At 70.4% G+C, this 57,671-nt stretch carries 49 protein-coding genes and 1 pseudogene (1 of these 50 running past the window's edge); 28 read left to right on the forward strand and 22 right to left on the reverse strand.

The genetic code is table 11. The features are described 5' to 3' along the window. On the forward strand, positions 1-613 hold a 613-nt coding region (locus ACFWU9_RS01120), incomplete at its 5' end, for a class F sortase (protein ID WP_384313602.1). 119 nt (positions 614-732) lie between these two features. Here ACFWU9_RS01120 and ACFWU9_RS01125 read toward each other — a convergent pair. From ACFWU9_RS01125 to ACFWU9_RS01135, 3 genes and pseudogenes are all read right to left on the reverse strand, one after another. Then, positions 733-1,665, reverse strand: coding sequence for a hypothetical protein (locus ACFWU9_RS01125; RefSeq protein ID WP_384313604.1), 933 nt, complete (start codon positions 1,663-1,665; stop codon positions 733-735). 387 nt (positions 1,666-2,052) lie between these two features. Continuing rightward, positions 2,053-2,745 (reverse strand): HAD family hydrolase, encoded by a 693-nt coding sequence (locus tag ACFWU9_RS01130; protein WP_384313606.1) that lies wholly within the window; start codon positions 2,743-2,745, stop codon positions 2,053-2,055. Positions 2,746-2,971: 226 nt separating this feature from the next. After that, positions 2,972-3,820 (reverse strand): annotated as a pseudogene (locus ACFWU9_RS01135) (ScbA/BarX family gamma-butyrolactone biosynthesis protein); the annotation flags it as partial. A gap of 177 nt (positions 3,821-3,997) precedes the next feature. Between ACFWU9_RS01135 and ACFWU9_RS01140 the strand changes: the two are divergent. Then, entirely contained in the window at positions 3,998-4,627 is a 630-nt protein-coding gene (locus ACFWU9_RS01140; protein WP_384313608.1) for a ScbR family autoregulator-binding transcription factor, read from the forward strand. A gap of 338 nt (positions 4,628-4,965) precedes the next feature. Continuing rightward, positions 4,966-5,577: a DNA-binding response regulator gene (locus tag ACFWU9_RS01145; RefSeq protein ID WP_384313610.1), complete on the forward strand. Its 612-nt coding sequence runs from the start codon at positions 4,966-4,968 to the stop codon at positions 5,575-5,577. 35 nt (positions 5,578-5,612) lie between these two features. Here the strand turns inward: ACFWU9_RS01145 and ACFWU9_RS01150 are convergent, their stop codons facing one another. The 4 genes from ACFWU9_RS01150 to lanKC form a co-directional block, all read right to left on the reverse strand. Further along, a complete protein-coding gene (locus ACFWU9_RS01150) occupies positions 5,613-7,394 on the reverse strand; it encodes an ATP-binding cassette domain-containing protein (RefSeq protein ID WP_384313612.1) in 1,782 nt (593 codons plus the stop codon). Between the two features lie 32 nt (positions 7,395-7,426). Beyond that, complete coding sequence (locus ACFWU9_RS01155) at positions 7,427-9,337, reverse strand: ABC transporter transmembrane domain-containing protein (protein ID WP_384313614.1); 1,911 nt, start codon at positions 9,335-9,337, stop codon at positions 7,427-7,429. Positions 9,338-9,487: 150 nt separating this feature from the next. Further along, positions 9,488-9,616, reverse strand: coding sequence for a SapB/AmfS family lanthipeptide (locus ACFWU9_RS01160; RefSeq protein WP_023536623.1), 129 nt, complete (start codon positions 9,614-9,616; stop codon positions 9,488-9,490). Between the two features lie 33 nt (positions 9,617-9,649). Next, positions 9,650-12,415, reverse strand: coding sequence for a class III lanthionine synthetase LanKC (lanKC, locus tag ACFWU9_RS01165; RefSeq protein WP_384313616.1), 2,766 nt, complete (start codon positions 12,413-12,415; stop codon positions 9,650-9,652). 986 nt (positions 12,416-13,401) lie between these two features. Between lanKC and ACFWU9_RS01170 the strand changes: the two genes are divergently transcribed. Continuing rightward, positions 13,402-14,229: a class I SAM-dependent methyltransferase gene (locus tag ACFWU9_RS01170; protein ID WP_384313618.1), complete on the forward strand. Its 828-nt coding sequence runs from the start codon at positions 13,402-13,404 to the stop codon at positions 14,227-14,229. Positions 14,230-14,784: 555 nt separating this feature from the next. Here the strand turns inward: ACFWU9_RS01170 and ACFWU9_RS01175 are convergent. From ACFWU9_RS01175 to ACFWU9_RS01185, 3 genes are all read right to left on the reverse strand, one after another. Then, positions 14,785-15,060, reverse strand: coding sequence for a hypothetical protein (locus ACFWU9_RS01175; RefSeq protein ID WP_384313619.1), 276 nt, complete (start codon positions 15,058-15,060; stop codon positions 14,785-14,787). A 295-nt stretch (positions 15,061-15,355) separates the two neighbouring features. Further along, positions 15,356-16,318 carry a prolyl aminopeptidase gene (pip, locus tag ACFWU9_RS01180; RefSeq protein ID WP_384313621.1) on the reverse strand — a complete coding sequence of 321 codons (963 nt, stop codon included), beginning with the start codon at positions 16,316-16,318 and terminating at the stop codon, positions 15,356-15,358. A 386-nt stretch (positions 16,319-16,704) separates the two neighbouring features. Further along, the gene (locus ACFWU9_RS01185) at positions 16,705-17,202 is read right to left on the reverse strand and encodes a hypothetical protein (RefSeq protein WP_384313622.1); all 498 of its coding nucleotides are present in this window, start codon (positions 17,200-17,202) and stop codon (positions 16,705-16,707) included. Between the two features lie 335 nt (positions 17,203-17,537). On the opposite strand from ACFWU9_RS01185, the gene ACFWU9_RS01190 reads away from it, so the two are divergent. Beyond that, complete coding sequence (locus ACFWU9_RS01190; protein ID WP_384313623.1) at positions 17,538-18,731, forward strand: acyl-CoA dehydrogenase family protein; 1,194 nt, start codon at positions 17,538-17,540, stop codon at positions 18,729-18,731. A 649-nt stretch (positions 18,732-19,380) separates the two neighbouring features. Here the strand turns inward: ACFWU9_RS01190 and ACFWU9_RS01195 are convergent. After that, positions 19,381-19,653 carry a hypothetical protein gene (locus tag ACFWU9_RS01195; RefSeq protein ID WP_384313624.1) on the reverse strand — a complete coding sequence of 91 codons (273 nt, stop codon included), beginning with the start codon at positions 19,651-19,653 and terminating at the stop codon, positions 19,381-19,383. A 263-nt stretch (positions 19,654-19,916) separates the two neighbouring features. Between ACFWU9_RS01195 and ACFWU9_RS01200 the strand changes: the two genes are divergently transcribed. The 11 genes from ACFWU9_RS01200 (at position 19,917) to ACFWU9_RS01250 (ending at position 35,360) form a co-directional block, all read left to right on the forward strand. After that, positions 19,917-20,417, forward strand: a complete 501-nt coding sequence (locus tag ACFWU9_RS01200; RefSeq protein ID WP_384313626.1) for a hypothetical protein — start codon at positions 19,917-19,919, stop codon at positions 20,415-20,417. Beyond that, a complete protein-coding gene (gene pstC, locus ACFWU9_RS01205) occupies positions 20,414-21,421 on the forward strand; it encodes a phosphate ABC transporter permease subunit PstC (RefSeq protein ID WP_384313628.1) in 1,008 nt (335 codons plus the stop codon). Before ACFWU9_RS01200 ends, pstC begins: the two co-directional genes overlap by 4 nt. Beyond that, positions 21,414-22,751, forward strand: coding sequence for a phosphate ABC transporter permease PstA (pstA, locus tag ACFWU9_RS01210; RefSeq protein WP_384313630.1), 1,338 nt, complete (start codon positions 21,414-21,416; stop codon positions 22,749-22,751). The genes pstC and pstA overlap by 8 nt, the downstream gene beginning before the upstream one ends. A 107-nt stretch (positions 22,752-22,858) precedes the next feature. Further along, complete coding sequence (locus ACFWU9_RS01215) at positions 22,859-24,589, forward strand: phosphate ABC transporter substrate-binding protein PstS (protein WP_384313632.1); 1,731 nt, start codon at positions 22,859-22,861, stop codon at positions 24,587-24,589. Continuing rightward, on the forward strand, positions 24,586-27,144 hold the full coding sequence (locus ACFWU9_RS01220; protein WP_384313634.1) for a hypothetical protein: 2,559 nt from the start codon (positions 24,586-24,588) through the stop codon (positions 27,142-27,144). Before ACFWU9_RS01215 ends, ACFWU9_RS01220 begins: the two co-directional genes overlap by 4 nt. A 134-nt stretch (positions 27,145-27,278) precedes the next feature. Then, the gene (locus ACFWU9_RS01225) at positions 27,279-28,274 is read left to right on the forward strand and encodes a substrate-binding domain-containing protein (protein WP_384313636.1); all 996 of its coding nucleotides are present in this window, start codon (positions 27,279-27,281) and stop codon (positions 28,272-28,274) included. A gap of 47 nt (positions 28,275-28,321) precedes the next feature. Next, positions 28,322-29,893 carry an Ig-like domain repeat protein gene (locus ACFWU9_RS01230; protein WP_384313638.1) on the forward strand — a complete coding sequence of 524 codons (1,572 nt, stop codon included), beginning with the start codon at positions 28,322-28,324 and terminating at the stop codon, positions 29,891-29,893. A gap of 209 nt (positions 29,894-30,102) precedes the next feature. Next, positions 30,103-32,076: a hypothetical protein gene (locus tag ACFWU9_RS01235; protein WP_384313640.1), complete on the forward strand. Its 1,974-nt coding sequence runs from the start codon at positions 30,103-30,105 to the stop codon at positions 32,074-32,076. Positions 32,077-32,128: 52 nt separating this feature from the next. Next, positions 32,129-33,043, forward strand: coding sequence for a sortase (locus tag ACFWU9_RS01240; RefSeq protein WP_384313642.1), 915 nt, complete (start codon positions 32,129-32,131; stop codon positions 33,041-33,043). Positions 33,044-33,182: 139 nt separating this feature from the next. Next, positions 33,183-33,980: a phosphate ABC transporter ATP-binding protein gene (locus tag ACFWU9_RS01245; protein ID WP_384313799.1), complete on the forward strand. Its 798-nt coding sequence runs from the start codon at positions 33,183-33,185 to the stop codon at positions 33,978-33,980. 540 nt (positions 33,981-34,520) lie between these two features. Next, a complete protein-coding gene (locus ACFWU9_RS01250; protein ID WP_384313643.1) occupies positions 34,521-35,360 on the forward strand; it encodes an alpha/beta fold hydrolase in 840 nt (279 codons plus the stop codon). Between the two features lie 85 nt (positions 35,361-35,445). On the opposite strand, the gene asnB is transcribed toward ACFWU9_RS01250, so the two are convergent. The 5 genes from asnB to ACFWU9_RS01275 all read right to left on the reverse strand — a co-directional run bounded on the left by asnB (position 35,446) and on the right by ACFWU9_RS01275 (position 40,490). Further along, positions 35,446-37,281, reverse strand: coding sequence for an asparagine synthase (glutamine-hydrolyzing) (gene asnB / locus ACFWU9_RS01255; protein WP_384313645.1), 1,836 nt, complete (start codon positions 37,279-37,281; stop codon positions 35,446-35,448). 122 nt (positions 37,282-37,403) lie between these two features. Then, complete coding sequence (locus ACFWU9_RS01260) at positions 37,404-37,718, reverse strand: hypothetical protein (RefSeq protein ID WP_384313647.1); 315 nt, start codon at positions 37,716-37,718, stop codon at positions 37,404-37,406. A gap of 160 nt (positions 37,719-37,878) precedes the next feature. Beyond that, positions 37,879-38,721, reverse strand: coding sequence for a ribonuclease BN (locus ACFWU9_RS01265; RefSeq protein ID WP_384313649.1), 843 nt, complete (start codon positions 38,719-38,721; stop codon positions 37,879-37,881). Positions 38,722-38,919: 198 nt separating this feature from the next. Next, positions 38,920-39,522: a cadmium resistance transporter gene (locus ACFWU9_RS01270; protein WP_384313801.1), complete on the reverse strand. Its 603-nt coding sequence runs from the start codon at positions 39,520-39,522 to the stop codon at positions 38,920-38,922. A gap of 236 nt (positions 39,523-39,758) precedes the next feature. Further along, positions 39,759-40,490 carry a type 1 glutamine amidotransferase domain-containing protein gene (locus tag ACFWU9_RS01275; protein ID WP_384313650.1) on the reverse strand — a complete coding sequence of 244 codons (732 nt, stop codon included), beginning with the start codon at positions 40,488-40,490 and terminating at the stop codon, positions 39,759-39,761. A gap of 196 nt (positions 40,491-40,686) precedes the next feature. Between ACFWU9_RS01275 and ACFWU9_RS01280 the strand changes: the two genes are divergently transcribed. Further along, positions 40,687-41,262, forward strand: coding sequence for a CGNR zinc finger domain-containing protein (locus tag ACFWU9_RS01280; protein WP_384313652.1), 576 nt, complete (start codon positions 40,687-40,689; stop codon positions 41,260-41,262). A 23-nt stretch (positions 41,263-41,285) separates the two neighbouring features. Here ACFWU9_RS01280 and ACFWU9_RS01285 read toward each other — a convergent pair whose 3' ends face one another. Further along, positions 41,286-42,143, reverse strand: a complete 858-nt coding sequence (locus ACFWU9_RS01285; protein WP_384313654.1) for an NAD-dependent epimerase/dehydratase family protein — start codon at positions 42,141-42,143, stop codon at positions 41,286-41,288. Between the two features lie 681 nt (positions 42,144-42,824). On the opposite strand from ACFWU9_RS01285, the gene ACFWU9_RS01290 reads away from it, so the two are divergent. Further along, positions 42,825-43,304 carry a MarR family winged helix-turn-helix transcriptional regulator gene (locus ACFWU9_RS01290; RefSeq protein WP_384313655.1) on the forward strand — a complete coding sequence of 160 codons (480 nt, stop codon included), beginning with the start codon at positions 42,825-42,827 and terminating at the stop codon, positions 43,302-43,304. Between the two features lie 169 nt (positions 43,305-43,473). Here ACFWU9_RS01290 and ACFWU9_RS01295 read toward each other — a convergent pair whose 3' ends face one another. The 3 genes from ACFWU9_RS01295 to ACFWU9_RS01305 all read right to left on the reverse strand — a co-directional run bounded on the left by ACFWU9_RS01295 (position 43,474) and on the right by ACFWU9_RS01305 (position 46,355). Beyond that, entirely contained in the window at positions 43,474-44,160 is a 687-nt protein-coding gene (locus tag ACFWU9_RS01295; protein ID WP_384313657.1) for a hemerythrin domain-containing protein, read from the reverse strand. A gap of 151 nt (positions 44,161-44,311) precedes the next feature. Beyond that, positions 44,312-45,259 carry an LLM class flavin-dependent oxidoreductase gene (locus ACFWU9_RS01300; RefSeq protein WP_384313659.1) on the reverse strand — a complete coding sequence of 316 codons (948 nt, stop codon included), beginning with the start codon at positions 45,257-45,259 and terminating at the stop codon, positions 44,312-44,314. Positions 45,260-45,455: 196 nt separating this feature from the next. Beyond that, positions 45,456-46,355: an AraC family transcriptional regulator gene (locus tag ACFWU9_RS01305; protein ID WP_384313661.1), complete on the reverse strand. Its 900-nt coding sequence runs from the start codon at positions 46,353-46,355 to the stop codon at positions 45,456-45,458. Positions 46,356-46,645: 290 nt separating this feature from the next. On the opposite strand from ACFWU9_RS01305, the gene ACFWU9_RS01310 reads away from it, so the two are divergent. The 3 genes from ACFWU9_RS01310 to ACFWU9_RS01320 all read left to right on the forward strand — a co-directional run bounded on the left by ACFWU9_RS01310 (position 46,646) and on the right by ACFWU9_RS01320 (position 48,456). Continuing rightward, entirely contained in the window at positions 46,646-47,023 is a 378-nt protein-coding gene (locus ACFWU9_RS01310) for a winged helix-turn-helix transcriptional regulator (protein WP_384313662.1), read from the forward strand. A gap of 302 nt (positions 47,024-47,325) precedes the next feature. Beyond that, complete coding sequence (locus ACFWU9_RS01315) at positions 47,326-47,901, forward strand: NADPH-dependent FMN reductase (protein WP_384313664.1); 576 nt, start codon at positions 47,326-47,328, stop codon at positions 47,899-47,901. A gap of 183 nt (positions 47,902-48,084) precedes the next feature. Further along, positions 48,085-48,456 carry a DoxX family protein gene (locus ACFWU9_RS01320; RefSeq protein WP_384313666.1) on the forward strand — a complete coding sequence of 124 codons (372 nt, stop codon included), beginning with the start codon at positions 48,085-48,087 and terminating at the stop codon, positions 48,454-48,456. A 73-nt stretch (positions 48,457-48,529) separates the two neighbouring features. Here the strand turns inward: ACFWU9_RS01320 and ACFWU9_RS01325 are convergent, their stop codons facing one another. Then, positions 48,530-49,480, reverse strand: coding sequence for an alpha/beta hydrolase (locus ACFWU9_RS01325; protein ID WP_384313668.1), 951 nt, complete (start codon positions 49,478-49,480; stop codon positions 48,530-48,532). A 315-nt stretch (positions 49,481-49,795) separates the two neighbouring features. Between ACFWU9_RS01325 and ACFWU9_RS01330 the strand changes: the two genes are divergently transcribed. The 3 genes from ACFWU9_RS01330 to ACFWU9_RS01340 all read left to right on the forward strand — a co-directional run bounded on the left by ACFWU9_RS01330 (position 49,796) and on the right by ACFWU9_RS01340 (position 53,999). Then, a complete protein-coding gene (locus ACFWU9_RS01330) occupies positions 49,796-51,430 on the forward strand; it encodes an acyl-CoA dehydrogenase family protein (protein ID WP_384313670.1) in 1,635 nt (544 codons plus the stop codon). A 390-nt stretch (positions 51,431-51,820) separates the two neighbouring features. Further along, positions 51,821-52,804 carry an NAD-dependent epimerase/dehydratase family protein gene (locus ACFWU9_RS01335; protein WP_384313672.1) on the forward strand — a complete coding sequence of 328 codons (984 nt, stop codon included), beginning with the start codon at positions 51,821-51,823 and terminating at the stop codon, positions 52,802-52,804. Positions 52,805-52,958: 154 nt separating this feature from the next. Next, positions 52,959-53,999, forward strand: a complete 1,041-nt coding sequence (locus tag ACFWU9_RS01340; RefSeq protein ID WP_384313674.1) for an LLM class flavin-dependent oxidoreductase — start codon at positions 52,959-52,961, stop codon at positions 53,997-53,999. Positions 54,000-54,066: 67 nt separating this feature from the next. On the opposite strand, the gene ACFWU9_RS01345 is transcribed toward ACFWU9_RS01340, so the two are convergent. Next, positions 54,067-55,026, reverse strand: coding sequence for a LysR family transcriptional regulator (locus ACFWU9_RS01345; RefSeq protein WP_384313676.1), 960 nt, complete (start codon positions 55,024-55,026; stop codon positions 54,067-54,069). A 77-nt stretch (positions 55,027-55,103) separates the two neighbouring features. Between ACFWU9_RS01345 and ACFWU9_RS01350 the strand changes: the two genes are divergently transcribed. The 4 genes from ACFWU9_RS01350 to ACFWU9_RS01365 all read left to right on the forward strand — a co-directional run. Beyond that, a complete protein-coding gene (locus ACFWU9_RS01350; protein ID WP_384313803.1) occupies positions 55,104-55,229 on the forward strand; it encodes a putative leader peptide in 126 nt (41 codons plus the stop codon). 339 nt (positions 55,230-55,568) lie between these two features. Further along, the gene (ssuE, locus tag ACFWU9_RS01355; protein ID WP_384313678.1) at positions 55,569-56,123 is read left to right on the forward strand and encodes an NADPH-dependent FMN reductase; all 555 of its coding nucleotides are present in this window, start codon (positions 55,569-55,571) and stop codon (positions 56,121-56,123) included. Between the two features lie 81 nt (positions 56,124-56,204). Beyond that, complete coding sequence (locus ACFWU9_RS01360) at positions 56,205-57,395, forward strand: SfnB family sulfur acquisition oxidoreductase (RefSeq protein ID WP_384313680.1); 1,191 nt, start codon at positions 56,205-56,207, stop codon at positions 57,393-57,395. A 93-nt stretch (positions 57,396-57,488) separates the two neighbouring features. Continuing rightward, positions 57,489-57,671: the start of an LLM class flavin-dependent oxidoreductase gene (locus ACFWU9_RS01365; RefSeq protein WP_384313682.1), read on the forward strand. 993 nt of this gene lie beyond the right edge of the window; only the first 183 of its 1,176 coding nucleotides appear in the window; it begins with the start codon at positions 57,489-57,491; the stop codon falls past the right edge of the window.

A 57,671-nucleotide genomic window follows, 5' to 3' on the forward strand; every position in this document is an offset into this window, starting at 1 on the left:
GGGAATGGGCCAGCAGCAGCCCGCACCGCCGCGGGCCGTCGACAAAGGCGGTCCACCGGTCGCCGATTCGGCGACGCGACCGCCGGACGGCGACCCGTCCGGACTGTCCGGTTCAGGACTGGAACAGGTCCCGGCCCTCCCCGCGTCCGATCCCATACGGGTCCTGATCCCCTCGCTCAAGGTGTCCTCGTCACTGGAACGGCTGGGACTCGACAAGAACCAGGCCATGGAGACTCCGAAAAACCCGGACAAGGCAGGCTGGTACCAGCCAGGACCAGCCCCCGGCACCAACGGCCCCTCGGTCATCGCGGGTCACGTCACCTGGAACGGCACACCCACCGTCTTCTTCAACCTCACCAAGATCAACCCCGGCGACAAAGTACAGGTCGCCCGTGAGGACGGCCTGACCGCCGAGTTCACCGTGGATCGCGTAGCCACCTACCCCAAGGATGACTTCCCCACCGTCGAGGTCTACCGCAACCTCGACCACGCCGGACTCCGGCTCATCACCTGCGGCGGCAAGTACTCCCAAGCCGACAGCCGGTACGCCGACAACGTGGTCGTATACGCGAGCCTCACCGGAAGCCACAAGTCCACCCCGGACGAACTCTGATCTCCCCGCCTGAACCCGACTGGAATGACGCGCCGACTTGCCTTTGCCTCGGTCGTGTCGCGGCGTCTGATTTTCGACCACCCACCCCGTCTGTTTGGTGTGTACCGGTCGGCGAACGGTTAGTTGGCGCAGCGGATCCTGGGCAGGGCCTTGTCGGGGTGGGCAGCGTGAACGTATTTCACGGCGGTGTGCGGGTGGAGTCCGAACAGGCGGACAAGATGGACGGGGTCGGCTGTCTGGCGGGCTTCGTCGAGTACGCGGTCGGCCCACACCTCACGCGGTTTGAGTCCGATCCGCTCGAAGGGTGCTCGCAAGCCGGTGTAGCTCAGCCGCGGGCGGGCTGGGTGGTGAGCGGTGTGGGTGGTGATGATCAGGCGCCTGTTCGGGGAGTTCGGCCGGCGCTCGCGACGCTCGGCGAGCCGAGCGGTGATCAGCATGGCGGTGAACTGGTCGAGGTAGACGGTGTGGATGCCGTCGCGGCGGCGCACGGTCAGTGTGTGGTGGGCGAGGTCGGCATCGTCCAGTTGCAGGCGGGCGACGTCGGCAGTCTTCAGGGCGTGGATGGCGACCAGGGTGACGATCAGCCGGGCGGCCGGTGTGTCGAGACGCTCCAGGGCTCCGTGCAGCCGATCGCTCAGCAGCGGGGCCGGCACACGGACATGTGGAGTTGAAGACAGGTCGGCCATGGGGTTGTTGAAGACGATGCGCTGCTGCTTGAGCGCGCGGAAGTAGGGACCGCGTGACCACTCGGCGCCGCCCGCGATACCCGTTCGGGGACACGGAGGGTCTGTTGTGAGGGAGAAGGGGGGCGGCCGCTTGGGGTCCCGGCGGCGCGGGGCGGTCATCGCGAAGGCGCTGCGGGGATCGGCGGCGGTGGGATACGAGGCCGTGTGCCGGTCGTCCGCGAGCATCTCCCGCGACGCGGCGCCCGCCTTGGCGCGCTCGGCGCACCGCTGCGCTCGCTCGTCGTCCCCCTCCTCGGTCGCCAGGCGGGACCGGTCGGCCCACTCGCGGGCACTGTCGAACGCCTCCTGGGCGGGATGCCCGGCCACGGCCGCCACGCTCTGCGCCAACGCGGAAGGCGCCGCGCGCTGCGCGGCCCGTACGGCGGGATGCGACGAGGCGCAGCGCCGGCTTCGACTTCGACCCGCATACGGTGCCCGCTCCTTCCCTACCTGCTCACTGACCGGTCGGCCACCGTGGTGGCCGGCCGTATTGGTGCTGGTTGGAGCGGGTTGTGGACAGAGACGGAGCGCGGAGAACGCGCAGGATGGTGGTCAGCAGGAGAACGAAGCCGGCGAGCGGCGTCGAGCAGGCGACGCGTTCCCGCATCCGTACCAACCCCCTCGTCCCCGCAGGCCAGTTGGGGCGACACTATCGGCGGTGACGGGGCTTTCGGGGGCGGTTGCGGCTTCCGGGGCCGCGCCGGGGCCGGGGCCTCAGCGTGAGGTCTGCCGGGGGATGCGCGCGTCGGCCCACCGTGAGAGGTCCGGCTCAGCGAGCGAGGTGACCCACAGGTCGACCATCGCCGTGGTCCGATCCCCGGGCCAGGGGCCCACCCCGAGCACCCGCATGCCGGCCCGCGACGCCGCTTCGACACCGCACAGGGAGTCCTCCACGGCGAGTGTGTCGGCCGGGTCCGTCCCGCAGAGGCCTGCGGCGGCGAGGTAGACGTCGGGCTGCGGTTTGGGCCGGATTCCGGTGTCGGGGACCACGATGTGGTCGAAGTAGCCTCGCAGACCGGCCGTGTCGAGGCAGGACTCGACGACCTCGCGCGGGCAGTTGCTCGCCACGGCCAGCGGGGCGAACGTGGCGGCGGACACGACCAGTTCACGGGCTCCGGGCATGGTCAAGGGGTTCTCGGCGACGAGGTCGCGGAAGATCCGGAGCAGACTGCCGGTCATCTCCCCGACGAGGTCGGGCCGTCCGGCCTCCTCGGCCATGAGCTGGCCACACTGCGTGTAGTGCAGTCCCTTGGCCCGGTCGGCGAAGCCCGGGGCGGGGGCGAGGCCGAACTCGCCGAGCGCGTGTTCTCGCGCGTCCTGCCAGTGTCTTTCGGTGTCCATGAGGGTGCCGTCGCAGTCGAAGACGATGGCCGAGGGGGTCCAGGAGAGGACTCGTTCAGAGGTCATTCGCGTTGTTCCGTTCCGCAGTGCCCGCGGAGGGCGGAACGCCGGGCACCGTGCCGTCAGGCATGGTCGTCGCGCAGGCCGCCGGATCCTGGGGCGGGATCGGTTCCCGGTGGGCGAACATGGCGGAGGAAGGTTTCTCCGGGCCCAGCCAAGAACATAACGATCACTACGGTATGAAGGATCACGGAAAGTGGTCAAGTGGTGACACATAGGTATGAAAATGTGCTTACCGGTACTCCATAGCTCCATAAGCGACATACCGGCCCCCCTGGAGAACACGGAAAGCGCAGGTCCGGTGGTGCGGCACAGCCGGCACGCGGGCGGCCGGCGCGGACTCGGCGAAGCGCATGGCTTTCAGCCGACCGGCGGTAGGGCGCACCCACCGGCCCTCGCTCGCCCGCGCGCCGGACCGTCGCGCCGCCTCCAGCAGGACCATGCCCGGCACATGGTCCGACGGGTGGTCGAAGAAGAAGGGGTGCCGCGGATCGGCCGGCCGTAGCCGTACGGTGCCGCCGTCGACCGCGATCATCGCGTCGCGCGCGTCGGCCACTCCTATCCGCCCGATGTCCGGCCGGTCACCCCGTCCGGTGGGCGCGGGCGGAGCGGCGGTCGCCCCGGCACCGCGTATCGCGGCGTACCGCTCCGGGCTCAGGAAGCGCGCCCCGCCGCCGACTTGCGCGAGTACCCCGGAGTCGGCCCAGACTGAGATCCCCGTACGCAGTCCGGTGACGGTGCCGTCCGCCCCTTTGCGTATGTCGGTCACTCTTGCGCGGCAGGTCACGTCCGTGGAATCGGAGGCGGCCCGGGGCTCCCTGGCCGGATCGATCCGGAAGGACAGGTCGGTGATCAGCGGCCGGAATTCGGGCGGCACCGCGTAATGGCACAGCGGCAGATACATGCCGAGCTCGCGCATCGTCTCGATGACGATCAGCGAACTGTGCAGGTCCGCGCCGTCCCGGGGAAACGTGGGATGTGATCTCGGCCAGGAAGCCGCCGCGTTGAATACGTCTCTCCGCGTTCCGGGGCGTACCTCGGTGAGCGGCACCTCGGCCGCCGACCTGCGGTGCACCAGTTCACGAGGTACGGTCCGTGGCCGGCTGAGCCGGGATCAGCCGGTGAAAACACCCACCGAATTATTCATATGACCAGAAGAATTTATCCCCTTCGGGTCCGCACTCTGTCCTTTCGGTCGTGACCGCTTCATGGACTAGATTTCCGTGCCGTATCGGGACGACGCGGCATCGGGGTGCATGTGCAGGGACGGGCGAAGGCGACACGGCGTTCTCTTCTGGAGGCGGCTGCGCAACTGTTCGAGGAGCGGGGTTACGCGGGCACGAGCATCAGCGACATCAGCGCGCTTTCCGGCCGGACGAGCGGTGCGATCTACTTCCATTACGCCTGCAAGGAGAATCTCGCCCTCGCGGTGATGGAGGAAGTGTTCGACACCTGGCCCGCGCTGGTCAGACGCCACCGCGAGGCGAACATTCCGGCCCTGGAGAAGCTTGTCGCGCTGAGTTTCTCGGTCGCCCGTGCCTTCCGCGACGATGTCGTGGTACGAGGCGGCTCACGGCTCTGGGCGGAACGCAAGTCCGTCGGCGCGTCCCTTCCCTCTCCGTTCGTTGGCTGGGTCGAGACCGTGGTCGGCCTGCTGGAGGAGGCCCGTCGCGAGGGGGTGCTCACCCCGTCCGTCGTTCCCCGGAAGGCGGGGAACGCCGTCGTGTACGCCTTCTTCGGACTGCATGCCGTCTCCGACGCGCTGGACGGCCAGGAGCACATCGAGGACAGGCTGCGCGACCTGTGGCTCCTCCTGCTGCCCGCGCTCCAGGCGCACCCCCGGCCCAGCCCGCTTCTCGACCGGGCGGTGCATTTCTCGAACGGGTGAGCCCGGAGCGGCCTGCCCGGCTCGGTCGGGTCCGGCTCGGGGCATATGCGCTCGGGCCGAACGGATTGGTCGCCCAGGGGATTTCGACTCGATCCAATCGCCAGTTGACCGGATAGCTCTTTTTCAGTCCGCTCGTCGTTCTGACGTGACAGGTTTTCCACGAGGGTTGATCAGCGAATAAATGACGGGGGGCGCGCTGAGGAGCAATATGTGCAGATCGGGGGCTCACGGCAGTATGAAGAGTGCCTCACCTTCCGGTCGTTACCGAGTTCCAGTTGGCGTATGAGGGGCAGTGGATGTGAGTCGACTGCTGATCGACCACTACGAGGGGGCGCGCGATGATCAAGGTTCATGTAGTACACGGGGTAGGACTGTTCCGTTCCGCCCTGGTGGCGTTGTTGCGCTCCGAGGAGACGTTCGACGTCTCGGACGGTCCGCAGCGGCAGACGCGCCAGGGGCGCCAGGGGGCGCACAGCACGTCGCCGCATGTCTGGGTGACCGACATCGACTGTCTCGATGACCCGGCGAGCACGGGACCGCGTGTACCCGGCAACGGGCAGGGCGGTAAGGGGGCGTTATTGGTGCTGACTTCGGTGAGAAAGCCGGGAGCGCTGCTGAGGGCATTCGAGGCGGGGGCACTCGGTTATGTCGACAAGGACGGCGATCCGAGCCGGCTGATCGAGGCAATTCACCAGGTCGCCGGGGGTGAGCGATTCGTGGATGATTCCCTGGCCTGTGACTTTCTCCAGGCGACGAAGATTCCTCTGACACCACGGGAGTTGAGCGCGCTGGGGCTCGCGGCGCAGGGGGCGCCCATAGGTGAGATAGCGAACTCGCTGAATCTGTCCTGCGGGACGATACGCAATTACCTGGCCTCCGCGATGCGCAAGGTCGGCGCGCGCAATCGCATGGACGCCATACGCATCTCCCAGGACGCGGGCTGGCTGTAGCGGTGGGCGCGGCCGGGGCCCCGCGCCGCGGGAGTTCAGCGGTCGCCGGCCGGCGGGGTGTGCTGCCAGTGGCCGACCAGGTCACGGTAGAGCGAGGAGCTCGCCAGGAGTTCGTCGTGGGTGCCCAACCGCGGTGCGGTGCCGTCCAGTACGAGCACCCGGTCCGCCCGGCGCGCGGACGACAGCCGGTGGGCCACGACGATCAGCGCGCCGTCGGGGGCGGGTGCCTTGTCGGCGTGGAGCCGTGCGGCGAAAGCGCGTTCGGCGTGCGCCTCCGTGACAGGGTCCATGTGGCAGGTGGCCTCGTCGAGCACTACGAGCGGGGCGGGGGAGAGGTACGCGCGGCACAGCGCCAGCAGTTGGCGCTCACCGTGGGACAGCTCCCGGGGGTCGAGTACGGCCTCCGGGCCGCCCAGCCGGTGGACGAGGGACTCGGCGCCCAGCGCCCCCATTGCTTCGGCGAGTTCGGCGTCGGTGGCGTCCGGCCGCAGGTGCAGGAGGTTGTCACGGACGCTGCCGGTGAAAACGTAGGCCTGCTGCGGGATCAGGACACGTCGCTCCGCGAGTTCCGGGGCGGTCCGGCCGGTGACCGGCTCTCCGCCGAGCAGCACGGCGCCCTGGTCGGGCCTGACGAGCCCGGAGACGACACTCGCGAGGGTGGACTTGCCGATGCCGCTCGGGCCGACGACGGCGAGGTGTTCGCCGCGCCGGACGGTGAGGTGGAGGCCGTCCAGCACGGGCGGGGAGCCGGGGCCGTAGGCGTGGGTGACGGCACGGACCTCGACCGCCGGTGCGGGGCCCTGGCGGGGGCCCGGCGCGGGGCCGCCACGTGGCGGGGTGGGTACCGGCGGTCCGGGAACGGCCGTGGCGTCCTGGAACCGGTCGACCACCACCAGCAGCCTCGTCCCCGCCGCGCCGAGCGCGGTCATCATGCTGTGCAGCGCGGGCAGCAGGGCCTGGAGCAGGTAGGTCAGCGCACCGGCCAGCGCACCGGTCGTCACGCCCTGCCGCAGCAGCCACGGGGTGCTGACCAGGAGAAGGAGCACGGGGAGCTGGCCGGCGACCCCGAGCGCCACCGTGCGTACCGCCGCCCAGCGGGCGAGTACCCGGGACGTCCGCTCGGCGGAGGCGAAGAGCCGCCCCGTACGTGCCGCCGCGTCCGCCTGCGCGCCGCAGGCCACCAGGTCGCGATGGCCGGCGGACACGGCTCCCGCACCCTCGGCCACGGCCTCGTCCGCGTCCAGGAAGCGGCTCTGGGCCGAGGCCATCGGCAGCAGCGTGGCGAGGAAGAGCGCGATGCCCACGACGAGCGGCGGCACGACCACGAGGAGCAGTTCGGGGGCGAGGGCCAGCAGGCCGATCAGCGCGCCGACGGCGTTGAAGACGAACGCCCGTACGGTGAGGACGAGTCCGGCGAAGCTGTCGCGGACGATCTCGGTCTGGTGGGTGAGCCGCGACACGGCACCGGTGTCGGAGCGGTCGGTGCGGTTCGGATCGGTGACCGCCCGGCGCAACGCCTGCCGGACCGCGCGCCGTACGAGCGCGTCCCGCAACGGCTCTGTCAGCTCGGCGAGTTGGGCGAAGACGCCCCGCATGGGAGGTCCGGCCCCCAGGATCGCGACGGCGGCCACCGCGAGCCACCCGAGACCGGTGCCGGTGTGCCCCGAGAGGAACCCGCGGTCGAGTGCCTGGGCGAGGCAGTACCCGCCGAGGAAGGTCTGCCCGGACTCCAGCAACGACCAGCCACCGAGCCGCAGAAGAACGCGCCTCCTGCCCCTGAGAAACCGCCGCCCGTCCGGCCAACTCCTCCGCACCATCCCCCGCCCACCGCCTGTCTCGCGGGAGGCGCTCATCGGTCGGCCCGGCGGGTGTTGGGCGTCGCCGTGGAGGGTGGCGCGGGCGTGTGCCCGCCGTCGGCGTTCCTGGGGGGTGCGAGGCCGGCCACGGCCGACTCGGCGCCGACGGCCGGCGCCCCGTCAGCCGTCGGCCCGGTGCCGACCGTGCCCGTCCCACCCGGCCCAACGGCCGCCCCCGGCCGGGAGGGTTCCGACGGCGCGGCGAACAGGGCGCGGTAGTCGTCCGAGCCCCACAGCTCCTCGTGCGGGCCCGTCGCCCGTACCCGGCCGTTCTCCAGCCAGATCACCAGGTCGCTGCGGGCCGCCGAGGAGAGGCGGTGGGCGACGACCAGCCGGGTGCCGGGGCAGACGTCCCCGGCGAGGGCGCGTTCCACCTGGTGCTCCGTGACCGTGTCCAGGCTGGACGTCGCGTCGTCCAGCACCAGCAGCCGGCCGGCACGGGCGAACGCCCTTGCCAGACCCAGGCGTTGAAGCTCCCCGCCGGAGAGCGGCGCGGCGTCGGGCGCGGTCGCGTACCCCCGTGGGAGCAGCATCACGAACGCGTCCGCGCTCGCCGCACGCGCCGCCGCCCGGACCCGTTCCTCCGCCACCGGCGCACGGCCGGCGAGCGCCTCGGCGAGCGTGGCGCCGAACAGGACCGGGCGCTCGAAGGCGTAGCCGACCTCACGGCGCAGTTCATGGTGTGGTACGGCCCCGAGCGGGACGCCGTCCAGCAGGACGACCCCCTGGTCCGGTTCCGTGAGCCGCCCGGCGACCGCCGCCAGCGTGGACTTACCCGCGCCCGAGCGGCCGACGACCGCCACCGACGCGCCTGCGGGAATCGTCAGGTCCACACCGTCGAGGACACGGCGGCCCTCGCGCGTCACGGTCACCCCGCGCAGGTCCAGCGCCCCGAGACCCCCGGGCGGCAGACTCCGTGTTCCGTACGTCATGGCGGGCAGACCCATCAGCTCGGCCGTCCGGCGGGCCGCCGCGCGGCTGCGGATCAGGGCGCCGAGCAGGCCCGCCGCCGTACCGACACCGGCGGCGAGCGCCGCGTAGCGGGCGGCGGCCAGCAGCTCGCCGACGCTCAGGTCCCCCGACGCGAGCCGGATGCCGCCGACCGCCAGGACCACGGTCGTCAGCAGCGGCATGAGCACACCGCTGCGCGCTACCGCGGCGCCGTGGATCCGCCACATCCGCCGCCCCTGCGCGGCCAGTTCGGGCAGCGGGGTGAGGACACGGTCTCGATCGCGGGCCTCGGTGCCGGCGGCGGCGATGGTCCGGGCCCCGGCCAGCGCCTCCACCAGGCGCGTTGCGATGTCCGCCTGGACACGCTGGTACTTCGCGACGCTGTCGGAGGAACCTCGGGCGAAGGCGCGCAGGAGCAGCAGCAGCAGGGGCAGCCCCGCGAGGAAGCCGAGCGCGGTCCACGGGTCGATCAGGAAGAGTGTGACGACCGCCCCGGCCGGCGTGAGGAGCGAGGCGCCGAGTGTCGCGGCGGAGACGGGCGCGGTGCTCGCCTCGGTGGCGTTCGCGGTGAGCCGGACGGCCACGTCGCCGGGCGGGAAGCGGGCGGCGTGGCCCGGCCACGCGGAGAGCAGGTGGTGCACGCCCCTGGTGCGGAGCCAGGCGGCGGACCGGGCGCTTGTCGTGCCGCCGAACAGCGCCACCAGCGCGTCCAGCAGCACCTCCGCGGCGATGACGGCCGCGCAGGCGAGCAGCCAGGCGTCCGCCTCGGGGCTGCGTTCGAGCAGGAGGTCGAGGGTGCGTCCGAGGACGGCGGGCAGCGCGAGGGACGCGGCGGCGGACGCGGCGGAACAGAGGAAGACCACCGCGATGCGGCCCGCGCTGTGCCGTGCGGCCCCCAGCAGGAGACCGGCGGCTGTCGCGGCGCGGTCGTCGCGAGCGGACGGCGTCTTCAAGAAGAGAGTCCCCCCTCGGTTCGGGTGGCGGCCGGCGCGGTCTCTCGTACGAGCCGCCGCAGCGCTGTACGTCCGCGAGCGCCGGACGGGTTGGAGAGCCCGTCCGGCGCTCGCGGCACCAGGTCATCGGCCGGCCGACGACCGGCGGTGTCAGTTACAGGTGGTGATGCTCAGGCTGCTGTCACCGCAGAGCAGCAGGCTCGCCCGGCTGCCGGTGGCGACGTCGCCCGTGGCCTCTTCCTTCGGGGTCTCCATCGACTGAAGGTCAAGAAGGTTCATGATTGTGCCTCTCTTCTATGGGGACGGTGTTGTTCACGACTCCGGGAGGAGCCGGCTCATGGGCCGCTTCTTCAGCGGCGGGAGGAACGGCAGCCGCGCGGGCTCGTTCGCGTGGGCGGCCGCGACCGCCAGCAGACAGCCGGCGGTACCGGTCGCGAGGTCCATGGAGAGCCGCATCATCTGCTCCCCGGGGAAGGCGAGTTGGCCCCGGTAGGGCAGCGCGTGCCAGGCGAGCGTGCCCAACTGCCTCTCGATGTCGGCCGGTTCGGTACCGGGGCCCGTCACCGACGTACGGCTCAGGTGGAGCGCCATGCCGGCCGCGCCGCGGAAGAGGCCGGGCTGCGCGTAGAACGTGGCCTGGGCCGCCCGTACGATCTCGCCGCGCGCCCGCTCGAACCGTTCGTCGGGGCGGTGGACGAGATAGTCGTCGAGGACCATGCCGATACCGACGCTGCCCGCTCCCAGGTAGGGCATGGTGCGCCAGCCCTCGTTCACCTGGAGTGTGCCGCCCGCGCTCCGTACGCAGCGGTCCAGGTCGCTCCCCAGCGCCCGTTCCGCGAGATCGAGCAGCGCGGTGTCGCCGGTGCGTTCGTACAGGCGGATGAAGAGAAGCGCCACTCCGGCGCCGCCGTACAGCAGCCCGGCCCGGTGGGTGGCGTCGGCCACCCGCGCGCCGCCCGTGGCCGTCTCCGGAGGCGCGGTGTCCAGGGCGCGGGCGGCGAGTTCGGCGCAGACCTGGGCCGCGTCGTCCAGGCCGCTCTCGCCGGTCGCCTCCCCGAGCGCGCTGAGCGCGAGGCCCAGACCGGCGACGCCGCCGTGCAGATCGGCGGGCAGTTCGTGCCAGGACTGACGGAGTGTCAACTCGGCCAGTTCCAGCGCGCGGTGCGGATGTCCGAGCCGGTGCAGGGTCCAGCTGAGGCCGGCGAGGCCGTCGTAGAAGCCCAGCGGGGTCCCGGACCCGGGCTGCTTGGTGCGCTCCAGCAGCCATTCCTCGGCGCGGGGGCAGGGGTCCGCGCCGCTCTCCGCGAGTGCGTAGAGAACACCGGCGGTGCCGTAGCCGAAGGAGAGACCGCCGCCGGTGGTGGCGAACTGGGCGATGTCGCCGGGGAAACAACGGTCGTCGCGTTCCGGGGTCGCGGAGGCGAGGATCGCGCGGACCATGGAGTCGCGGCTCTCCGGCCAGTTGCCGGGCTGGGCGGGCAGATAGGGCTCGGCAGGTACCGCGGATCCCGTCCGCGTGGCCGCCCTCCGTGCGGCCGGGGCGGCCTCCGTGTCCGGCCCTGCGGCCGCGTCCGCGTGGTCGCCCGCGCCCCGCCCCGCCTCCGCGCCCGGCTCGCGCGTGATCTCCGCGACCGCTTCGTCCAGGAAGGCCCGGTCGACGGGGAATTCCCGCGCCACCACCTCCGCCAGATGCGCCGCCTTCCCCCGGTCGATCGCGAAGAGACTGGTCAGCGGTATGAACAGGGCCAGACGGAGACAGGCCAGCGCGTACCGGTCGACATCGAAGCCGCGCCGGCTCGCGGGTGCCACGAACGCCGGGTTGGCGACGGTCTGCCGCCCGTGGTCGGCGGCGGGCGCCGCGGCCTCGAAGTCCAGGAGTACGACGGACGACTCGTCCTCGGAGACCATGATGTTGAACAGGTGCAGGTCGTTGAAGACGATCCCGCGCTCGTGCACCGCCTCGACGGCCCGCTCCACCAGGCCGTAGATCCGCAGCGCCCACTCCGTGTACTCGGCGAGCCGCTCGGCTCCCGGATCCGCGTCGATCAGCGGATGTCTGAGGGCGAAGAAGGAGTTGAGGGGCTTGCCCTCCACGAACTCCAGCACCAGGAAGTGGTGGCCCCCGACCTCGAACGTGTCGCGGACCTCCGGGGTGCAGGCGAGCCCCGACAGCCTCTCCAGGGCGTGCCGCTCCCGGCCGAGGCGGGTCACCGCGTCGGCGCCGTCCGCCGCCAGGCCGGCGTGCGGCCTGGCCTCCTTGAGCACCACCTTCTCGCCGGTCCTGCTGTCGTGGCCGACGTACACGCCACCGCCGTTGGAGAAGTGCAGTGCCTGTTCCACGACGTACGGCGACGCCTTCACGGTCGTCGCGGCGCGCGCCTCCAGGTGCGGAAGGAGTACGTCGGGCGGGGTGATCCAGTCGGGTGTCCGGAAGACGGGCCCGCGCAGGTCGGGTACGAGCTTGCCGTCGGCGTTCTCGATCGCCGGGCGCAGCATGCCGTCGGCGTAGCAGTCGCGACGGGTGAAGCTGCCGTACCGGACGTGGACGGGGCCGGCGTTCCATCGGAGGTCGCTCAGGATGTACGGGCCGGGCTCGCCGGCCAGCAGTACGTCCAGTTCCCCGGCGACACGGCCGAACTGCTCGTCGTCCGCCGGGTAGATGGTGATGAATTTGCCGCTGGCGCCACGGTCGGCGTATTTGGCGTTCCGCGTGTGCAGCAGATATCTGCTCGGCACGAATTTGAAGGCGATACGGCGGGCGAGGCAGTAGGCCATTGTCCGGTCGAGAATCGACTCGGCGTTGTCCAGGCAGGCGGACAGGTGAATCTTCCAGCCCTGGGCGGGCAGTTCGTGCTCCACCGGGCGTAACGACAGCCAGTCACCGCTGTGATGACGCTGCCAGCCGTCGGGCACGGGGCGGCCCGCAGCTCCGTACCACCCGCCGGTGCCGCGTCCGGCGGCCCCGGCGGAATTCTCGGAATGTGCCGACGGGTCCGCGTCGTTGGCGTGAGACAGGTGATGAGGCGAGTCGTAGAAATACCGGTTCGCGTCGCAGAACACGGCGTAACCCTTGTTCACATTCCCTCCCTCGTCGGCGACAGCGCCAACCGTGCCATGCCGCCGAGGGAGGCCCATAGTCGCCGATGTCATTGAAAAACCATGCATTACGCACGAGTAACAAGGGCATTGCGTCGCGCGCCACAGCCTCCTGACGACCTGCCCCGCCCGGGACCTTCACCGCCGCCGAGGGGCCGGCGGCCTACTCGTGGTCGGTGCGGAGGTCGGCAGTCAGGGCCGCGCGGGCCCACTCCTCCCAGGCGTCGGGCTTGGAGGTCAGCGGCTTCGCAGCGGCGTGCTGAACGATGTGGCACGGGTCCGGGCCGGCGGGCCACTGCGCGGCGATCTCCCGACCTCGCCACCCCCCCCGTGGGACACCACCACCGGCGTTCCGGCGAAGATTCGTGTGGAGCCGATGGGCGACCTCGTCAAGCGCATGGGGCGCAGCCCGGCAAAGCAACGCTGTAACCAGCCATCCCCGTAACCTTCCCCCAGCGCGTGTCAGCGTCCGTGTTGCAACGATCCCTGGAATCCACCTCTCCGGCTTCAAACTTGCTCCTCTTTCCCGTCGTCTTCGACGGTGTAGGGGACGCGGAAGAGGCGCAGGCGCGCTTGCCTCCGACACCATCAGCAGCCCGGCCGGTGCCGGCGCGAGCGAGGGATCGGCTCGCAGCGCGGCCCGCGCCACCGCCTCGTACAGCCGCCGCTCAGCCCAGCATGCGGGCCTCGGACACCTGCCGGGCTGGCACCGGCACCCGGTTCTTCCGCAGCAACGTCACCACGTGGTTGAACAGCGCCACCGGCCCCCCGTCGTGTCCTTTTTCTTTGCTTCGGTGACGCGGTCGGGGAGGTTGTCGCGGATCTCGACCAGGCGGCTGCGCTGTGCGGGGTCGGGGCGCAGGAGTGAGCAGTGGACGCAGGCTTCTTTGAACTACCGGCAGCAGCGGGTCGGTGGTTGCCGGTAATCCAGTGGCCCTGCGGGGACGAGCCCCATAGTTTGTGCGTTCGTGACTGATGATCCGCAGATGCGCCCGAATCGACACGACCTCGGCCGAGTGTTCAACGAGGTGCCGGAACTCTACGACCGGGTCCGGCCGGGATACCCCGACGAACTGTTCGCGGACCTCGGCGCCCTCACCGGCATGGACGAAAGGTCGTCGGTGCTGGAGGTGGGCTGCGGTACCGGTCAGGCGACGCGCACACTGGCAGCGCTCGGATGCTCTGTGACCGCCGTTGAGCCGGGCACGGACATGGCCGCGCTCGCTCGCCGGCGGATCGCCTCCTTTCACAACGTCGAAGTCGAGACGTCGACCTTTGAGGAGTGGGACGACCGCGGTCGACGCTTCGATGTTCTCGTGGCCGCATCGTCTTGGCACTGGGTCGACCCGTCGGTCGGCTGGCAGCGAGCGCACGCCGTGCTCTCTCCCGGAGGTTGGATGGCGCTGCTCGGCCACGTTGTCGTCCGTCGGCCGGGAGAACCGGAGTTGTATGCCGAGACCGCCGATCTGCACGAGCGGTTCTGTCCGGGGGACCCCAACTGGGGTCATCCGCCGCTGGAGGACGACGTGCCCGCCACCGACGAGGGTTGGGGCCTGGTCGACGATCCCGGGGGATTGTTCGGTCCAACGATCGTGCGCTGGTATCCAACCGTTCAGTGGTTCGACGGAGACGGCTTCGCCGATCATCTTCGCTCGTTGTCGCTGTACCGGAGGCTCGACCGCGACGTCCGTGAGCCCCTGCTCGACGCCATCGCCGAGCGCATCCGCGTGCGGATGGGAGATCGGGCATCACGTCGTTATCTGACCGTCCTGCGGGTCGGACGCCGCGCCGAATGAGGCCAGGGACCGATCGCTGAACAATCGGCTGCGGCACAGTCGGCAGTTGGAGAGCACTCTTTCGTCTCCGGCCTGCCGAGGGCGATTTGGCCGGGGGTCGGCATGCCGAGGCTGACCGTACGGGATCGGCGAGTCGCCTCGGCATCGAACTGCGCGAGTTTGTCCTGGGCGCCGACGAGGCAGACCTGCAGGCCCTCCACCTTGCCGACCAGCCTTCGCGCTCGGCCTCGGCGATGCGGGCGATGCGGGTGATCAGGTTGTCACGGATGTCGGCAAGCCGTGCCACCGAACTGAACCAACTGGCCGACCGGTTGGACAGATCGCAGTCGAGTACTGAAAGCAGTGGGCGAAGCCCGCCTCGCCGCCGCCGAGCAGAGGCTCGCTGTGCGGCAACGCGATCACGCCGGAGCCGGCCGAACGTGCCGCCGTCCCCGACGACGAGCACGACCGGGACACGGAGACACGCCGGGCGCCTTCCACCGTTCCGCGTGTCCGGCCTCTGCTCCCACTGGCCGCCCCCGCGTCGTTAGCGCGGGGGCGGCCTTCTGGGTGTGGTCAGGCGCTGGGCTTGTCCTCGGTGGTGGGTGTCGGCCAGGCGTCGCCGCGGTTGTAGCACTTGTACATGCGGTTCGCATGGACGGGAACCCCCGGATAGGCGGCGGAGATGCCGGCTATATACGCTTCGGCGGCGGCCTGTGCCGCAGCGTCCTCGTGCGGGAGCTGGGACGTTGGTGAGTTGAAGGAGATCTCGATCCTCGTGCTGATCGCCAGGTCTTCTGCCTCGGCCCACACGTCGTACTGAACGCTGTAGGCGCCTTCCGGAACGGACATGGCTGAACTCCTTGTAGGCATGAGAGTCCCAGGTGTCTGAGACGGGGCCTTGATGACGGATTGAGCCTAGGCCAGGCGGAGTTGGATTCCTCAGGGTTGGTCGTCGGTGAGCGCGTCGTGCCGTCCGCCTCGCCGGATCGCACACCGCGTCCAGGATCACGGTCCGGAACGTGGCGCCCGGCTCCGGCACGGTGACGAAGGAACAGGACCGGCCCTGGATGAACTTCTTGATATGACTCATGAGACAGGGGCGTGACGGCGGACTGGCAGGCGGGCTGTCATCTGACGCGCCGGCTCAGCAGGTGGCGAAGCGATCCAGAGCGCGGCGGATCTCGATGCGCATCCGATCATTGCCGGTGTGGCCCGAATCGACGGTGACCAACTCGGCAGTCGGCCATGCCTTGGCCAGGTCCCAGGCGATCTGAAGGGGACTGCCCAGGTCGAGGCGTCCGTGGATGAGGACGCCGGGGATGCCGGCCAACTTTTCCGCCTCCCGCAGCAACACGCCCTCGTCCAGGAATCCCGCGTTGCTGAAGTAGTGCGTGCAGATGCGGACGAAGGCCAAGCGCGCGTCACCGGCCCTCGCGCTGTACGAGCCGGGCGCACCGTTGATCTCGTGGGCGATGACGGCGTCCTCCCACTCGCACCAGTCGGCCGCGGCCTTGGCCCGCACCTCCGGATCGGGATCCTCCATCAGCCGGTTGAAGGCGGCTGCCATCTCGATGCCGTTCGTCGCCTTCGGAGCCACGGCGTGGAAGCGCTCGAACGCGGCCGGGACGTACTGCCGAACGCCCCAATCCAGCCAGTTGATCTCCGACCGGCGCGTCATCGTCACCCCCATGAGGATGACCTCGGACACGCGCCCGGGGTACTGCCGCGCATACGCGAGGATCAGCGTCGACCCCCATGATCCCCCCATGAGCAGCCACCGCTCGACACCGAGGTGCTCACGAAGCCGCTCCATGTCATCGATCAGGTGCTGCGTGGTGTTGACCGACATGTCGGTGGCCGGATCCGATGCGTGAGGCGTGGAGAGCCCACAGCCGCGCTGGTCGAAACCGAACCACCGATAGCGGTCTGGATCGAAACTGCGCCGCCAGGAGTTCCCGGTGCCGGAACCCGGTCCGCCATGCACGACGAGAGCAGGTTTACCCGCGGGATTGCCGAACTCCTGCCAGTGAATCGCGTTGCCGTCACCGACGTCGAGCATGCCGGAGGTGCGGGGTTCGATGGGCGGGTAGCGATAGTCCTCGGTCATCAGGGCAGCCTAGAGGCCCGCTGTCATGAGCCGATCGGCTCGCCAGGACCCAGTAGCCAACCGATCACGTCGATCGTGCGGCGCCGTGTAACTACCCGCCGGCCACCCGCCCCTGGTGTCCGATTTCGAAGTCCCGGGCTGTGACCGTGCGCCGGTCACCACCAGGCTGGACGAAAGCCCACGAGGTGTCCTCGTTACGAGACGCAATCCAAGTGTCCAGCGGACCAGGCCATTTCGGTTCCGCCGCCCAGACCGGTTTCACCGCCGCGTAGGCGAAGGACAGGGCGGTGCCGTAGCGGCACAGCCCGGTGCGGCCGATGTCACCGGGCGGCCTCGGTCCACATCGGCACGTCGCAGCGTTGTGCGCGTTGCCGTCCCCCGGCGACTCAGGAAGTAATGACGACCCGAGTGTCCGAAAGCCGTTCGGCTCCGGTCGGGCGGCCGGTGATCGCGATGATGTGCCAGGTGTCGGAGCTGTCGCGGCGGAGTTCGAAGTGGACGGCCAGGCGCTCGATCTCGGAGTCGTCCGCCGTGCGACGTGACCAGATCGCGTCCACGCCGGCGGCGCGTGAACTGTACGCGGTCACCTGACTGTCGGGGACTTCGGTGTGGGTGTAGCCGGCTGCCTTCAGCGGGGCCTGATGAACGGAGAGGAAGCCGAGCACCGCGTCCGGGTCGAGGCACCAGTCGTGCCTGGCTCGGGCTGGATCGGGGTCGTCCGAGGAGATGTGGAGAGGGGGTGTCCAGTAGTCGAGAACGGATCGGGGATCGGCGGACGAGTTCTTGGCGATGCCGACCCAGGCGGGGAAGTATTCGTCGAAGAACCAGACACGAGCCTCCTCGGCCGTACGCGCCAGCTCACCGTTGTGCGATTCGGAATTCATCCGGTTTCCCGTTCTCAGCGAGCGGTTGGAAGTCGTTGTCGCCCGACCCTAATGTCATCTGTGATCAGATCGCGGGTTGCCAGAGCGGTTGTCATCCGTTTCCCCCGAAAGGCCTTTCAGGTGGGGAGGTGAGCATTGGCCGCCGAATTATTCGTACGTCCGCCGTCCGGAAAACCGGGCACCCGCCGACGTGGCTACGGCGGATATCGGATTCCGGTCCGTTCCTTTAATCGGCTTCACTGGTGGACCGTGAGCCGGTCCGGCGGCACTTACTCTGACCTGGAGTGACGGTGAGTCTGTGCCGTCTTGTCACGTTACATATAGATAATCGAGATATGAGCGGACGCTGGACGGAGATCCTCGGAGAACGACTGGACGCGCCCGGCCGGGAGTTGGTGACGGCGGCGACAGCGCTGGTGCCATTGCTGGCGGCCAACGCGGACCGTGCCGACGCCGAAGGGCGGATCCCGGAGGAAAATCTCGCGGCGCTGCGGGAAGCAGGGCTGCTGCGGCTCGGTGTGCCGCGAGCCCTCGGCGGGCACGGCGTCCGCGTCGGCACGCTGCTGGCGGTGTGTACGGAACTGGGCCGCGGGTGCGCGTCGACCGCGTGGGTGACGGCCCTGTTCGGATCCGGCGGTGCGGTGGCCGGACTGGTCGGAGACGCGGTACGGGCGGAGATCTGGGGCAGTTCACCCGACATCACGCTCAGCAGCGCGGTCGGGGTGCCGGTGCCGGTCCGCCAGGTCTCCGGTGGATATGTACTGGACGGCCGGTGGGGCTGGGTCTCGGGGATCCGGCACTCCGACTGGGTCGGGCTCGATGTGCTGGGCGAACGGGAAGGCGGCAGCGCTCAGCGGGCCATGGCCTTCGTGCCCGTCACCGCCGTGAGCGTCGAAGACACGTGGGACATGGCCGGGATGAGGGGCACCGGCAGCGACACGGTCGTCGCCGAGGACCTCTTCGTGCCGGACGACCGGATGCTGTGGTTCGCCGATGCCGCCGCCGGCGTCTACCACCGTGGCGGTGACGGCGAAATGGCGACACGCCTGTTGTTCCCCGTGACCGCCATGGTCTCCTTCGTCGCGCCCGTGCTCGGTCTCGGCGTCGCCGTGTACGAGCACATCGTCGGCATCCTCACGGCGGGCAGGTCGGTCGTCTCCGGATCGCGACTCCACGACCTCGCCCGGGACACGCCGGGGGTCCAAGCGGGGGTGGTCGATGCCGCGGCGCTGATCGACGGTGCGATGCTCCGCATGGCGTGGGCGGCGGGCGAGCTGGATCGTGCGGCCCTCGCGGGTGTGATTCCGCCCGAGACGGCAGGCGTCCGGATGCGGGTGGACTTCGCTCACGCGGCGCGCTCGATCCGTCAGGCCGCGGACATGCTTCTCGACGTCGGGGGAGCGAGCCGGTTCGCCCTGGCGGACCCCGCGCAGCGGATGTGGCGTGACCTTGGCACCGCCACCCGCCACCCCGCGTTCGTCACCGAGGTCAACCGTGAGCGCTACGGGCAATTGCTGCTCGCCGAGTGATACCTGCCGAGGGTCGCCGGGGGTTTTCTGCCGCCCGACGCGGCGTCAGAAGCCACGTCGGGCGGCGAGCTGCTGCCGCGGGTGGGCGGATCTCAGGCGAGTGCTCGGGGTCCCCCAGGTACTGAATACCGTGGGCCCGTCGGACAGCTCCGGCCGAACGATTTCCTGGAGGGCGGCCACTGCGAGTCGCTGCGGTGGAAGTCGTACGTTGCGCCCTGGGGGACATGACTTCGTAGAGGTTCCCCGCGCCATCGGTGAAGTACAGGCCACGAGGGCACCACAGGTGGTCGGTCCGGCCAGGGACCGGGCGGTCTGCGGGAGCGGACGCGGGCGCGGACCAGCGTCGACCGGTGTACGGCCCATGAGGGGCGGACCCGTACCGTGTGCGAACGGATCATCGACGCCATCCCGGCGTGCCCCACCTGGCCGGCGATCCACGCGCGCGCGGGTACACCGACTCGCCGTTGCCCTGGGCTCCGGCGCCCGCCCGCCCGGCCCACCCGGTCGACCGCCTCGCGCAACTCCGCGTCGAGATCGCCCCGTACAGCGGGACGCCGGGGCCGGTCGGCCCCCGGGCCGGGGACGCCGGCCAGGCGCGCGACGCGATCCTGGCCCTGCTCGCCGAACTCCGGAGCGTGCGGAACGGCACTCAGATATCGGAGTCCAGGGCTTCCTTGAGCAGGCGGGCCCCGAGCCGCCCGTGTGCACGGTGGTCCCGGAAGCCCGTGCGGGAACCCGCTTCGAGCTGATCGAGCGTGCCGGCTCCAAGCGCCCCCGGGTTGTCACCGACCCACTGGAGGGCTGCCGCGACCAGGGCCACGGACCCTGGGCCCTCGAAGTCGACGACCTGGACGCGGCGTTCACCACCGGGCGCAACACGGCCGGCACGCAAACCGTCCGGCCCGGCGCCCGCTTCGCCCACGTCAAGGACCCCGAGAGCCATCTCGTCGAGCTGTTCCAGCCCCCGCCCGCCGCCTTGATCCCGAAAGCCGGTGGGGCTTTGTCCCGTGAGGGGCGAGTGGTCTGGACATCTCCGGCACATCTGGTTCCCCCACCGGATGTCCGGTGTTCACACAAACGTGCACGCCGCTCTTCCGTGCTCATTGAGGGTCAGGTCCGTCGATGATGCGAATCGGCCAAATATCTGCCGGACGCCTGAGTGTGTCCGGGAGGGGGCTGCACCTCATGAATCACCCGCGCTTTCTGTTCGTACTCAGACCCGACGCCGATACGGCGACCCCCGGGGACAGGTCCCTTCCGGAGCGCTCCGCCGCGACCGGTGGGGCGGTTTCGCTGGTGTGGCGCCTGGTCGGGCCCAACAACCGTGGTATCGGCCAGAGCTGGCGGAGCCATCCCGACCAGGAGGCCTGCCGGGCCGCCGTGCGCGGACTGCGTGAAGGACTGACACGGGCCCGGCCGCTCATCGCCATCGCGGAGTCCTCCGGGTTGTGGACCTGGCGGCTCGATATCGACGGTGGGCGGGTCGCCGTCTCGGTCCGGTCCTACCAGCGCCAGCGCGAGTGCCAGTACAGCCTGGAGAACTTCTTCCGGTCCGTACCCCACGCGCAGTTGGCGGCCGGCCTGGTCTCGACACCGGCCCGGCGCCTCCCGTACCCCGGTGCCGACCGCCCGTCCCGGCCCGACCCCGCCGAGCGGAACCGCGCCACCGGGGCAGGTACGCGATGACCCTCCTGGCCCCCGTGACCGAGGGGACGGACAGCCCGCGGACGCTCAAGCAGTCCGCCGGACTGCCCGACCGCGTCTTCCGCGGCCTGGCCCGCGGCAGCGGCGGTGTTGTGCTGTCCATCATGCTGCTGGTCGGTACGTTCCTCGGCTACCGCGCCTGGGAGGCCCTGCGGGTGGCCAAGGGCTCCTTCCTCACCGTGTCGGCCTGGGAGCCGGACTCGCGCCACTTCGGTATCGCGGCCGTCCTCACCGGGACCGTGCTGATCGGCCTGGTGGCCATCGCGCTCGCCGTACCGCTGGCCATGGGCGCGGCGCTCTACATCTCCGAGTACGCGCCGCGCGGGATCAGACGCACCATGATCAGCGTCATCGACCTGATGGCCGCGGTGCCCAGCGTGGTCTACGGCCTCTGGGGCGCGTTCTTTCTCCAGTCGCACATCGTCGGGCTGTCCCGCTGGATCTCCACGTACTTCTCCTGGATCCCGTTCTTCAAGGTCAACGGCGCCGACCCGGGCGATCCGCTGGCCACCTCGACCGTCTACACCTCCTCAACGTTCATCGCCGGGATCGTGGTGGCGCTCATGGTCACTCCGATCGCCTGCTCGGTCATGCGCGAGACGTTCTCCCAGGCGCCCGTCGGCGAACGGGAAGGCGCCTACGCGCTCGGCTCGACACGGTGGGGAGTGATCAGGACCGTCGTCCTGCCGTTCGGCAGGGGAGGTGCCATCGGCGGCACGATGCTCGGCCTCGGGCGCGCCCTCGGCGAGACCATCGCCGTCTACATGATCATCTCCCCTTCCTTTGTCATCCAGCCGCGCATTCTGGAGAACGGCACCAACTCCGTCTCCTCGCTGATCGCCCTGCGCTACGGCTCCGCCAGCGACTTCGGCATGTCGGCACTGATGGCGGCCGGGCTCGCGCTCTTCCTGATGACCCTGGTCGTCAACTTCGCCGCCTCCTCCATCGTCGCCCGCAGTCGCTCCGGTGCGGGGACCGATGCCTGAGATGAATCGGACCGCCCCCGTGCTCCCCTCCGCCACCCCGCCCTCCGCCGAGGACCCGCGGCCCGGGAACGTCCCGGCCGCCGACTCCCCGACGGTCTGCCCGGGCCCCCCGGACGACAGCCGGCCCGAGAAACGCCGCGCCGTCTCCACGGTGCGCGCCGGCGACATCAGGGCGCTGTTCGGCGCCCTGGCGGCCGCGCTCGGTCTGACGGTCGTGCTCTTCACCCGGATCGCGCCGTTCGACGCGCCGCTCGGCTTCGTCGTGGTCGCCTATCTGTTCTTCGTCGGTCTGTACGCGGTGCTGGTCTCCTTCAACGAGAACCGCGTGGCGGTACGGGACCGGGTGGCCGCGGTGATCACGCACAGCCTCGCCGTGCTCGTCGTCGGCGCGCTCGCCTTCGTGGTCGTCTACACCCTGTGGCGGGGCCGGGCGGCGCTGCCGTACCTGAACTTCTTCACCGAGGACATGTCGCTCACCGGCCCGGTCCAGCCGCTCTCCAGCGGCGGCATGCTGCACGCCATCGCCGGCACGGTCGAGCAGATGGTCATCGCCCTGACCCTCACCGTGCCGCTCGGACTGGCCTGCGCGGTCTTCCTCAACGAGGTCCCCGGCGGCTACTCCCGGTTCGTCAGGACCATCGTCGAGGCGATGACCGCGCTGCCGTCCATCGTCTCCGGCCTGTTCGTCTACGCCACGGTCATTCTCATCCTCGGCCTCGACAAGTCCGGTCTGGCGGCCTCCCTGGCCATCGGCGTGATGATGCTGCCGATCATCATCCGCGCCTCCGACGTGGTGATCCGGCTGGTCCCCGGCTCACTGCGTGAGGCGTCCCTCGCACTCGGCGCCAGCCAGTGGCGCACGGTCTGGACCGTCACGCTGCCCACCGCTCGCTCCGGACTGACCACCGCCGTCATCCTCGGCACGGCGCGCGGGATCGGCGAGACCTCGCCGGTGCTGCTCACCGCCGGATTCACCTCCGACATGAATCTCAACCCGCTGAGCGGTCCCCAGGTGTCGCTGCCCCTGGCGACCTTCGAGCTCGTACGGTCCCCCCAACCGGCCTTCATCGCCAGGGGGTTCGGTGCCGCCGCGCTGCTCATGGGCCTGGTCCTGCTGCTCTTCGTCGTGGCCCGGATCGTCGGCGGGCGGGGACCGGGCGAACTGACGCGACGTCAGACGCACCGCAGAGTACTGGCCTCCCGGAGAGACGCCGCACGCATGAGCGGGCGGAACGGGACCCCACGCGGCGCCGGCGTCTCCGCCGCCCCGCAGGCCGCCCCGCAGGCAGGGCCGCCGGACAGGGGGACCGGCACACCACCGGACCACTGAGCCCCACGGAGCCTCCGATCCGCGGAGCCGCCGGACCGCAGCACGGTCGCCCGCACCACCTACACCTCGCCCGCCCCGCCCGTCACACCGACAGGAGTCGTATCCCGATGTCCGGAACCCCTCCGGCGCCGCCCCGCACCCGTGCCCGAGCCGGCCTGACGGCCGTCACCCTCGTGGTGACGGTCCTGCTGGCCCTCGTACCGTCCGCCACCGCCGCCACCTACGTCCCGATCTCGGGCGCGGGCTCCACCTGGAGCCAGAACGCCCTGGATCAGTGGCGGGCGAACGTCAAGCAGTACGGCATGACGGTCAACTACAACGGCACCGGTTCCTCCGACGGCCGTAACCAGTTCCGCAACGGCACGGTGGACTACGCGGTTTCCGAGATTCCGTACGGGATCAAGGACTCGGGTGTGGTCGACTCACCGCCCTCGCGCGACTACGCCTACATGCCCATCGTGGCCGGTGGTACCTCGTTCATGTACAACCTCAGGATCGGGAACCAGCGGGTGACCAATCTGCGGCTGTCGGGCGCGGTCATCGCCAAGATCTTCACCGGCGGCATCACGATGTGGAACGACCCCGCCATCAGGGCCGACAACCCGGCCCTGGCCGCGTCGCTCCCCGCCCGCCGGGTCGTCCCCGTCGTCCGCTCCGACGGATCCGGGAGCACCGCCCAGCTGACCACCTGGATGAGCAAGCAGTACGCCTCCTACTGGAACTCCTACTGCGGACGGGCCGGGCGCGCCACTCCATGCGGCGCCACGTCCAACTTCCCGCTGGTGCCGGGCGGCGGCTTCGTCGCCCAGTCCGGATCGAACGGCGTCTCCGGCTATGTCGCCCAGGCGGGCAACGTCGGCACGATCACCTATGTCGAGTACTCGTACGCCGTCTACACCACCGGCTTCCCGGTGGCCAAGGTGCTCAACGCGGCCGGGTACTACACCGAGCCGACCGCCAAGAACGTCGCCGTGGCGCTGCTCAACGCCCGGATCAACAACAACAGTTCGTCCCCCGACTACCTGACCCAGATCCTCGACGGGGTCTACAAGAGCACCGACCGGCGGAACTATCCGCTTTCCAGCTACAGCTACATGATCGTGCCGACGGCCACACAGGCCAACTTCAACGCCCAGAAGGGCAAGACACTCGGCGCCTTCGCGTACTACTTCCTCTGCCAGGGCCAGCAGCACGTCGACAGCCTCGGCTACTCGCCCCTGCCGGTGAACCTGGTCGAGGCCGGTCTCGAACAGGTGCGCAGAATCCCGGGCGTCGACGTCGAGAACATCAACATCAAGACCTGCCGCAACCCGACCTTCTCCGCCGACGGCGGCAACACCCTCGCCGAGACCGCTCCCTATCCGCCGGCGTGCGACAAGAAGGGGAACACCCAGTGCTCCACCGGCACCGGAGGCGACAAGAAGCCCACGGTGACGCAGGGCGGCGGGAGTTCGGGCGGCAGCGGCGGCCAGGGCCCGGGCGGCGCGTCAGGGTCAGGTGGTACCGGCGGCGCAGGCGGAGGGTCGTCCGGAGCGGGCGCCGCGGGCGCGGGCGCCGCGGGCCCCGGCACCACGGGCGGCCCGGCGGGCACGGACGCGGGTGCGATCGACCCGGACACCGGACAGCCGCTGACGGCCGGGGGAGCCACCGGGGGCGCGGCGGGCACCGGGGCCGACACGGGTGGCGACGCCTACGCCGTCCCCGTCATGACATCGGGCTCCACCGGCAGCACACTGCGGCTGGCCCTCATGGTGCTGGCCGGCCTGCTGCTCGTCCTGATCACGGTGGGCCCCCCGCTGCTCTCCCGGTACCTGACGGCGAGGAAGCCGACCTCATGAAGATCGCGCGCGCCCGCCGGGCGCTCTCCGTACTCTTCGTCGCGCTCTGCTGCGCGCTCGGCTCGGGCGCCGTCATCGGCGGTGCCGTACCGGCCGATGCCGCCGGCACCCCCGCGGACCGCGCGCCCGTGACCGTGTCGGGGGCGGGCGACCTCGCGGACCTCAAGGTCACCGTCGCCCAGACCCGGCACCTGGTCAACGAGGTCGTCAAGGTCTCCTGGTCCGGGGGAGCGCCCACCCGCTCCGACACCTCCTACGCCGCCGACTACCTCCAGATCATGCAGTGCTGGGGCGACGACCCGAGCGGTCCCGACCCCGAGCAGTGCCAGTTCGGCGGCTCGGCGGCGCTCGGCCCCGGAGCCGGCAACCAGGCCGCGGGCGCGTACACCAACGGCCGTCAGCTCAGCTACGGCGGGCTGCGCGACCCGAAGCAGGAGATGCCGCCCCCGTCGCCCACGGGCATCTCCTACGTCGCCTTCCACTCGGTGACCGGCCAGATCACCAGGACCGGCAACTCCAACGACTTCTTCGACTCCAACACGACCAACGAGGTCCCCTACGCCCGTACCAACCCCGACGGCACCGGAGAGGTGTACTTCGAGGCACAGACCGCCGTCGAGGCACCAGGTCTCGGCTGCGGCGAGGCCGGCGCCGGGGAGCAGGCCCAGGGCGGGACCGAGGGCAGGCGGTGCTGGCTGGTCGTCGTCCCGCGCGGCACGACCGAGGTGGACGGCAGCGCCTACACCGCCCGGCCCAGCGGATTCCTCGAATCGTCGCCGCTCTCGGCCACCAACTGGGAGCGACGCCTCGTCGTACCGCTGCACTTCGAACCGATCGGCCAGTTCTGCCCGATCGGCGCCGACGAACGCCCCACCCTGGGCAACGAGATGATCGCCGAGGCCGTCAGCCGGTGGCAGCCCGCGCTGTGCCGCACCGGCGGCAGGTCGATCTTCGGCTATGCCCAGGTGACCGACGACACCGCGCGCGCGAAGCTCGGCTCCGGCACACCGGGCCTGGTGTTCCTCGGCCGGCCCGCCGCGGCAGACCAGCTTCCGGCGGGAGCGGAACCGGTGTACGCCCCCGTGGCGCTCTCCGGTCTCACCATCGGCTTCCTCATCGAGAGCCAGTCCTCGTTCTCCGCGCCGGAAGAGGTACGGGCCCGCGACGGCCGTCGGCTCACCAGCCTGAAGCTCAACCAGCGCCTGGTGGCGAAGCTGTTGACCGAGTCCTACCGGGACGGCAATTCGCGGTTCGCCCCGAGCGTCGAGGACAATCCCTTCAACCTCGGCCACGACCCGGAGTTCGTCGCCCTCAACCCGGAGTACGCCGATCTCGACTTCGGCGGCAAGCTCGGCGACGCGCTCGTACCCGAGGCACTCGCGGACACGGCACGCCTGCTGTGGAGCTGGGTGGACGCGGACCCCGCCGCGCGCGAGTTCCTCGACGGCACCCCGGACGACGAGGGCAGATACGGCGACCCCGGCAACGCGGGAATGAAGGTCAACCCGCACTACCGCGAACTCGACCTGCCCCTCGACCACTTCCCCAAGAGCGACCCGTTCTGCCAGCAGTTCGAGGACCGCCCCGACAACCCGCTCTGCGTCCAGGACAAACACCCGTACACCTCCGACATGCACGGCGCCGCCCGCGCCGCGGGCCGGGGCGACCCGCTGTCCCGCACCACCTGGGACAGCACCACGAACCCGCCCGCGTACAAGAAGGACCCGGCCCAGCCCGCCGGGCAGCGGGCGATGCTCGCGGTGGCGGACACCGCGACGGCCCTGCGCTTCGGTCTGATCCCCGCCCAACTGCGCAACGGCGCCCGGAAGTACGTCGCCCCGTCCACGGCCGGACTGCTCGCCGGACAGGCCGCGATGAAGCCGGGTGGAGTGAAGGACGTGCTCGAACCCGCGCCGGGCGACGGAGCGGCGAAGACCGCCTATCCGCTGACCTCGCTCGTCTACGCCGCGACCGTGCCCGCCGGGCTGACCAGGGCCGAGGGCAAGGACTACGCGGAATTCCTCACCTACGCCGCCGGTGCCGGGCAGCAGCCGGGCGTCGCCGCCGGCACCCTGCCCGACGGATACGCGCCCCTGCCGAAGGCGCTGCGCGACCGGACCGTCCAGGCCGCCGCCACCATCGCGGCACGGGCGGGCAAGGCCCCCGCCGACGCGGATCCCGGCTCCGGCGGACCAGGAACCGCGGCGGGCGGCGGCGTGGGTGACCCGGGGTCCGGCACGGCGGACGGCGGTGCGTCCCTCGGTGCGACCGGCGGGGCGGCGGGCGGCGCCGCGGCCGGGGCCGGCGGAGCGGGCGCGGCCCCCTCCGGCTCCCCGAAGCCCGCTGGGTCGCCCTCCGCACCGCCGTCGAAAGCGGCGGCGGCCGAGGCCGAGGCGGCGCTCACCCCGCCGTGGGTGCTCGGAGCCGTACGCAATGTCGTGCTGATCGTCCTCGTCGCCGGGCTGGCGGCCGCCGTCGGAGGACCGCTCCTGCCGAGAGTGGCGCCCGTCGTCGCGGCCCGGCTGCGGGCCCTGCGCCGGGAGGACGGCACCTGAAAAGCGACCGGCCGGGGACGGGACGACCACCCCCGGCCGGGAGCCGACTCCGGAGAAGGCCGGAGATCGGCGAACCGCGGTCCATCGCGGTTTCTCAACACACAGGCGCAAGCCTAGCTGAGGGGTACACGAAGGTGAAAAAGAACAAGATCATGATCGCCGCCACCGGGGCGGCGCTGCTCGCGGCCACGGCCGGCGTCACGGTCGCCTCCGCCGAGCCGTCCGGTACGCCGACCTACCGTCAGCTCTCCGGAGTCGGTTCGGACACCACCCAGGACGTGATGAACGGCCTGTCCCAGGTGGTGACCATCAACGGCACGAAGGTCCTCGGCTCGTACAACGCCGTGGGCTCGCCGAACATCACCACCAAGGACCCGGCGGTGAACAACAAGTGCGCCATGGCGCGCCCGAACGGTTCGGGTGCGGGCCGGGCGGCGCTGCTGACCTCGCTCCAGGCCAACGACGGGTGCCTGGACTTCGCGCGGTCCTCCAGCCTGAGCCTGGGTGCCGCGTCTCCGGGGCTCACCTACGTGCCGTTCGCGGTCGACGGTGTCTCCTACGCGGTCACGCCCTCCAGCGTGCTGCCGCGCAAGCTGACCCTGAACGACCTCAAGGCGATCTACCACTGCGACCCGGCCTTCGTCGGCACGGGCCCCAACTACAGCATCAACGTCTATCTGCCGCAGGCCGGTTCGGGCACCCGCAGCTTCTGGGAGGCCCAGGTCGGCATCACAGACGCGGATGTCGTCGCCGGTGTGTACCCCTGCATCAAGGACAAGAAGAACGGCGTCGCGATCCAGGAGCACGACGGCCGCGTGCTGGACGACAAGGCCATCGTGCCGTTCTCCATCGCCCAGTACATCGCGCAGAGTTCGCAGACGGTGGCGGACCTCCGCGGCCGGGCGCTGCTCGGCACGATCGACGGCAAGTCCGCCACGACGCTCAACAGCGACTTCGGCGTCAAGCGTGACGTCTACAACGTGATCCCCACCGGCAAGATCGGTACGGCTCCCTGGAGCACGGTCTTCGTCGGCAAGGACGCGCTCGTCTGCAAGCAGCCCGGTGTCATCAACACCTACGGCTTCGCGACCAGCCCGGACTGTGGCGACACCAGCAAGCAGACCCCCTGATCCGGAACCGGTTTCCCGCGCACCAACCCAGAAGGAGTTCTGACACCGTGTTCCTCAACAGACGCCTGCGGACGCTGTCCGCGAGTGTGGTGGCCGTCGCGACCTCGGTCACCGTCGGCGTGATCGCCGCCCCCGTCGCCCAGGCCGCCGAGATCGGCACCCTGGACATCAACCCGAAGACCGGTACCGACGAGAGCGGCATCGACTTCTCGACGTCCGGCGCCTGCCCGGAGACCGCTTCGTACGTCATCGTGTCGGTCAAGGGCTCCGGCTTCCCGGCCGAGGGCCAGAACGTGGTCGGCAACGCGCCGATCGAGACGTACAACACCACGGCCGCCGGCGGGATGCTCATCCCGCTGTCGTCGACGATGCGCGACTACGCCAACATCGCCGGCTTCAGCGTGCTGGAAGGCGAGTACGACTTCACCGTCACCTGCCGTACGGCGTTCAACGGCACCAGCCTCGGTGACTTCACGGGCGCGATCTGGTTCACCTCCAACACGGCGTACCAGGCCAACGACCCCGATGTGAGGACGGACACCAGCACCTCGCTCGCGGTCTCCCCGTCCGGCGCCACCGAGCAGGGCGACGCGGTCTCGCTGACCGCGACCGTCACGCCCGCGGCCGACGGCACCGTGCAGTTCCGTGACGGCGGCACCGCGCTGGGCAGCCCGGTCCCCGTGACCGGCGGCTCCGCCACGCTCTCGACGACCAACCTGACGGCGGGCAGCCACTCGCTCACCGCCGAGTTCACCCCGTCGAGCACCTCGTACAACTCCTCGGTCTCCACCGCGGTCAGCCACACGGTGAACGCGGCGGCGGCCAGGCCCACGACGACGGCGCTGGCCGTCTCCCCGGCGGACAGCTCCGAGCAGTTCAGCCCGGTCACGCTCAGCGCCACCGTCACGCCCGCCGGCGCGGCGGGTTCGGTGAAGTTCACCGACACGGTGGGAGGGACGACCACCACGCTCGGCACGGTGGCGGTCGACGGCGGTCAGGCGAAGCTCACCACGAGCGGCCTGGCGCCCGGCGACCACGCGTTCACGGCGAGCTTCGTGCCGCAGAACGACGCCGCCTTCACCGCTTCCGACTCCGGCAACATCCCCTACCGTGTCGGCGCCTTCGAGGGCGTCACCGCCTCCGAGGACATCACCACCACGGTCGAGGCCGGCGCGCTGGTCATCAGCGTCGCCGACCCGCACGTCACCCTGCCGTCGCCGGTGCTGGACGCCGACGGCGAACTGCTCACCACGGCGGGCGAGATCAGCCCGGTCACGCTCACCGACACCCGCGCCGGCAACCCGGGGTGGACCGTCAGTGGCCAGGTGACCGACTTCTCCGACGGGGCGGCCCACGCCATCAACGGCCAGAACCTCGGCTGGGCGCCCAACGTCATCGACCACGTCTCCGGCCAGAGCGTCACGGCCGGCGACCAGGTCGCCCCGGCCGCGGGCGTGGCCCCCGGCGACACGGGCACGGCCGGTCTCAAGTCGTCCCACACCCTCGGCAAGGGCACCGGCCTGGGCACCTCGCACCTCGGCGCGGACCTCAGCCTGAACGTCCCGACCTCCACGGTGGCGGGCACCTACACCGCCAAGCTCACCCTGACCGCGATCTGACGGACCGCGATCCGATCGCGAACCGCCCCTCCCGGCGGCAGCGGTCGCCCAGGTGAGTGGGACGGGTGCTCCCCACCACCCGTCCCACTCACCACCCGCCGTACCCCGCTCGGCCCGTAGCACGTGCCGTACCCCACGCGACCCGTACCACCCGCCGTACCCCCGCACGTTCCCGAAGAACGGCCGCCGCCCCGATCGGACGCCCCGACATGACCAGCACCCCGCCCACCCGCACCCTCGTCACCGCGCTGCTCACCTGCCTGCTCGTGCTCTTCGCCGCACCCACCGTCCACGCGTCCGTCCAGGACACCGGCGGCAAGGGCCGCAGCACCTTCGGCGTCCAGCCCTCGGGCCCCAAGAAGCCGGACCGGCGCAGCGACTTCTCGTACAGCGTCACCCCCGGCGCGGCGGTGCGGGACCACATCGCCGTCCTCAACCACAGCGCCAGGCCGCTGACGCTCAAGGTGTACGCGAGCGACGCGTTCAACACCGCGGACGGCGGGTTCGACCTGCTGGCCGAGGGCGTCAGGTCGAAGGACGCCGGAAGCTGGATCAGGACGGCCAGGAGCCGGGTGGTGATCCCGGCCCGGTCGCGCGCCGTCGTGCCCTTCACCGTCACCGTCCCGGCCGGCGTCGCCCCGGGCGATCACGCGGCCGGGCTCGTCGCCTCGCTCGCCTCGTCGCGCTCCGACGGCAAGGGCGACCGCGTCGCGGTGGAACAGCGCGTCGGGGCCAGGGTCCACATCAGAGTGGCCGGCGAGCTCAAGCCCGGTCTCGCGGTCCAGGACGTCCGGGCCACCTACCACGGGACGGCGAACCCGTTCGGCACCGGCTCGGCCACGGTGACGTACACCGTACGCAACACCGGGAACATCCGGCTGGGCGCGCGGGGGACCGTGCGCTTCGCCAACTCCGTGAGCGGGCCGCTGCGCGCGCCCGGGGTCGAGACCGTCAAGGAGCTGCTGCCGGGCAACTCGGTGCGGGTCACCGCGAGCGTGCGCGGGCTGTTCCCGGCCGTGCGGTCGACCGTCACGGTGAACCTCGACGCGATCCCGGTCGGCGGCGACATCGATCCCGCTCTGCCGAGCACCACCGGCTCCGCCGGGTTCTGGACCGTGCCCTGGGCGCTCCTCGCGCTGCTGGTCCTGGCCGCAGGCCTCACGGTGGCGCTCGTACGTCGCCAGCGGTGGCGCCGGCCCGGCGGGCCCATCCGGCCCGCACCCACAGACCCCCACCCCTCCGTTACGTCAGTTCCCAAGGAAGCGAAGACCTCCATGCTCATCAAGCGTTTCACCCGGCCGACCGCACTCGGCCTCGCGTCCCTCCTGGCCGCCGCCGGCGGCGTCCTGATGCTCGGCACGTCCGCGCAGGCCGAGACGCTGGGCACGCTCAGCCTCACCCCGCCCACCGGCACCGACACCTCCTCCGTCACGCTCTCCACGTCGGGCCCCTGCCCGGAGGAGGCCGACTACCTGATCGTCAAGGTGGCGGGCAAGGGCTTCCCCGCCGAGGGCCAGAACGTCGTCGGAAACTCCGAGGTCGCCATCTACCCCTCCGCGGGCGAGGGTCTCGACATCCCGCTCAGCGAGACCATGCGCGACTACGCCAACACGGCGGGGTTCAAGACCCTGGAGGGCCGCTACGACTTCACCGTGACCTGCCGCAAGGCGTTCGGTGAGAGCACCTTCGGCGACTACGAGGGCTCGATGTGGTTCACGTCGAACACCACCTACCAGGACACCGATCCCGACGGGCCCGAGCCCACCGAGCCGACAGGGCCGAGCGAATCGCCCGACCCCACCGAGTCGACCGATCCCACGGAGCCCGCCGACCCCTCGGAGTCCCCCGACCCGACCGGGAGCACCGAGCCCACCGACACGGCGTCCCCGAGCGACACCGCCGACCCGAGCGACACCGCCGACCCGGGCACGGCCGACGGCGGCTCCACGGACGGTGGCTCCACCGAGGGCGGATCGTCCGACGGCGGCGCGTCCGGCGGTGGTACGGACGTCACGACCGAGGTCTCCGGCGGCGGTGACGGCGGCTCTCTCGCCTCGACCGGCAGCAGCACCGGCGCGATCACCCTGATCGCCCTCGCCCTCGTCACCGCCGGAACCGCCGCCGTCTGGTGGGCCCGCCGCCGCGGTCTGCTCACCTTCGTGGGCGGCTGGAACCACCGGTGAGTCCCCGCACCACGACATCCCCCACCACGGCGTCGACGAAGGCGAAGTGACGGTGACCCAGACCCTGGAGCGCGTGGACAGCGCCCCGTCGGCCGACCGGGCGCACGATACGCGCCCGGCCGGCCCGGCCCTGCGGGCCGCGGGCGCCGCGCTCAGCATCCTCGCCACACTGCTGCTCGGCTTCGTCGCGACCCTGGGACCGCTCGGCGATCTGCGCCACGCCCGGGACCAGAAGGTCGCACACTCCGAGCTGCGCGAAGAGCTCGCCAACGCGACCGCGCCCGTCGGCCCGCGCACGGCGGACGGCGGTCAACTGGCGCTCGGTGACCCCGTGGCGCTGCTGGAGATCAAGCAGCTCGGTCTGCGGGAGGTCGTCGCCGAGGGCACCACGTCGGACGTGCTCGCCGGAGCCCCGGGGCACCGCCGGGACACCGTCCTGCCGGGTCAGGCGGGCGTCAGCGTCGTCATGGGCCGCCAGGCCGCGTACGGAGGTCCCTTCGCGCACATCGACGAGATACGGCGCGGTGAGACCTTCACGGTCAGCACCGGCCAGGGCCGGCACACCTACCGGGTGCTGGGCGTACGCAGGGCGGGGGACCCGCAGCCGCCCGTCCTCGCCGCGGGCAAGGGCAGGCTGACCCTGATCACCGGGGAAGGCAGCGCGTTCCTGCCCGACGGACTGCTCCGGGTCGACGCGGACCTCGTCTCGGCCGTGCAGCCGGCCGTCGCCCCGCTGTACAGCACGGGCTCGCTGCCCGCCGACGAGAGACCGATGGCCGGTCAGACGTCGGCGTGGGTGCCGCTGGTGCTCTGGGGGCAGGGACTGCTGCTGGCCGCCGCCTCCCTGGCCTGGATACGCGTGCGCTCGGGACGCCGCGAGGCGTGGGTCGTCGGCATACCGGTGCTGGGCGCACTGGGGTTTGTCGTCGCCGACCAGGCCGCGCAGCTTCTCCCGAATCTGCTCTGACCGCCGGTTCCTGTCTGCCGACCTGAGCCGCGCTCCGTGCACCCCGAACACCCCGTACGACTCGTACGCCTCGAACCTCCGAATCTCCGAAGGACATGACGTGACCGCCTCCCCCTCCCACACGCTTTCCCTTCCCGCGGTGGGGGCCCTCGCCCCCGGCACCGCCGCCGAACTGGACGCCCGCCGGATCTCGGCCTGGTTCGGCGACCACAAGGTGCTGGACCGGGTGTCGCTGACCATGCCGGCCGGGCAGGTCACGGCGCTGATCGGCCCGTCCGGCTGCGGAAAGTCCACCTTCCTCAGGATCCTCAACCGGATGCACGAGCTGATCCCTTCCGCGGCGCTCGCAGGGGAGGTACTCCTCGACGGCCAGGACGTGTACGCGCCGGAACGGCGCCTCACCGACGCCCGCCGCCAGATCGGCATGGTCTTCCAGAAGCCGAACCCCTTCCCGGCGATGTCGGTGTACGACAACGTCACCGCGGGCCTGAAGCTGACCGGTGTCCGGCTGGGCCGGGACGCCAAGGACGACCTGGTGCGGCGCTGCCTCACGAAGGCCGGCCTCTGGAACGAGGTACGGGACCGGCTGCGCCAGCCCGGCGGCGCGCTCTCGGGCGGTCAGCAGCAGCGGCTCTGCATCGCGCGCTCACTGGCGGTCCGGCCGCGGGTACTGCTGATGGACGAGCCCTGCTCGGCGCTGGACCCGACGTCCACCCGCCGCGTGGAGGAGACGATCAGCGAACTGTCCGGCGAGGTCACCGTCGTCATCGTCACCCACAACATGCAGCAGGCCGCCCGAGTCTCCGACCGGTGTGCCTTCTTCCTCGCCGAACAGGGCACGCCCGGCTTCGTCGTCGAACACGGCCTCACCGACGCGATGTTCTCCCACCCGGCCGACCCCCGGACGGCCGACTACGTGAACGGCCGCTTCGGCTAGGGCGTGTTTTGTGGATCAGGCCGAATGAGGAGCGGCGTCCGGTGGCGTGGATCGCGAGGCGGAGGAGCGAGCCATACCAGTTACTCCCTCTCCGTGCGGCGACACAGAGACCTCCTCTCCAAACCGAAATCGCAGCTTCACTGCGCCGTTTGAATGGCGGCTACTCCATTTGATTTCCCGACGCGCAGGCTGAAAAGTGCTGAAGTAATCTGACCCTGCCGATCGGAAGTCGCGGCCCCGATGCACGACTCAGGAGGTTAGGTTCCCCGGACCTTCGCGTCCCCCGACAAAGCGGCCGGACGCGGATAGCGTTTTGGAATCCGCCTGCCGAGTCAGGGGCAGATCGGCCCGAATGCCGACCCCGCTGATGCGGTACTTTCCTGCGGCTTCGGATCTCGTTCGCGCATTCCCGGACCGTTCCGAAGTCCGCGTCCTCCCATTATGAACGTGGCCCTGTCGCGTTCGCTCAAAGCACTGCTGCTGGTGTGAACACCGTCTCAGTCGATCTCGGCAGATGAATCCCACGAAGGAGAGACTCACGTGAAGAACAAGCGACAGCTCACCCTGGCATCGCTGGCGACGACCGCGGCATTCGCTCTGGCGGTGGGCTCCGCGTCCGCCACCACCAGCCACGCGCCTGCCGGTGGACCGTCACACGGACGGACGCCGACGATCGTTCTGGTGCACGGTGCGTGGGCGGACGCCTCCAGTTGGGCCGAGGTCACCCAGCGTCTCCAGAAGCAGGGATTCACCGTCCTGGCTCCTCCCAACACGCTGCGCGGTGTCCGCCCGGACTCGGCAAATCTGAAGGCCTTCCTCCAGACGCTCACCGGGCCCGTAGTACTTGCGGGGCACTCCTACGGTGGATTCGTCATCTCCAACGCCGCGACAGGCAACAAGAATGTCAAGGCGCTCGTCTACATCGACGCCTACATCCCCGACAAGGGGGAAACGGTGAATCAGTTGACGGCCGCCAAGCCCGGATCGGCGCTGGCCGTGGCGGACCCCAGCACGGTGTTCAACACCGTGCCCATCCCGAACCAAGGCGGAGACGTAGACCTGTACGTGAAGCCGAAGCTGTTCCCTGAGATCTTCGCCGCAGGTGTCCCGCTCAACAAGTCCGCGGTGCTGGCGGCGGGTCAGAGGCCCCTCGCCGCCAGCACTCTGGACGAGCCCTCCGGGAAGCCGGCCTGGAAGTCCATTCCGTCCTGGGCCCTGATCGGCACGGCGGACAGGGTCATCCCCCCGGCGGAGCAGAAGGTCATGACCGGACGGGCCGGCTCCCACACCGTCAGCGTGAAGGCGCCGCACCTGTCGATGGTGTCCAACCCCAAGGACGTCACCGACGTGGTGATCCGAGCCGTCCGGAACAGCGGCTGAAGGCCAAGCCGCTTCGGTGTCCTGTCGGGGCCGCCACCCGCTGGGTGGCGGCCCTCGGCCTCGCCGAGCAGGCTGTGCATCCTGTTCAGATGTGCAGGGTGATCCGGTGGGTGGTGAGCCAGGTGTTGAGTTCGAGGGCGAGTTCGGCGGCGTGGCGCAGGGCGGATCCGGGTGCGTGGGTGACCAGTTGGTCGGCGGCGGGGAGGTCGAGGAGGGGGCGGACGGGGGCGTGCGGGTCGGTGAGCAGTTCCTTCATCGTCTGGCGAAGGGCGTTGGTGTAGCGGGGGTCCTGTGTCGCGGGGTAAGGGCTCTTGACGCGGTGGGTGACCGAGGCGGGCAGGACGTCGGACGTCGCCGCGCGGAGCAGGGATTTCTCCCGGCCGTCGAAGGTCTTCATGGCCCAGGGGGTGTTGAAGACGTACTGGAGGAGCCGGTGGTCGCAGAAGGGGACGCGGACTTCGAGGCCGGTGGCCATGCTGGTGCGGTCTTTGCGGTCGAGGGCGATCTGCAGGAAGCGGGTCAGGTGCAGATGGCCGACCTCCCGCATCCGCCGTTCCTGGGCGCTCTCGCCGGCCAGGGCGGGTACGTGGGCGAGCGCTTCGTGGTAGCGGGCCTGCGTGTATCCGGGGAGGTCGACCGCGTGGAGCAGGGTGGGCGCGAGGATGCTCTCGCGTGCGTCGAGGGCGGGGCGTACGGCGTGGAGCCAGGGGAAAGTCCCGGAATGGACGGCCTTCTCGTCGTGGAACCACGGGTAGCCGCCGAAGATCTCGTCGGCGCACTCGCCGGACAGTGCCACCGTGGCGTACTCGCGTACGGCCTTGAACAGCAGGTGCAGCGAGGTGTCCGTGTCGCCGAAGCCGTGGGGGAGGTCGCGTGCGGTCAGGACCCGTCGGCGGGTGGCCGTGTCGAGCAACTGGGCGGTGTCCAGGGTGATGTCGCGGTGGTCGGCGCCGACGTGCGCCGCCAGGGCGTGGGCGTAGGGCCGGTCGCGGGTGGGGCGCAGGTCGTCGGGCCGGAAGTCGTTGTCGTGGCCCACGAAATCCACGCAGAAGGAGCGCACCGGTCCCTGTCCCGCCGCGGTCAGGGACCTGGCGGCGAGGGCGGTGATCGCGGAGGAGTCGAGGCCGCCGGAGAGCAGGGTGCCGAGGGGCACGTCCGCGACGAGCTGGCGTTCGACGGTGTCTTCGAGCAGGTCGCGTACCCGCCCGATGGTCGTGGGCAGGTCGTCGGTGTGCTCGTACGACTCCAGGGCCCAGTACCGGTGTTCGGTGCTGCCGGTGCGGCGTACGCGCAGGGTGTGGCCGGGGCGCAGTTCGCGCATGCCGCGGTAGACGGCGTGGCCGGGGGTTTTGGTCAAGGTGAGAAGTTCGGCCATGCCGTCGGCGTCGACCACCGCGGGGATCTGCGGGTGGGCCAGGATCGCCTTGGGTTCGGACCCGAAGACGACGCCGTCGCCGGTCAGGTGGTAGTAGAGCGGTTTGATGCCCATGCGGTCGCGTACCAGGAGCAGTTCCTGACGGCGTACGTCCCACAGAGCGAAGGCGTACATACCGTTCAGCCGCCGGACGGACTCCTCGCCCCACTGGAGATAGGCGTGCAGGACGACCTCGGTGTCGCTGCCCGTACGGAACGAGTGCCCGAGCCCGGTCAGTTCGGCACGCAGTTCACGGTGGTTGTAGACCTCGCCGCTGTAGGTGGTGACGAGCAAGGGCTCCCCGCCGGTGTCCACCGCCATGGGCTGGGCGCCGCCGACGAGGTCGATCACGGCCAGCCGTCGGTGGCCGAGAGCGGCGTGGGTGTCCGCCCACATTCCCTCGCCGTCGGGCCCTCGGCAGGCCATGGTCCGGGTCATTGCCGCGACTGTGCCGCGTTCGCGGTTCAGGTCGCGCTCGTAGGAGATCCAGCCGGCGATTCCGCACATGAGACCGCGCGTGCCCCTTTCTTGATCGCTGCGCAGATGACGAAGTCCCGGCGGACGGCACGGGGTTCCCGAGGAGGCGGCGATGCCCGCTCATGGGTCTCCCGTTCCGGCCGTCCGCCCGGTCATCCTGGGAGGGTGCTGCCTGTCGGGTGTGGTGCTCGGCACCACGGGGGGATGCCGTCGACGACCGTGCCGTACGGGAGCAGGCCGATCGGCGGGTGGTCCCGGTTCGGGGTCCTGCGCAACTGGACGCCCGGAGGGGGGATGACCCGGCCCCGGTTCATGCCCGCCGCCCGGATCTGGGCGCTCTGCGCGGTGACGGAGGCCGGGGCAGGGCCCGCCTGGCCGGCGACGGCGGTACCAGCCAGTGCGGTGCCGGCCAGCGGGACCCCGGCGAGTACGGAGACGATTCCGTGCCCGGTGTGCGGTGCGCTCATGGCGGTGTGCCCTCACGATCGTCGGTGAGCGGCCGGGGGCGTTCCGGCCGCGACCCCTTCATGGCACGGGTGGCATGCGCGGAGGGCCGTTCGGGCGGGGGAAACGCCAGCTGCCACCCGGACGGGTGTATGGACCGGTGGCCGTCCTGAGGTGGACCGCTCATCTTCCTTTTCTTCGCCGTTTCCATGCGTGTGCCATGCGTGGAAGTTCCTCGTGGAGCACGCGGCCGGCCAGAGCACCGCCGAATACGACGACTCCCACACCGACCAGCCAGGACTGGATGACCAGTACGGTTCCGATGGGGCCGTAACTGACGGTGCTGGATGCGATCAGTGGCGAGAAGACGAGCCGGGAGAAGACCCTGAGGCCGAGCAAGCCGATCACGGTGGCGACCGCGCCGGGAAAGAGGGCGCGCCAGCCGATCCGTCCGCCGAGCAGTAGCCGCTGCGACCACCAGAGGAACAGCAGTGCGCTCAGCGCCGCCGCGGCCCCACCTCCCAGGGGCTCGCGCCGAAGCGTGCTGGTGCCGGAGACAAAGAGGAATCCGGTGAGTACGCCGAGCCACACCACATGTCGCCACCTTGCCTTCCAGTGGGCCGGTGGGAGATCCCAGATCTTCTCGTAACCGGCCTGCACCGCGGCCCCGAAGCTCAGACCGAACACGGCGAGCGCGACGACACCGAAGGCGGTCGTGGTCCGCAGTGCCTGGCCGGGCCGCGCGAACAGCTGCTCGACTTCTTCTCTGGAGGCAATCGAGACGCCGAGCCCTTCGCCGAGCCACTGCGCGAATCCACGCCCGTGCCCCGGATCGGTGGAGGCGACGGTGATCAGCAGCGGTACGAGCGTGAGGAGCCCCAGCGCCGCGAAGCCCAGCGCGAGTGACCACAGCTCAAGATCGCGGCTCCGCTGCCATCCGCGTCCGACCGGTGAACGCATGATCACGCGGCGCAGCCGTCCGAACCGGGATGAACGGTCTGCTGCGCCAGAAGGCTTCATCGGCATCCCTGTCGACTACCACGTCGGGCAGCGCCAGTTGCGGGGGCGCGACGTAGAGACCGCGGGACAAGGCGGTGGTGTCCGCCCGGATGGGGCGCGGGTCGCGGATTCCGCCGCACCGACCGGCAGTCGCGCCGGTGTCCGGTGCCGCGGAACCTTGAGTGATTGACGAGTGATTGGCGGCGAGATCTGAGCACGCGCGGCTCACAGGCCGAAGGCGCCGCCTTCGACGAGGATGAGCAGTCCGATCGCGATCAGGACCAGCGGTAGCAGGATGTGGCCCCACCGGCTGAGAGCCTTGGCGATGACGGGGCGGGTGGCGAAGAACTTGCCCGCGAAGCACCACACCCCGACCAGAACGAGGAAGACGACGGCGTACACGCTCATGCCGCTGATGCCGGCGCCGGCGAACACGGGGACGTACACGCCGATGTTGTCGCCGCCGTTGGCGAAGGTGACCGCGGCGACCGCCAGAGCCCCGGGGCCGCCGGCCCCTTCCAGCTCGTCGCCGTCGTCCTCGCTGTCCTTGCGGTCCGTCCACGCCTGCCGGGCCGCCTTGAGCCCGAGCGCGAGCGGCAGAAGGCCGAGATAGGGGATGACCGCCTCGGGCAGGAAGGTGGCACCGAGGGCGGCGGCCGCGGCGACCGCCAGGATCGCGAGGAAGCCGAGGTACTGGCCGAGCACGATCCGCCGGGTCGAGCCGCGGTCTCCCGCGCCCTGGGCAAAGAACAGCGACAAGATCAGAATGTCGTCGATGTTCGTGACGGCGAACAGACCTGCCGCCTGCCCGACGATGCCCAGGTTCACAGACCAGCCCGCTCGACTCGACAACGACGACGGGATGACCCTATGGGGGGTCAGCGGCGACGCCGGACTCGGCCCCTGACCAGCGCGGTCCACCGGCATACGGCCAAGGCGAACGCTTGGACCCGGTGCCCACGCGCCTCGGGCGGCGGAAGCGGGGCCTCCGGCGCCGAGGCCGAGCGCGGCGTCTTCGACCGGGGGCGTGGGTCTCCGGTTCGAAGCCCCCGGCCGTCGAGCTGTCAGGCGGTCGTGGGGCGGGAGCCCGCGCGGGCCGCGAGTGCCTTCAGGACGGCCTGTGCCGCTTCGGCGGCGGAGGCGGGGTTCTGGCCGGTCACGAGATTGCCGTCGACGACCACGTGCGAGGACCAGGCCGGGCCGGTCACAAGGTCGGCCCCGGCGGCCTTGAGGCGGGAGCCGAGCAGCCACGGGGCGTTGGCGGCCAGACCGGTCTGGGTCTCCTCCTCGTCCGCGAAGGCCGTCATACGGCGCCCCTTGAACAGCCACTGCCCCTCGTCGCCCGCGGGGAGGAAGGCCGCCGGGCCGTGGCAGAGCGCCGCGACGACCTTCGAGTCGTCGGGGAGCAGGGTCTCCAGCACCCGGGCGGCGTCCTCGTTGACGGCCAGGTCCTGCATCGGGCCGTGGCCGCCGGGGATGAACACGCCGTCGTACGCGGTGGGGTCGATGTCCTCAAGACGCTCCGGCGCTGCCAGCAGGTCCTTCACGCCTTCCAGGTACGCGCGCAGTTCCGCGACCTTCCCCGCGTCCCCGTTGTTGGCCTCCGCGGTCAGGCTGAGCTCGTCCACGACCGCCGGGCGGCCTCCCGGCGTGGCCACGGTCAGTTCGATTCCCGCTTCGGTGAACACCTTGTGCGGTTCGGCCACCTCCTCGCTCCAGAACCCCGTGGGGCGCTGCGAGCCGTCCTGCTGGCTCCACTTCGTCGCTCCGCTGAGGATGACGAGCAGTGATGTCATGACTACCTCCGGTTCATGGGTGCGTGCCTCCGGCTGGGCCGTGCAGGTCTCCGCACCCTCTCGCTAGAACCGTAACACCTTAGGTAATGACGCAAGAACGCCATGCCGGTGTAGAAGTCTGCTCCTACTCACTTTCACATGTGACGTATCGATAGAGGTGCTGTAGGCTGACCTCTCAGGAGAGAGGTGTGTGACCATGCGGCAGACCGAAGCGGACCCGTGCCCGCCATCCACGTGCGACAGTTCCGCCCTGCTTCTGGGATTCGTCAACACCGCACCCTTGGCGGGCAGCCGCGACCGGCTGACGGTGGCCGCGGATCTGTCCGAGTGGCTGGACCACACGGGCCTGGCCGGCGCCGACACATCGGTGACCGGCGCGGACGTGGCCGCCGCGCGCGAGTTGCGCGACGCGTTCACCATGATTTTCCGGGCGCACTCGGGATGCGAGGACGGCGAAGCGGCGCTGCCCGCCGCCGAGGGGTATCTCCAGCGCGTGGCGCACCGCTATCCCCTCGTGCCGCGGCTCAGCGCGGACGGCTGCCGTCTGGTCCCGGCTCAGGACGGGGTCCTGGGCGGCTTCGGCGCGTTGTTCGCGGCGGCGGCCGACCTGGCCGCCGGCGGCGGATGGCCCCGGCTCAAGATGTGCAAGAACCCGACCTGCTACACGGGCTTCTTCGACAAGACACGTAATTCGTCCGGCCTTTACTGCAGTACGGCGTGCAGCACGCGGATGGCGGCACGCGCCTACCGCAGCCGTGTCAAGAACGCCTGACCCCACCGGGGAAGCCGCACCGCTCAGCCGCGCGCCAGCACGGACAGCGGGTCGGTGTGGGCCGGGGTCCACCCCAGCTCGGCCTCGGCGCGCGCCGGAGTGAACTGCTGGTCCAGGGCGAACGCGTCCGCGATCGGACCCATCCGCTCACGCGCCTGCTCCAGCGAGATCGACGCGATCTTGCCGTCGAACCCCGCCGCTCGGCTGACGGCGAGCGCGCATTCCCTGGCGGTGGGGTTCACACCGCCCACGCCGACGTACACCGAGCCCGGCTTCGCCTTGAGCGCGGCGGCGTAGAGCTCCGCGACATCGTCGATGTGCACCAGGGCCCAGCGGTTCTCGCCGTCACCGATGCAGGGGATGACGCCCGCCTCCTTGCCCGGAACGGTGTAGAAGGCGTCGATCAGATGGTTCTCACCGCCGTACAGCAGGCCCAGCCGCAGCACGACAGGCCGCCCGCCCCCCTGCGCCCGCTCAAGAACGGCGTCCTCGACGGCCTTGCGCCAGGCGACGTTGGGCGGCGCGTTCCAGGGCGCGGTCTCGTCGGCCACACCATCGGTGTCGCCGTAGACCCAGACGCCTCCGGTGTGTACATAGGTCCCGGCCCCGACGCCGTCCTGCATGGCCGTCGCCGCCGCGAGATCCTCGGGGCCGCTCTCGGCCTGCGCCAGATGGATGACCGCGTCCGCGCGGGCCGACGCGGCGCTGAGCACATCGAGATCCCCCAGCCCACCGGAGAGCGGTGTGGCGCCGAGGGCCCTGACCTTGTCGGCCGCACGCTCGTTGCGTGCCAGCGCTTCCACGTCGTGGCCCTGCCGGACCAGCGTGCTGATGGTGGACTTCCCGATGTATCCGGATCCACCGGTGAGGAAGATTCTCATGATCGTGACCCCTGACGTGTCGGTCCTGTCAGTCGGTGTCTGCACCTCCAGCATCCGCCCGGGGCGGGACGCGCGTCCAAGACCTCTCTCACCGTCCGCGATGCCCCACGGACATCAGGGGGAGACGCGGCCGTACGCCGCAAGGGACCCGTCCGGTCGGTCCCGCGCCCGCGAGGTCGGCTGACGATTACGCCGTTACGGTGCCACGCCCGGGAGCGAGGCCGATCGCTTCCCCGCGCCTCCCGTACGCCCTCTCGTGGACGTGCCAGAGCCTCTCGGAGGGCTTGGCGGTCGGGGACACCTCTATCCACAGGTCGGCCGGGGTGCTGAGGCTGAGAGCGGGGCGGGGGAGTCCATGTCCGGGTGGACCATGCCCGTGTGTGTCCAGCCCCGACCCCAGCAGCAACTCCGCCGGCAGGTACTGGTGGCCGCCGCCGTGCCCTCGTACAGGTCGCACGCGATGGCCATGGTGACCGCCATGGGCGTGGCCGAGCCTCAGGCTCTGGAGCACCCGCAGTCTGTCGAGGACCGCAAGGCTGGGCGCGAACGCGCACACCACCGAGGCGAGGATGTGCTCGGCGACGGCGCGACGACCAGCAGGGTCTTCCACGCCTCAGAAGCTGACGAGGCTCGAACCATCGACCCAGGGCACACCCCAGGTGCTCTGGGTATCCTTGGTCCATGGTCAAGAAAAAGCCCGCCGCTGATCCCGCCCGTCAAGGTGTGCTGCCGCTCCTTGAGCATCTGACCAGGCTTGGCAAGCGGGTCTACATCAGCGAAATGGCTCCGGGCGGTCTCCGTCCACGGCACCTCATCACGCTCCGTCTGCTCGCTGATCGCGGACCGCTGAGCCAGCAGGGTCTGGGCGAGGCGCTGAGTCTTGATCCGAGCAACGTGGTGGGCCTCCTCAATGACCTGGAGGAACGCGGTCTGATTGTTCGACGGCGCGACCCGGCGGACCGCCGCCGCCACATCGTCGAGCTCTCGTCGTCGGGCGAGGAGGAGGTCGTCCTGTCCGACGAGCGGGCGGTCGTCGTCGAGGACCGGCTCTTCGCCGCCTTGGACGCCGACGAGCGGACCACTCTCTACGAGCTGTTGCGACGGGCGGTCGGCTCGGCGGCGCTCAATTGCGAGGTCCCGGGCGACAGCACGCAGGACTGACCCGGGACACAGAGTCTCGCCAGGCGGTTCGCCTACGCCGGACAGTGCCCTCCTACGGTTGTCCCGCGTGAGCGCGGGCCTCTCACGGACTTCGCGGCCGGCTCCCCTCCGCGTACCCCCACGCCCAAGGTGAGGCTCACGGCCCCGAACGGGCGCGGCCCCGGCACCTTCACCCGGCGTAATGCGCGGGTGTGGCGGTGCCGTACACCCGCTTGGCGTGTGAGGCGTAGGACCGGCGGCCGAGGCGGGCCATCACCGGCCATACCCACGACGGCATCGACTTCGACATGATCCGCCGCATCTCGGCGTCCGAGTCGTACAGGGTGATCCCCATGATCAGCAGCAGCTTCGACTTCGGGATCTTCGCCACTCCACCGTGCACCACGTCGTCCCACTCCTTCTGGGAGAGATAGGTGTCGATCAGCGGGAGGACCTTCTCCTCTTCGAGGTCGAGATGCTCGTGCAGGGGCGGAAGCAGTCGCTCGGCCGCGTCGGCCACGGAGTCGCGGTCCGCGGCGGAGCCGGTGCCGGCCCAGCGCCGGACCGATGTCTCCAGCTCCCGCAAGTGCCGGTCCAGGGAGAGGTGTTGCTGCTCCATGGTGACCACCAGCGGCTCCAGTTCGGCCGGGCAGCGCTGGTGCAGTTTGGGCCAGACCCCGTCGTCCTCGCTGGTGTGGTGGGCGTGCAGCTGGTTCACGATGAGCTGTATGTGAGCCGCGACCACACGGGCGCGAGTGGTGTCGTCCGCCCCGACGGCGGAGACGACCTGCGGCACGGCCCCGAACTCGCGCCGATACGAGACGTGCGCCCCGATCATGTCGCGGCTGTCGGCCCCTGCCCGGATTGAGCTGTTCATCGATGTTCCTTGATCGGCAAGACGAGATGACTGTTGTTCGTCCCGTCATATGTGGATGGTCCGAGCGACTTCCCGGGCCCGGTCTGCCCGTGGCGGTGGCGCATGCCCCGCCGGCCGGCGCGCGGAGAGGTAGGGGCCGTCATGGCTCCGCTCACGTCTCGGTTCGGCGTTCCGCGGTCGATCCCGTCGGCGTGGCCGTGTCCGAGGATCGCTCGGCCGCCACGAGCACTCGCGTGGCCGGCGCGACCTCTTCCGCGAATCGCCTGATGAAATCGGCCGAGTCGGCCCGGTAGAGGAAGAACGTGCTGATCCCGTGCGTCAGAACGAGATCCGCGAGCTGTTCCGCCCACATCTCGGGCGAGCCGTCCAGGAAGCCCGAACCCGACCCCGACGAGAAGCGTCCTTCGATGTTGTAACCGCGACGTACGGCTTCGGGGGTACGTCCGGCCGCGTTCGCGGCGTCGTCGATGACACGGTTGGCGCCCGCGAGTGCCTCCGGCGGCAGAAACGGTGAACTCGGCACCCAACCGTCGGCCACGGCCCCCACCAGGCGCAGCATTCGTGGCTGATAGGCACCGAGCCAGATGCCGATGTCATGCGCGGGACGAGGTCCGGGATTGACTTCCGCCAGGCGGTAGTGCTTGCCCTCGAACGTCACCGCGCTCTGCGACGACCACAGCGCGCGGATGATCCGCACCGCTTCTTCCAGGGCTTCGACGGATTCACCGGCGTTCCGCCGGGGACCGCCGTTGGCGACGATGAGATCCCACATCTGCTGGGCCCCACTGGCGAGACCGAGTTCGAAGCGGCCGGCACTGATGATGTCCAGGGTCGCCGCGGTCCGGGCGAGCAGCGCAGGAGGGCGCAATGGCAGGTTGGCCAGGTTCGGCATCACCGTGATGCGCTCGGTCCTGGCCGCCATGGCCGCCAACAACGCCATGGTGTCCAGCCGTTGCGGCCAATAGGGGTGGTCGGACAGGCTTACGACATCCAGCCCGACCTCCTCCATCAGATCCGCCAGGACCAGGACCTCCTGAGCCCGGTCGGCGGGCGGTTCCAGCAGCGCTCCGAACATCAGGCTGTGGCTGTAGTCGGTCATGATCATGCCTCCAGGGACCGGCGGTCGGGAACCCGGCTCTCACGGCGGAACATCGCCGCGCTCATATATGTGCTGCGCTTTCCGTGGAGAGTCTGTGGCCCATTTTTCTTTTCCTCGGAATGCGTGTGTGTACTTGTTCGGACGTTACCAGGATGTCGGTCCCCACCCATGAGGATTGTCCGCCAAGCGTTGTTGACTATCCGCGAAGCGTCTTCAGGGGTGTCTGTCCGTATCTGGCTTCGTGGGCGGCGGCGAATCGTCCGAGGTGATGGAAGCCCCAGCGATGCGCCACGGCCGCGACGGAATCGACAAGTGGGTCGGCGTTCCGCAGATCGTGATGCGCCCGCCGGAGCCGGACCTCGCGCACGTAAGCCATGGGAGACATTCCCATGTGCCGGCGAAAACCCTTCTGGAGCGTGCGGACGGTGACGTCGCAGTGCTCCGCCAGTACGGCTACGGTCAAGGGCAGTCCGGGGTCGGACTCGATGAGCTCGATCGCCCTTCGTACGACGGGCGGCCTCGCGCCCGGCACCGGTGATCTGATGGCTTCGGAGTGCGAATGTGCCGTCGCCAGCAGAAAACCGTTCAGAATGCTCTCTGCCAGGGGCGCCGCGACCAGGGGCTCCGAAAGCAGGGTGCCGGGCTTCGCCAGTTGGCGGTTGACCGAATACACCAGGTCCGCCCAGGCACTCCCGAATCCACCGGAGAGATTCACGGCATGCGCGAAGGAGATCCGGCCCGCCTCTCGCTCACCCACCAGCCTTCTCAGCGCCGTGTTCACCGAAAGCAGATCGAGCTGTACGCAGAGGGCGCGGTAGCCGGCCGTCCACCGGCCGGTGAAAGGACCGGTGTCGGGCTGGAAAACGGCGGTCCATTCGCGGCTGTGGGTCAGGTCGGTGCCCCGGTGGAGGGAGTCGAATCGGCCCGCGATCGGCAAATGGACGTAGTAACTGGAACCGACCTCGTCGCACTCGACCGCCCAGTCACGCAGAAAAGTGACCTCACCGATCGAGATCGGACCCAGCTGTCCCTGTCGGTACACACTGGCGAACCGGCCGTCCGTCGCACCGATCGCCTCAATTGTCGGGACACGCAAGGAAATCCATCTCCCTTCGGAACATCAGGGGTGCTCGTATGCCCGCCCGGACACGGACGCTCCCCTGTCCACCTTTCCGGTTCGAGGCTGCATCGTCCAATGCCTGCTCGGCATCGCGATGGTACGGTCCCTAGGCTCTAGCAAGTGACGAATGAGTGCTGTGCAGCCGATAAGTCACTCACTACTCCCTGACGACCATGACGGTACCTGACGGTCGCCGCCCCCCGGCGGCTGACCGTGGCGCCCGGCATCGCGGATCGTCACACGTAACGGAATCGTGGTGAATCCTCATGACATGCGGGAGTGATCCCGACGCGCGCGATGCCTGCCGGCAGGCCGACGACGGCATGACCCGGGTCTTCGGTCTGCTCGGGAAGCGCTGGACCGGACTGATCGTCGCCGCGCTCACCAAGCAGCCGGCCCACTACGCCGAACTTCGCCGGGCCGTCCCCGGCATCAGTGAACGGATGCTCTCCGATCGCCTGACGGAACTGGCGACGGCGGGACTCGTCCTGCGCGAGGTGGACGCCGGTCCGCCGCTGCGCGTGACCTACTGCCTCACCGAGTCCGGCAAGGCCATCGAGCCCGCGCTGCGGGAGCTGCTGATCTGGTCCCAGGCGCATCTCATGCCGAACGGCGACGGAGCGCCGGCCGCTGACAGCCGCTGAGTGGCCCACCCCGCCTCGCGGTCGGCGGCTTCCCGTGGGAAGCGCGTCACGACCCGCTTCGCGGGGCCGCTCGGACGGCTCGTACCGCCACGCGGGGCACACATGGCACTTGTTTGACCAATCAATTGTGTAGCACCTACTATTGCTTCTAGGTCACCTTCTATGTGACGGCTGCGCGGATCCGTGCATCAAGCGGACTCACGCCACCCGTGGCCAGGCCCCGGCCACATACGCGACCCCGCCCGGTCGCCACCCCCCTCGGGGCGTATATCCACTCAGCTATTTATCGACAGAGGAACGACATGACCCGCATCGGTATCATCATCGGCAGCACCCGGCCCGGCCGTAACAGCGAGCAGGTGGCCCACTGGGTACACGCCCAGGCCGTCCAGCGCGCGGACGCGACCTACGAGCTGATCGATCTGGCCGAGCACCCGCTGCCCCACCTCGACGAGCCCATGTCGGCGATGAGCGGGCAGTACCAGAACGCCCATACCAAGGAGTGGGCCGAGGTCATCGGCTCCTACGACGGCTTCGTGATCGTGACGCCCGAGTACAACCACTCCACCTCCGGAGTGCTGAAGAACGCCATCGACTACCTCTACGCGGAGTGGAACAACAAGGCGGTCGGCTTCGTCTCGTACGGCGTCGCCGGGGGAGTGCGCGCCGTGGAACACCTGCGGCTGGTCGCCGGTGAATTGATGTTGGCCGACGTCAAGACCAATGTCGCCCTGTCGATGTTCCACGACTTCGAGGGGTTCAGCCGCTTGACGCCGTCGGAGATGCAGAACGCGTCGCTGACCAAGATGCTCGACGAACTCGTCGCCTGGACCACCGCTCTCCGGCCGCTCCGCGAGGCGGACTTGCGATCCGTGTGACCTGCCGGACCGCCGCTACGCGCACGCCGGCCCGCCGAGACGGGCCGGCGTGCGCCTCGTCGTGCGAGCGGTCGGCAAGAGCCGAACGCCGTGCCTCAGGCCGAACAGCGCGCCTCACGACCTTGGCGCCTGTCACCGATGAGGCCGTACTCCCTGCTTCCCGGCACGTAAGGACTCCATGTCGTGAACGTCTTCCTCTGGGTTCTGCAGACCCTGCTGGCGCTGATCATGTTCGGCGCCGGCGCCGTGAAAGTGGCACGGCCGTACGAAGCGCTCGCGGCTTCGATGGGCTGGGTCACCCACTACACGGCTCGTCAGATCAAGGGAATCTCCGTGCTGGAGATGCTGGCGGCCATCGGCCTGGTGGTTCCCGGAGCCGTCGGCATCGCGACCGTACTCACGCCTCTGGCGGCCACCGGTCTCGGACTGCTCATGATCGGCGCGGCTCTGGCCCACATACGCGAGAACGAGAAGGCGAACGCCGCCGTCAACGTGGTCTTCCTCGCCCTCGCGGTTGTCATCGCGTGGGGCCGATCCGGTCCCTACCCGTTCTGACGAATGCGTTCCGGCGGACGCCATGGTGGAGCCGACGGCGGGTGGGAGGGTGACCTCCCACCCGCCGAGGCGGTTACAGCGCCCGCAGTACCCGGACGCGGTCGGCCTTCATGCGCCGGGCCACCGCGCTGTCGAAGGCGATGGTTTCGAAGGCGTGCGGCACGGAGGGGTGGACGTGCAGTTCGGCAGGGACGCCGGCGGCGGCGGTCCGCCGCGCGTAGTCGATGTCTTCGTCCCGGAAGATGTCCAGTTCGAGGGCCTCCATGTAGAGCGAAGGCATGCCCGCGGCATCGCGCATCCGCGCCGGCGCGGCGTAGGGCGACACGTCGGGGCCACCGCGGGCATCTCCGAGCAGAGCCTGCCATCCGGTGATGTTGTCCTCGTAGGACCAGGTGACGAGCCCGGCGAGAGCCGGGTCGGGGCTGGTGGTGCGGTCGTCGAGCATCGGGTAGAGCAGGATCTGGCGGGCTATCGGCGGGCCGCTCCGGTCACGTGCCAGCAGAGCCAGTCCCGCGGCCACCCCGCCACCGCCGCTGTCCCCCATGACCGCGAGACGGGCCGGGTCGACACCGAGCTCCTCCGCGTGCTCCGCGAGCCAGACGAGCCCCGCGTAGGCGTCCTCGACAGGCGTGGGGTGCGGATGCTCCGGAGCGAGCCGGTACTCGACGGACAGGAACGGAACCCCGCTCGATGACACGAAGCGGGAGACCGTTCCGTCGTACAGGGCCACACCGCTGGCGATCATGCCGCTGCCGTGCAGGAAGAGCACCGCGGAGCCGGGCCGGGCCCCTTCCTTGGCGTACCAGCGCAACAGCAGCTTCGTGCCGTCGCCCGCGGTGGTCTCGAAATCCCTGATCGTCACATCGTCAGGTACTGGCTGGGCCACGTCGAGCTGTGCGTGGACGGTGTCCACGACGGCCCTGCGCGTCGCCACGTCCCCGACGGGCGCCGCGGCGATTTCCACCGGCCCGCCGAAGAGTTCGGCCGCCGCTGCGAGAACCTCTGGATCCCAGGAAAATGACACGTACGCGCCTTTCTTATGGGGCGCCGGCATCTTGTCCCACATTCGGTGCGACTACCGGCAGCCGTCCTTCTACGGAGAGAGACCCGGCGGTGCGGGGGGCGGGGGCCCGTCCGTACGGCCGCCACGTGGGCACCGAACCGGGGGATGTCTGACAAGTCGTGAAAGTTGACAGCACAAGCATGGAATGTATACCACGGATAATTGAATACTCCGAATGGATGGTGGTGCATAGATCATCGATGCGCGACCCATCAGATGGGCGGTCCGCGCAGGACCGGCTCCACCTGGCTCTCCCGATCACCTGGAGGTATCCCCATGCCGCTCACCCACGAGGTCACCAACCAGGTCCCACCCGTCGTCGGCCGCGACCTGTCGACCTTTCCCGCGCTGGTGGAGGGCCTGCGGCGTGAAGGCGCGGGCTGGGCCGAGCAGGAGGTCCGTGACCTCGGCGTACGCGCCGGAGGCGAGCGGGCCCAGACGTGGAGCCGGATCGCGAACGAGCACACGCCGGTGCTGCGTACCCACGACCGGTACGGCTTCCGTATCGACGAGGTCGAGTACGACGCGTCCTACCACCAGCTCATGAGCGTCGCCTTCGGGGCGGGCCTCGGCGGCACCGCCTGGACGTCGGACCGGCCGGGGGCCCACGTGGCACGGGCCGCCAAGATGATGGCGTGGAGCGCGACGGACTTCGGCCACCTCTGCCCCGTCGCGATGGTGTACGCGGTCGTCCCCGCGCTGCGGACCGATCCCGCGCTGTCCACTTCCTACGAGCCGCTGCTGACCACCTCCTCCTACGATCCGGGCCTGCGCCCCCCGGAGAAGAAGACGGCCCTGATCGCCGGGATGTCGATGACCGAGAAACAGGGCGGCTCCGACCTCCGGGCCAACACGACCACCGCCACGCTCCAGAGGGACGGTCGGTACCGCCTCACCGGGCACAAGTGGTTCACGTCCGCTCCGATGTCCGACTTCTTCCTCACCCTGGCGCAGGCGCCGGGAGGGCTGTCCTGCTTCCTGGTGCCGAGGGTGCTGCCGGACGGCACCCGCAACGCGATCTTGCTCCAGCGGCTGAAGGACAAGCTGGGCAACCGGTCCAACGCCTCGGCCGAGATCGAGTACGAGGGCGCCCTCGGCCAGTTGGTGGGCGAGGAGGGCCGCGGCGTGCCCACCATCATCGAGATGGTCAACATGACCCGCCTCGACTGCTTGCTGTGGGCCGCCGGCGGAATGCGAACGGGCACCGCACAGGCGCTGCACCACACCACCCACCGCGCGGCGTTCGGCGACCGGCTGATCCGTAAGCCGGCCATGGTCAACGTGCTGGCCGACCTCGCGCTGGAGTCCGAGGCGGCCACCGCTGTCGCGCTGCGGCTGGCCGGTGCCGTCGACCGGGCCGCCCGCGGTGACGAGGAGGAGCGCGCCTTCCGCCGCTTCGCACTCGCGGTCACCAAGTACTGGCTGTGCAAACGCTGGTCCGCGCACACCGCGGAGGCAATGGAGTGCCTCGGCGGCAATGGTTATATCGAGGAGTCCGGTATGCCCCGGCTCTATCGCGAGGCTCCGCTCGTCTCGATCTGGGAGGGCTCGGGCAATGTGGCGGCGCTCGACGCGCTGCGCGCGCTGCGGCGCGAGCCGGAGACCGTGGATGCCTTCTTCGCGGAACTGGACCGTGCAAAGGGCGCCGACACCCGCTTCGACGACCGGGCCACCCAGCTGGCCAAGGATCTTTTCGACACCGAGGGTCTCGAATACCGGGCGCGCGCCCTCGTCGAGCGCGCCGCCCTGCTCCTTCAGGCCGCCCAACTGCTGCGGCACGGTGATCCCTTCGTGGCCGAGGCGTTCGTCGCCAGCCGTCTGGGCGGTAGCTGGGGTCATGTCTACGGGACGCTCCCGACGGGCATCGACACGGACACGATTCTCGCCAGGGCGTCCCTCGCGGAGGGGTGAGCCGGCCGGTCCGTTCCGGGACGGCACCCCGGCGCCCCGGCCACGGCGAGGGGGCCTCCCGGTCGGCTCGAACCGCACGTACGAGCGGCGGGGCCCCGCGTTCCCACCCGCCCGGGAGGAGGGCCTGACGCGGGCCCGGCTCAGCGCGATCGGCCCCCGTCAGGGCGGCGACCGCGGCGACGTGATGATGACGGCCACGGCGATTCCGGTCGTGGTCGCCAGCCCCGCCATCACCGCGGCGGCGGTGCCGGGCGGCGATCCACCCGCCGCCCGGCAGCACGCGTGCCGCGGACAGTCGCCGTTAAGCCTCCGGCTTCGACGGTCGCCGCCTCCGAGCCACCCCGGTGGTTTTGCGCGGGAAAGGGACTTTCGGGTCCATATAGTGCGATCGTGCAACTTCTTCTACTGGGTGGTACGGACTTCGTGGGACCGGCGCTCGCGGCCGACGCTCTTTCGAGGGGCTGGCAGGTCACCGTGTACCACCGGGGCCTGAGCGATCCGCCTCCCGGTGTGGCCGTACTGCACGGCGACCGCACCACCGAGGAGGGGCGCGCGGTGCTGCGGACAGGTGAGTGGGACGCGGCGGTGGACACCTGGTACGGCCCGCCCTCCGCGGTCCGTGATGTGGCGAGGCTGCTCGCCGGACGGGTCCGGCGTTACATCTATGTCTCCACACGCGCGGTGTACGCCATGCCGGTCGCGGCAGGGGCGGACGAGGACGAGCCCGTGATCGACGCCTCCCCCGACGACGGTGAGGTCGACCACGCGCGAGCCAAGCGCGGCGGGGAACTGGCGGCGATCGATGCCTTCGGCGACCGGGCGCTGCTGCCACGGCCCGGCATCATTCTGGGCCCCCGTGAGAACGTCGGACGACTGCTGTGGTGGCTGTCCCGCACTGCCCGGGGCGGTGACGTCCCGGCCCCCGGTCCCGAGAACACGCGCGTGCAGTACATCGACGTCCGCGACTTGGCCGCCTGGATCCTCGACGCGGTCGAACGCGGGCTCAGCGGCCCGTACAACACGGCGAGCCGGTACGGCCACGCCACCATGGGCCGGCTCCTGGACGCCTGTGTCGAGGCGACCGGGAACCGGGCCCGACTGCGCTGGATCGATCCGGACGACCTCGCCGCGGTGGGCGTCACGCCGGACGCGGAGCTGCCGATCTGGCTGCCGCCGGGGGCGTACCACGACGCCATCTTCCGGGGGGACGTGACCAGGGCGTACGAAACGGGGCTCCGCTGCCGCCCCGTCGAGGAGACGGTGGTGGACACCTGGGGCTGGATGCTGAGCGCGGAAGGACGGCGGACGCCCTTCCCGAGCTACCGGCCCATCGGGCTGGATCCGGCGAAGGAACAACGGCTTCTGCGACGGTGATCTCCTTACCGGCGGTGATGTCCTTACCGGTCGGCGGGCTCCCCGTGGAATGGCTGGGGGAGCCGCGGGGTTTCTCCGACGGCGCGACACGCGCCCGGACCTTGGTACCCCGCCGGTCGGCGGGGTGCGCCGCAGACGACGGAGGAGCCGCCCCGTGCCACTGACCTCGGAGCCGTTGCGGAAGCTGGGCTTCCTGACGATCGGCCTGTTCGACCCGGCGGACCCCCGCCGCGGGCACGAGTCGACCCTGGAGATAATCGAGTTGGGGGAACGGCTCGGGTTCGACAGCGCGTGGGTACGGCACCGGCATCTCCAGTACGGCATCTCCTCACCCGTCGCGGTCCTGGCCGCCGCCTCGCAGCGCACCAGCCGTATCGAGCTCGGCACCGCCGTCATCCCCCTCGGCTGGGAGAATCCGCTGCGGCTCGCCGAGGACCTCGCGACCGTCGACATCCTGTCCGGAGGCCGGCTCAACCCCGGAGTCAGCGTCGGCCCTCCCATGCACTACGACCAGGTGAAAGGGGCGCTCTACCCCGACACCGCCGACGCGGAGGACTTCGGCTACGAGCGGGTACGGCGGCTGCTGGACCATGTCCGCGGTGAACCGGCCACCCGATCGGCGGGAGTCGAGGGCTTCGAGGTCTTCTCGGACCGCGTACAGCCCCAGGCGGCCGGTCTGGGACGCCGTATGTGGTACGGCGGCGCGAGCCTGCGGTCCGCGCGGTGGGCCGGGGAGAACGGCATGAACTTCCTCACCAGCAGCGTGGTGAAGGCGGAGGACGGCGAAGGGCCCGACGCGGGACGGGACTTCGCCGCGATCCAGCTCTCCCACGTACGCGCCTTCCGTGCGCACCATCCCGACGGCGACCGGGCCCGGGTCTCGCAGGGCCTGGTCGTGATCCCGACCGACAACGCGACGGCGGCGCAGCGCGCCAAGTACGAGGAGTACGCCCGTACGCGCCTGCCCCGCACCGAAACGCCCCAGGGCCCGGCCCGGCTGATGTTCGCGCCCGACCTCGTCGGCCCGTCCACGGAGATCGCCGAACGGCTCCACGCGCACGCCGCGTTCCAGGAGATCGACGAGGTCGCCTTCGCGCTGCCGTTCACCTTCGAGCACGAGGACTACGTCCAGATCCTCACGGATATCGCCACCGGCCTTGCCCCCGCCCTCGGCCACCGTCCGACCGCCCACTGAGGGGCGGTACGGGGCGGCTACCGGCCCCCGGGTCGTACGCGCGCGCCGGGGAGCGGGACCGGGTGCTTCAGCCCCGTGGCCCCGACGCCTCCGACGCGGGGCCGGTCGCCGCCGGGCCCCGTACCGCGTCCGGGTGGGAGGCCGCGCGGGTGACGAAGATGTCGTGGAGCGTACGGACCGCTCGGGGCATCGAGGAGGACGGGCGGCGCTGGATCACCATCAGGACCTCCGTGTCGTCGTCCGCCAGTGGGCGGCAGGTGAGAGCGCCCTGCCGCTCCAAGGGGTCGCCGAGCACGCTGAAGGCGGGCAGCACCGTGGAGCCCAGCCCCTCCGCGACCATCAGTTTGCCCATCTCGGCGCCGTCCGTGGAGTACGAGAAGGAGGGTGGCCGGCCACGGAGCAGACGGTGGACATAACGGTGCATCACATAGCCCGAGCGCATCACGATCAGTGGTTCGGTGAGCAGATCGGCGACCCGGACCGTATCCATCGCCGCCAGCGGACTGTCCGGGTGCAGGCACACCACCGCGCGGCAGCGCAGCAGTTCGGTCGTCTCCAGGTCCGGCGGGCGGTCGTCGCCGGCCAGATAGTTCACCAGGCCGAGATCCAGACTGCCCTCCAGGAGCGCCCGGTGGATGTCGTCCTGCTGTGTGCCGACCACCTCGACCTGGGTGCCGGGCTGCGCCTCACGGAATTCCCGTACTGCCGGCACCAGCAGCGGCACGGTGGCCGCGTTGACCGTGCCGAGCCTGACCATCCGGGTGGTGTGGTGCTGGTGGTCCGCGGCCCGCCGCAGCCGGTCGACGGCGTCCAGGACACCGATGATGTGCGGCAGCAGCGCCCTGCCGTCCTCGCTGATCTTGGCCCCGGAGCGTTTGCGGTCCAGCAGGACCACGCCCAGCTCGCGCTCCAGATTGCGGACGGTCTCGCTCAACGCGGGCTGCGAGATGTGCAGTTCCTCGGCCGCGCGGCGCAGCGACCCCAGGCGGGTGACCGCCTCCATGTAAGTGAGCTGTTCGATCCGCACGAGGGCCTCATGCCTGCTGACTGAAAGGGAAACCCTACCAGTCCCTCGTGAACGCCGTCTCGACCCGACGGCCGGGCATGCGTACCCTCGATGACGTGGGCCATTCCCAGTCGGCGCCGGTCCCGGCGCAACGGATCCTGACACGGCGACGTCATATCGACCTCGCCCGTGTCTGCAGTGCCTTCTGTTGTCGCGTGGCCTGAGGGGCAACGTCCCCGCGTGGCACGCCAGTTCGGCATTTCCCGGAGTTCCGGGCACCGGTAGCCCCGGACCGCTCCGTACCCGGCGATAGGCAGCGCGTACCGCCCCTCCACACCGGCCGTCAGGCGCCGGCCGCCCCTTTCCGAGTCCGTGATGGGCCGTGTCTCTTCTCCTCTCCGTGCGTGGTGTCGAGTCCGTCGGCAAGCGGGTCGGGGCCCTCGTACGGGAGCCGGCGGCCGAACCACCCCCGTCCGAGGGGACGTCGGGCCGCGCCGCGTCCCCTCACCGCCAGTCCTGACCACGGCCGTCCGCCGTCCGCCCGACCACGGAAGCGAGCTCTCATGGCCACCGTTCTGTCCGTCTCGGGGAGTCCGTCCCCGACGTCTCGCACCGCCCGGCTGCTGCGGCATCTCGACGCGGCGCTGATCGCCCAGGGCCACCAGGTCGTCCCGCTCGACGTCCGTACCCTCTCCGCCGAGGCCCTGCTTGGCGCCGACTTCGGCCACCCCGACATCAAGCGCGCCACCGAGCTGTTCGCGCGCGCGGACGGCGTCGTCATCGGCACCCCGGTCTACAAGGCCGCGTACTCCGGGCTGCTGAAGTCACTGCTCGACCTGCTGCCGCAGTACGCGCTGGCCGACAAGGTCGTACTGCCGCTGGCCACCGGCGGCTCGGTCGCGCACGTCCTGGCCATCGACTACGCGCTCCGCCCGGTGCTCTCGGCGATGGGGGCGACGCACGTCGTTCCCGGATGGTTCGTCCTGGACCGGCACATAGTGGCCGCTCAGGACGGGTCGACGGAGATCGAGGAGAGCACGGCTGCGGCTCTCGACCAGGTACTCGCGCAGTTCGCCACCGCCCTCGGGAGCGACGTACTGCTCCGCGCGGCGAGCTGATCCCCCCGCTCCCGCTGTCCGACCGCCCCCGCCTGACCGCCCGCCCCCCGTCCTGACCGCCCTCTCTTCTCTGGAGACGCTGTGACCGCTACCTCCCATGTGATCGCCGACGACGCGGAGGCCCTGCGCACCGCCGCCGCTCTCGCCGAGGAGTTCCGGGCCGGCGCCGCCGGGCGGGACGCGTCCCGTACGCTGCCGCGCGCGGAACTCGACCGGATCACGGCCAGCGGGCTGCTGGCCGTCACCGTCCCGGCCGCTTACGGCGGCGCGGACGTACGCGCCGAGACGCTCGCCGAGATCTTCCGGCTGCTGGCGACCGCCGATCCCAGCCTCGCGCAGATCCCGCAGAGCCACTTCGCGTACGTCAACGTGGTGCGCAGGCAGGGCACCGAGGAGCAGCGGAAGTTCTTCTTCGGCGAATTGCTCGCGGGACGCCGGTTCGGCAACGCCCAGTCGGAGGCGGGCACCCGGACCGTCCAGGACATCCGCACCCGCCTGGAACCGCTCCCCGACGGCTCGTACCGGCTCGACGGTCTCAAGCACTACGCGACCGGCGCCCTGTTCGCCGACTGGATCCCCGTGCTGGCCCGCGCCTCGAACGACGACCTGCATGTCGCGTTCGTACCGCGCGACGCCGCCGGGGTGACGGTGGTGGACGACTGGGACGGCATGGGGCAGCGCACCACCGCCAGCGGTACGGTCCGGCTCGACGCGGTCGCGGTGCCCGCCGACCGGGTGCTGCCGCACCATCTCACCTTCGAGGGACCCCAACTGCACGGCGCGGTCGCGCAGTTGCTGCACGCGGCGATCGATGTCGGAATCGCGGGCGGCGCGCTCGCGGAGGCGGTCGAGTTCGTACGGACGAAGAGCCGGCCCTGGTTCGAGAGCGGCTTCGACCGGGCCGACCAGGACCCCCTGCTCATCCAGCGGTTCGGCGAACTGTCAATTCAACTGCGCGCGGCACAGGCCCTGTTGTCGGACGCCGGACGGTCGGTCGACGCGGCGTCCACCGACCTCACCGACGACAGCGCGGCCGAGGCGTCGGTGGCGGTGGCCGCTGTACGGGCGTTCGCTGCGGGTGTCGCGGTCGACACGGGCAGCGCCGTCTTCGAGGTGTCCGGCACCCGCTCCGCGCTGGACGCCCTCAATCTGCACCGGCACTGGCGCGACGCCCGCACCCACACCCTGCACGACCCGGCCCGCTGGAAGGTCCAGCACATCGGGCGCTACGTCCTGAACGGCACCCGGCCGCCGCGCCATGGCCTCCTCTGAGCCGGGCCCACTCTCCCACCCGCGTACTTCCGCGGCCTCCCGCTCAACCCCCGCCGACCCGCCGACCCGCCGATCGATCGGAGACCGAGACCGATGAGCCTCACCTTTCACTGGTTCCTCCCCACCTACGGGGACAGCCGCGATGTCGTCGGCGGCGGGCACGGCGTTCCCGTCGGCGCCGCCGGGGGCCGGCGGCCGGCCACCCTCGGCTATCTGACCCAAATCGCGCGGGCCGCAGAGCAGTTGGGGTTCGTCGGCGCCCTGACGCCCACCGGG

The sequence above is a fragment of the Streptomyces sp. NPDC058653 genome (genome assembly GCF_042716895.1).
Lineage (GTDB): Bacteria > Actinomycetota > Actinomycetes > Streptomycetales > Streptomycetaceae > Streptomyces.

Bases quoted from the DNA above. Each gene is read 5' to 3' on its own strand.
- ACFWU9_RS01130 (WP_384313606.1), bottom strand. From the start codon at position 2,745: ATGACCTCTGAACGAGTCCTCTCCTGGACCCCCTCGGCCATCGTCTTC.
- ACFWU9_RS01145 (WP_384313610.1), top strand. From the start codon at position 4,966: ATGATCAAGGTTCATGTAGTACACGGGGTAGGACTGTTCCGTTCCGCC.
- ACFWU9_RS01150 (WP_384313612.1), bottom strand. From the start codon at position 7,394: ATGGTGCGGAGGAGTTGGCCGGACGGGCGGCGGTTTCTCAGGGGCAGG.
- ACFWU9_RS01160 (WP_023536623.1), bottom strand. From the start codon at position 9,616: ATGAACCTTCTTGACCTTCAGTCGATGGAGACCCCGAAGGAAGAGGCC.
- ACFWU9_RS01175 (WP_384313619.1), bottom strand. From the start codon at position 15,060: ATGTCCGTTCCGGAAGGCGCCTACAGCGTTCAGTACGACGTGTGGGCC.
- pip (WP_384313621.1), bottom strand. From the start codon at position 16,318: ATGACCGAGGACTATCGCTACCCGCCCATCGAACCCCGCACCTCCGGC.
- ACFWU9_RS01185 (WP_384313622.1), bottom strand. From the start codon at position 17,202: ATGAATTCCGAATCGCACAACGGTGAGCTGGCGCGTACGGCCGAGGAG.
- ACFWU9_RS01190 (WP_384313623.1), top strand. From the start codon at position 17,538: ATGAGCGGACGCTGGACGGAGATCCTCGGAGAACGACTGGACGCGCCC.
- ACFWU9_RS01200 (WP_384313626.1), top strand. From the start codon at position 19,917: ATGAATCACCCGCGCTTTCTGTTCGTACTCAGACCCGACGCCGATACG.
- pstC (WP_384313628.1), top strand. From the start codon at position 20,414: ATGACCCTCCTGGCCCCCGTGACCGAGGGGACGGACAGCCCGCGGACG.
- pstA (WP_384313630.1), top strand. From the start codon at position 21,414: ATGCCTGAGATGAATCGGACCGCCCCCGTGCTCCCCTCCGCCACCCCG.
- ACFWU9_RS01215 (WP_384313632.1), top strand. From the start codon at position 22,859: ATGTCCGGAACCCCTCCGGCGCCGCCCCGCACCCGTGCCCGAGCCGGC.
- ACFWU9_RS01220 (WP_384313634.1), top strand. From the start codon at position 24,586: ATGAAGATCGCGCGCGCCCGCCGGGCGCTCTCCGTACTCTTCGTCGCG.
- ACFWU9_RS01235 (WP_384313640.1), top strand. From the start codon at position 30,103: ATGACCAGCACCCCGCCCACCCGCACCCTCGTCACCGCGCTGCTCACC.
- asnB (WP_384313645.1), bottom strand. From the start codon at position 37,281: ATGTGCGGAATCGCCGGCTGGATCTCCTACGAGCGCGACCTGAACCGC.
- ACFWU9_RS01260 (WP_384313647.1), bottom strand. From the start codon at position 37,718: ATGAGCGCACCGCACACCGGGCACGGAATCGTCTCCGTACTCGCCGGG.
- ACFWU9_RS01265 (WP_384313649.1), bottom strand. From the start codon at position 38,721: ATGCCGATGAAGCCTTCTGGCGCAGCAGACCGTTCATCCCGGTTCGGA.
- ACFWU9_RS01275 (WP_384313650.1), bottom strand. From the start codon at position 40,490: ATGACATCACTGCTCGTCATCCTCAGCGGAGCGACGAAGTGGAGCCAG.
- ACFWU9_RS01280 (WP_384313652.1), top strand. From the start codon at position 40,687: ATGCGGCAGACCGAAGCGGACCCGTGCCCGCCATCCACGTGCGACAGT.
- ACFWU9_RS01285 (WP_384313654.1), bottom strand. From the start codon at position 42,143: ATGAGAATCTTCCTCACCGGTGGATCCGGATACATCGGGAAGTCCACC.
- ACFWU9_RS01290 (WP_384313655.1), top strand. From the start codon at position 42,825: ATGGTCAAGAAAAAGCCCGCCGCTGATCCCGCCCGTCAAGGTGTGCTG.
- ACFWU9_RS01295 (WP_384313657.1), bottom strand. From the start codon at position 44,160: ATGAACAGCTCAATCCGGGCAGGGGCCGACAGCCGCGACATGATCGGG.
- ACFWU9_RS01300 (WP_384313659.1), bottom strand. From the start codon at position 45,259: ATGACCGACTACAGCCACAGCCTGATGTTCGGAGCGCTGCTGGAACCG.
- ACFWU9_RS01310 (WP_384313662.1), top strand. From the start codon at position 46,646: ATGACATGCGGGAGTGATCCCGACGCGCGCGATGCCTGCCGGCAGGCC.
- ACFWU9_RS01315 (WP_384313664.1), top strand. From the start codon at position 47,326: ATGACCCGCATCGGTATCATCATCGGCAGCACCCGGCCCGGCCGTAAC.
- ACFWU9_RS01330 (WP_384313670.1), top strand. From the start codon at position 49,796: ATGCCGCTCACCCACGAGGTCACCAACCAGGTCCCACCCGTCGTCGGC.
- ACFWU9_RS01350 (WP_384313803.1), top strand. From the start codon at position 55,104: ATGCGTACCCTCGATGACGTGGGCCATTCCCAGTCGGCGCCGGTCCCG.
- ssuE (WP_384313678.1), top strand. From the start codon at position 55,569: ATGGCCACCGTTCTGTCCGTCTCGGGGAGTCCGTCCCCGACGTCTCGC.